Source organism: Rhodobacter viridis, from assembly GCF_003217355.1.
Classification (GTDB): domain Bacteria; phylum Pseudomonadota; class Alphaproteobacteria; order Rhodobacterales; family Rhodobacteraceae; genus Rhodobacter; species Rhodobacter viridis.
Genome location: NZ_QJTK01000007.1, coordinates 56,233 through 112,117, shown reverse-complemented (window position 1 = coordinate 112,117; position 55,885 = coordinate 56,233). Strand labels below are relative to the sequence as shown.

Sequence of the window (55,885 nt, the reverse complement as noted above, 5' to 3'; positions counted from 1 at the left end):
GGGGTTGGTCGAGCGGCCCAGCGGCCAGTCCTTGGCATCCGACAGCACCCAGGACCCGGGCGTGAGCCAGGCCGAGGCCGCATCGATGCGCCGAACCGGACCGGCCTTCGCATCGAAGATCAGGAAGGTCACGTCATAAAGCGCGGTCGCCTCGCCATTGCCGCGCAGGGCGTGGATCACCGCCTGCCCGCCATCGGCCGTGCCTTGCCGCATCCAGAGCCCCTCGCGGCCGATCGCGACGGTCTGACGCCCCTCGGCGCGCAGCTGGCCCTCGATTTCATCGGCGCGCTTGCTGGTCGCCGAAACGATCGGATTGCCGACCGCAACCAGCAAGACACCGATCACGAGCGCCACCGTGACCGGCGCCATCAGCATCCCAAGTGCCGAGCGCCCGGCGGCCCGGATCACCACCAGCTCCGAGGACCGGGCAAGGCCCAGAAAGGCGACCACGGCCGACAGCATGACGACAAGCGGAAAGATCGTGTAGAGCGTCGAGGGCACGTAAAGCGCCGCCAGCCGCGCCGCATCGGTCAGCGCCCCCCGCGCCGCATCGAGATGGCGGATCTGCTCGACCATCTCGATCAGGAAGAGCACGCCCCAGAACGCCCCGGCAACGATCAGGAACGCCTGGCCGAAGCGCCGCGCGATATAAAGTGAAAGCGTCATGCCGCCCCCTCTGCCGCGGTGACGGCGGGGGATTTGCGCCGCCGTCCGGCCCAACTCAGCGCCGCGGCCACAAAGATCAGCCCGACCGCTGCCGGCATGTAAAGCAAGGCCCACAGCGCGGGATCGGCGCGCGTCATCGAGGTGGCGACGTTCGAGAGCGAATGCAGCCCGATCAGCGCGAGCACCGCCAGCACCATCTGCCGCCAGAGTCCGAGGCGCGAAAACCTGCCCAGCATCATCGCCGCAACCGCGAGCAGCGCCGAAACCGGCGCCATCAGCGGCTGCGCCAGCCGGTCGTTCAGCTCCAGATGCGCCACCGCCACCGTCGATCCGGTCGCGGCCAGCAACTCGGGCGGGGGCGCGATCAGATCGAGGCTCGACACCTCGTCCCAGTCGACCCGACCGCGCACCTTCGCCCCGATCGCCCCGCCCAGATCATAGGTGAAATCGGCAAACCGCGTCAGCGCCAGCGAGGTGTCGGACTTGCGCAGGGTCTGCGCGGTACCGTCGAACATCACCAGCTTCGGCCCGGCATCCGAGGGCACGATCAGCGCCTTTTCCGCGGTGTAGATCGTTTCGCTTGTGGAGGAGCGCGCATCGAAGAGGAAAATGTCCAGAAGCTCGCCCTGATCCGAGATCTCGCGGATGTAGACGGTGATGCCCTCGGTCGGCGATTGGAAACTGCCCTCGGTCAGGAAGCGCGCGGTGACATCTTGCGACACCTGCTCCTGCCGCTCGGCCAGCCTGGCGCGCGAGGCGGGCACGAGTTCATGCACCAGAACCAGCATCATCGCCGCCACGATCAGCCCGAAGATCGCCACCGGCCGCGCCAGCCGCCACGGGCTTGCGCCCGCCGCCTGCATCACCACGAGTTCGGATTCCCCCGAAAGCCGGTTGATCGCGTAAAGAACCGCCGCAAAAGCCGCCACCGGCAGCACCAGCGCAATCACGTTGGGCAGCGTCAGCGCGGTGAATTCGAGCACCACCCAGGCGGTCTGGCCGTCGCCGATCAGCTTGTCGAACAGAAGCACCGCCCGGTTCACCCAATAGACCGAGACCAGCACCAGCGCGAAGAATCCGAAGATCGCCATCAGCTGGGACAGGAGATATCGGTCCAGGCGTTTCAAATTCGGTGGTCTCCCGAGGCGTTCGCCCCTCTCTAGCGCGGGATCAAGGCCGGGAAAAGCCCGAAGCCCCGGGACAGTGCGGGTTCCTGCCCATTACCGGCGCGGCTATACAATCGCGGTTGCGCCGCTTAGGCTCGGCCCGAACCAACCACTCGCAGGGACTGCCATGATCCACCCCGTTGCCCTTCGTTTCACCGCCTCCGATGCCGAGGCTCTGGCCCCCCGCGAGGGCCGTCTGGCGCTGATCGTGCAGCCCGATGGCAAGCTGGGCCTGATGGGGCGCAAGCTTGACCGGCTGACGCGGGGCGCGGTGACGCGGGCGCTGGCCTCGGAAGGCTGGGGCAAGCTGGCGGTCGGTGATTCGCTCGACCTCGGCTTTCCGGGCGGGCTTGCCTGCGAGGCGCTGGCGCTGGTGAAACTCGCCCGTCGCGCCACCGTGGCCGAGGCGCGCAAGGCGGGCGCGACCGTCGCCAAGGGGCTGAACGAGAAAGGCGCGCTGGTGATCGCCGAGGCGCATCCGCGCGCGGCCGACATTTCCTTTGGCCTTGCGCTGCGGGCCTACCGCTTCGACTACCTCAGCGAGCCGAAGAAACCCTTCGGCCCGGTCGAGATGATGGTGGCCGCGCCCGAAACCGTCGCCGCAGAGGCCGCCCCCCATGCCGCGCTGGCCGAGGGCGTCTTCTTCACCCGCGATCTGGTGAACGAGCCTGCCAACATCCTGACCACCGACGATTTCGCCGCGCGGCTGGCCGCGATGCACGAGTTGGGCCTCGAGGTCGAGATCCTCGACGAGGACGAGCTGGAGAAACTCGGTTTCCGCGCGCTGCTTGCCGTGGGGCAAGGCTCGGAAAGCCCGTCGAAAGTGGTGGTGATGCGCTGGCAGGGCGGCGAACCCGATGCGGCGCCGCTGGCGCTCGTCGGCAAGGGCGTCTGCTTCGACACCGGCGGGATTTCGATCAAGCCCGCGGCGGGCATGGAAGAAATGACGATGGACATGGGCGGGGCCGCGGTCGTCGCGGGCGTCATGCGCACGCTGGCGCTGCGCAAGGCCCGTGCCAATGTCGTCGGGCTCGTCGGTCTCGTTGAAAACATGCCCGACGGCCGGGCCCAGCGTCCGGGCGACATCGTGAAAAGCCTCAAGGGCGACACGATCGAGGTGCTGAACACCGATGCCGAGGGCCGGATGGTTCTGGCCGATGTGCTCTGGTATGCGCAGGAGCGCTTTGCCCCCGCCGCCGTGATCGATCTGGCGACGCTGACCGGGGCGATCATCGTCGCGCTTGGCCATGAGCATGCGGGGATCTTCACCAATGACGACAAGCTCTCGGGCGATCTGCTGACCGCCGCCAAGGCCGAGGGCGAAGGCGCCTGGCCGATGCCGCTCACCCCCGCCTATGATCCGCTGATCAAATCGCGTCTGGCCGATATCAAGAACACCGGCGGGCGCTGGGGCGGCTCGATCACCGCGGCGGCGTTCCTCAAGCGCTTCATCAAGGCCGACATGCCCTGGTGCCACATCGATATCGCGGGCGTCGCCCTGCCGCCCGGCGAAACCGCGCTGGCGCCGAAAGGTGCGACCGGCTGGGGGGTGATGACGCTCGACCGGCTGATCCGCACCCGGTTCGAGGCCTGACGCCCATGCCCGCGCTGTTCTATCATGTCACCCAATCGCCGGTGGAGGGGGTGGTCCAAACGCTGCTCACCCGCGCGCTGGCGCAGGGCTGGCGGGTGGAATTGCGCGGGGTTTCCCTTGAGCGGATGGACTGGCTTGATCAGAAACTCTGGCTCGGCCCCGAGGAGGAGTTCCTGCCGCATGGCCTTGCGGGCGGGCCGCATGATGCGCTGCAACCTGTTCTGCTGACCACCTCGCCGCGCCCCGAGGGGCGGCAGGCGGTGATGACGCTCGATGGCGCCGAGGTCACGCCCACCGAGGTCGCCGCCGCCGAGCGGGTCTGGATCCTGTTTGATGGCCGCGACGAGACCGCGGTCGCGCGCGCCCGCGCGCAATGGAAGGCGCTGACCGGGGCGGGCACCTCGGCGCAATACTGGAGCGAGGAAAGCGGGCGCTGGCAGAAGAAGGCCGAAAAGTAGCCCTTCCGCGTTTCCCAAAACCCACTTTTTGCTTGCAGCTTTGGCGCGGGGCTTTATGGTCCTGACCCACCTCGGGGTGCTCCGTCAGGGGCTGAGATGCGTCATCGCAAACCCGTTGAACCTGAACCGGTTAAGACCGGCGGAGGGAAGGTATCCGGGTGCTCTCCCGGCCTGACCCCGCCCGTCAAGCCATTGGAGAGAAGAATGAAAACTGCTCTGATGCTGGCGGGTTGCGTGATTGCTGCAACCCCTGCTCTGGCCGAGGACAAACCCGTCCTCACCGTCTATGCGCCCGAATATTTCACCTCCGAATGGGGCCCCGGCCCCGCGATCGAAAAGGGCTTCGAGGCCGAGTGCGGCTGCGATCTGCGCTTTGTCGCGGGCGATGTGCTGCCGCGGCTGATGCTCGAAGGCGAGAAGACCGAGGCCGATGTGGCGATCGGGCTCAACACCGATGTCACCGCCCGCGCCCGCGCGACCGGGCTGTTCGCGCCGCATCACGAGGATCTGTCGCGGCTGACCCTGCCGATCACCTGGGCCGATGACACCTTCCTGCCCTTCGACTGGTCCGAGGTCGCCTTTGTCTATGACAAGACGAAGCTCGCCACTCCGCCGCACTCCTTTGCCGAACTGCTCGACGCGCCCGAGGGGGCGTTCAAGATCGCCATCGAAGATCCGCGCTCTTCGACCGCGGGTCTGGCGCTGCTGCTGTGGGTCAAGCACATCTATGGCGACAAGGCCGGCGAGACCTGGGCGAAGCTGTCCCCGAAGGTGCTGACCGTGACGCAGGACTGGTCCGAGGCTTACGGGCTGTTCACCGAGGGCGAGGCGGACATGGTGCTGAGCTTCACCACCTCGCCCGCCTATCACCGCATCGCCGAGAACGACGATACGAAAGCGGCGGCGATCTTCCCCGAGGGGCATTATTTCTACACCGAACTGGCGGGGCAGCTGAAGACCTCGGACCAGCCGGAACTGGCGCAGAAGTTCATGGATTACATCCTGTCCGATGCGTTCCAAGGCATGATCGCGACGGCGAACTGGTCCTTCCCGGTGATCGAGAAACCCGGCTTCCTGCCTGAGGGCTTCGCCACACTGCCCCGCCCCGCAACGACCTTCTTCTACACCGAGGCCGAGGCCGAAGCCCTGCGCGAGCCCGCGCTTGAAGAATGGCGCGCGAACTTCGGCAAATGATTCCGGCAGCATCGGCGGCGGTCCTTGTGGCCGCGCTGGTGCTGGCCCCCCTTGGCGCGGTGATGCTCCGCGCCGGGGGGATGTCGCATCTGGGCAGCAGCGATCTCGAAGCGCTGCGCTTCACGCTCTGGCAGGCCTCGCTTTCGGCGCTCTTCTCTTGCCTGCTTGCCATCCCCTTGGCCCGCGCACTGCACCGGCGCCGCTTTCCGGGCCGCAGCCTGTTCATCGCCGCCCTCGGGGCCCCGTTCCTGTTGCCGACGCTCGTCGCGGTGATGGGGCTTCTCGCCATCTTCGGCCGCCGTGGCCTCTTGAATGGCGCGCTCGATGCACTCGGCCTGCCCGGGGTCTCGATCTATGGCCCCTGGGGGGTGGTGCTTGGCCATCTGTTCCTGAACCTGCCCTTGGCCACGCGGATGGTGCTGCACGGCTGGCAGGCGATCCCGGCCGAGCGGGTGCGTCTGGCCCTGTCGCTTGGCCTTGGCCCGGCAGAAATCGCAAGGCATCTGGAGGCGCGGATGCTGCGCGCCGTCCTGCCCGGGGCGTTTCTGGCGATTTTCCTTGTGTGCCTGTCGTCCTTCGCCGTCGCGCTGACGCTGGGCGGCGGGCCGCGGGCCTCGACGATCGAGGTGGCGATCTACCAAGCGTTCCGGTTTGATGCCGATCTGGGCCGGGCGGCGGCGCTTTCGGCTTTGCAGGTGGTGCTGGCGCTGACGGCCCTTGGTATCGCCTCGCGGCTGACCCTGCCACCGGGCTTCGGCGCGGGGCTGGACCGGGCGCTGCCGGTGCCACTGGCGCCGAAGCTGCGGCATCGGCTGAGCGATGCGCTGATCCTGACCGCCGCTTCCGCCTTTCTGCTTTCCCCGCTGGCCGCCATCGCCTTGCGCGGCCTGCCTGCGCTGACGCATCTGCCCGGACAGGTCTGGCAGGCGGCCTTCACCTCGGTCTGGCTCGCCATCGGCGCCGCGGCGCTGACGATGGCGCTCGCCCTGCCGCTCGCTTTGGCCGCGCCGCGCCGGATCTGGGCCGAGCCCGCCGCGATGCTGCCGATGGCGGCCTCCTCGCTCGTGCTTGGCACCGGGCTGTTCCTGATCGCGCAGCCCTTCGTCGCGCCGACCGCGCTGGCGCTGCCGGTGACCCTGCTCACCAACGCCGCCCTCAGCCTGCCCTTTGCCGTCCGCCTGCTTCTGCCCGAGGTGCGCGCGCTGCAGGCCGATTACGACCGGCTGGCCGCGAGCCTGAACCTGCGCGGTCTGGCCCGGCTGCGATACCTGACCCTGCCCCGCCTTGCCCGCCCGACGGGCTTCGCCGCGGGCATTGCCGCCGCCTTTTCGATGGGCGATCTGGGCGCGATCACGCTGTTTTCCGATGGTCGCAGCCAAACCCTGCCGCTCGCGGTCTATCAACTGATGGGCAGCTACCGGATGGATCAGGCCGCGGGCGCCGCCTGCCTGTTGATGGCGCTGACTTTCGCCCTTTATGCCGCCTGTGATCGGATCGGAGCCCATGCTGACCCTCGATAAGATCCTGATCGATCAGGACGATTTCCGACTGAGTGCCGATTTCACGATCCCCGAAGGGGACCGGGTAGCGCTGCTTGGCCCTTCGGGCGCGGGAAAATCGACGCTGCTTGCGACGCTTTCGGGCTTTCTGGCGCCCAGTTCCGGGCGCATCCTCTGGCGCGGGGCCGACATCACCGATCTGCCACCGGGGGAACGGCCGCTCTCGATCCTGTTTCAGGATCAGAACCTGTTTCCGCATCTGAGCGTGGCGCAGAACCTTGGCCTTGGAATTTCGCCGAAGCTGCGGCTCACCCGTGCCGATCAAACGAAGATCGCGGCGGCGCTCGATCGTGTCGGACTGGCCGGGCTTGGCGATCGCCGCCCCGCGACGCTGTCGGGCGGGCAGCAAAGCCGGGTGGCGCTGGCGCGGTGTCTTCTGCGGGCACGGCCGCTTTTGCTGCTCGACGAGCCCTTCGCGGCGCTTGGCCCGGCGCTCAAATCCGACATGCTGGCGCTGGTGACCGAGATCGCCGCCGAACAGCGAGCCACCGTGCTGATGGTCAGCCACGATCCCGCCGATGCCATAGCCCTTTGCCCGCAGACCGTGCTGGTGGCCGAGGGCATCGCGCATCCGCCTGCCGCAACCGCGGGCCTTCTGGCCGATCCGCCGCCCGCCCTTGCCGCTTACTTGGGCAAGTGACGCAAAAAGCTACCCGATCACTGCAACTTGGGTTCTCATCCGCGTTTCGGGCCTGTATAGGAAGGGCGAAATTCGCGGCCTTGCCGCATCTGCCGGATGGAAGAACATGCTCACGAAATATGCCCTTCTTGCCCTTGCCGCGCTTTCGCTGACCGCCTGCGGCCCTTCGCCTGAAGAAGAAACCGCCGACGAGGCCGTGCCGGTGCCGCACATGACGCAGCCGGTGTTCCAGACTGGCGTGCTGGAAAACCGTTCGCCCGACACCTGCCACGCGGCGCAATATGCCTCGGCGCTGGGTCAGCCCTCGTCGGTGATCCCGACGCTCGGCATCGCCGATCCGGTCAACGTGATCGAATGGCGGGGCATCGAGCCGCAGGAATACAATTCGCACCGCGTGGTGTTCCGGCTCGACCAGCACGGCAACATCTTCAACATCGATTGCGGTTGAGCCGATGCGGGCCGCCCCCCTTGCCCGGCTTGCCGCCGGGTTGTCGGTGGTCAGCCTGACCTCGGGCTGCTTTCTGGTCGTCCCGGTGCCGCTTGGCCAGACCAAGGTTTCGCCCGCCGCGCCGGTCTCTTCGGCGCCCGATCGCTGCGGGGCGGCGGGGCTGCAGGGGCTGGTGGGCCAGAAGGAAAACGCGCTGAAAGCCATGACGCTGCCGAAGCCGACGCGGGTGGTGCACCCGGGCGAGGCGGTCACGATGGATTACAGCGAGACCCGGCTGAATGTGATGATCGACAGCAAGGGGCTGATTTCAAAGCTGCATTGCGGCTGAGATCGCCCGATCAAAGCAACCGAAGGGGGCCTTGGGCCCCCTTTGTCATTGCATCTTGAAGCGGCCGTGGCAGTCCTTGCAGGCGGCCAGAACCGGATCAAGCGTCCCGGCCAGCGCGCCCTGCTCCGCTCCGTCCAGATCCGCGACGGTCTTCACCAGTTTCGCGGTCTTTTGCCGGAATTCGGCCGGCGAGGCCCAGATCTCGGGCAGCGCCTGCGAGGCCGGATCGTCCGCTTTCGGACGAAAGGCCGTGGCCACCCCATCTGCGCCCTGTTGCAGCGCGGTGATCGCCGCGCTGACCTTGTCCGCATCAAAGGGTTGCGCCCCCGATGCGGTCTCGCCCAGCAGTTTCATCTGCGCCTTGAGCCCCTGCATCAGCTCAACCCGGGCCCTGACCTCCGGGTTGTTGATGGTTTCGGTGGCATAGACGATGCCACCGACAAGAGCCAAGGCGACAGTGAGGCCAATGTGAATGGCCACATACAGTCGTCTTTTGAAGTGCATGAAGTTCTCCCTCTTCATGCCGCTAACATGCGGGCGGGACGGGTGGCATGGCAAGCGCGAAGACGATCACGAAAACGAAAGCCCCGCCCGTTGCGGGGCGGGGCTGTCTTCGACGGAAGCCGCCCCGGCGGGCGAACTGGGTGGGGGCTGTTGACCGCCCCCCGGGGCTTTAGCGATTTCCGCTAAGGGCCAGACTGCGCAGCAATCGCGGCGCAATCGCGCAGCGCAAAGGGAATTTTCCGGGCCATTTTCGGGCATTTTTCAGGCAGGCTGAATCGCGCAAAAGCCCAGTCAAACAAGGACGGATTGATTTTTTCCGGCGGCAATGTCACGCTTTCTTCATGTCGATCCCGCCGCTCGTTCCCTTCCCCGGCCCTGCCCCTGCGCCCGCGCAGGTCGTCTTCGATCGGCGGGAACTTGGCGCCATTCTGGCGGTCTACGGACGCATGGTCGCGATGGCCGAGGCGCGGGATTACGCGATGAATTTCGGTCGCGACGCGGCGGTCTTTGCGATCTTACGCCGCACCATGGAGACCCCGATCTACCGCCTCGAAAAGCGGCCAGCGCTGCGCAACCGACAGGGGATCTATGCGCTGATCGGTCCGGAGGGGCAGATTTTGAAGCGCGGACAGGAGTTGGCGCCGGTGCTTCGGGTGATCGAGCGCAAGCTGATCCGCGCCGTCGACTAGGCGCGATTCGATTTTCCCCGTCAGACCGGACGCTTGCGCCCGAAATAGCGGCTGCCCTCGGCGCTCGCGATGCGGGCAAGGCAGGCCGCGATCGGCTCGCGGCTGACCTGCATCGCATGGCCGTTCGCGTGCAGTAGCGTGGTGTCATCGAGCGCGATCGCGACATGACCGGCCCAGAAGAACAGATCGCCCCGTTCGGTCGGCGCGTCTTCGGGCAGGAAATCGCCAAAGTCGGCGCGCTGCTGGTCACTGTCGGCCGGACAGGCGCGGCCCGCCAGCGCGAAGGCCAGCTGCACGAGGCCCGAACAATCGATGCCCGCGCCGGAATTGCCGCCCCACAGATAGGGCGTGCCCAAAAGCCGTTCCGCCACCGCGACGGGGTCGGGTTCCGGGTCCGAAAGCGGGCGCAGGTGGCTTGCGGGCACGAAGCCATCGGGGGTGCGGTCCAAAGCGCCCTCCTGCCCCAGCACCGCGACGCGGGCGCCAAGGCTGAGCGCGCCGACCTCGCCGCGCTTGATCGAGGCCTCGCGGTAAAGATGCGTGCCACGCGTGACGACGACATGGGTCGCGGGGACCGGCGCAGAAAGCGCGGCCTCGGGCACCCAGCCGCAGGCGCCATCGAAGGCGGCCTGCGCAAAGGCAAAACCGTCGCGGCGGTCGATCACCGTGACCGCGGCCCCATGCAGCCATTGCCGCTCTCGCGGGCCACCGGGGTCGAGCGCCAGATCAACCAGCATCGCGCCGATCCGGGCCGGTTCGCCCGCGGTGAAGGCGTCGGCCTCGATCTGACCGCGCAGGCTTTCATGCGCGACACGGCCCGAGAACGGCCACAGACGGCGGTCGGTCACAGCCCCAGCACCTCGGAGAGCGCGCCCAGAACGGCGCGGCCACCCTGCGCCAGCGCGCCCTTGGCCCGACCCGGCGCGGCGGTCGGTTGCCAGGCGTAAATGTCGAAATGCACGAACCGCTCGGTTTCGGTGACGAAGCGGCGCAGGAACAGCGCGGCGGTGATCGAGCCCGCCATGTTGCCCGCGGGGCAGTTGTCGAGATCGGCAAGGGACGGCTCGATCTGCGGCTCGTAGGGCGCCCAGAACGGCATCCGCCAGAGCGGATCGCCATTGCGGCTGCCCGAGGCCGTCAGCGCCGCCGCCAGATCGTCATCGTCGGTGTAGAAGGGCGGCAGATCGGCGCCGAGCGCCACCCGCGCCGAGCCCGTCAGCGTCGCCATGCACAGGATCAGATCGGGCGCTTCCTCGTCGGCCGCGGCCAGCGCATCGGCGAGGATCAGACGCCCCTCAGCGTCGGTATCGTTGACCTCGACCGTCAGCCCCTTGCGGCTCGTGTAGATGTCACCCGGCCGCATCGCATTGCCCGCCACCGCGTTTTCCACCGCGGGGATAAGGAGCCGCAGCTTCAGCGGCAGCTTCAGCGCCATGATCATATGCGCGAGGGCAAGCTGGTTCGCCGCTCCGCCCATGTCCTTTTTCATCAAGGCCATATAGGCGCCGGTTTTCAGGTTCAGCCCGCCGGTGTCGAAACAGACGCCCTTGCCGACAAGCGTCAGATCGGGGCCAGCGTCGCCCCAGCGCAGCTCGATCAGCCGCGGCGCCCGCACGCTCGCCCGGCCAACGGCATGGATCAGCGGATAGCCCTGCGTCAGCAGATCGTCGCCCGTGACCACGGCCACCTCGGCGCCGTGCAGCGCGGCAACCGCGCGGACGGCGGCTTCCAGCTCGTCGGGCCCCAGATCATTCGCGGGGGTGTTCACCAGATCGCGGGCCAGCGCCTCGGCCTCGGCCATGATTTCAAGCCGCGCCGCATCCAGCCCCGCAGGCGCCACCAGCCGCGCCTCGGGCACGGATTGCTTGCCATAACGGTCGTAGCGATAGCCCTCGAGCAGCCAACCCAGAGCCTCGACCTTTTGCGTCTCGGCGGGAAGCGGCGTCGCCAAAGCCCAGGCCCCGGCGGGCAGTTTCGCGCAGGCGGCCGCCAGCTGGAACCGCGCCCGCGCCCGTTTGCGCGCATCGCCATAGCCAAACAGCGCCGCGGCGATCGCCCCGGTCTCGTCGGGAAGCAGACACAGGCTGCCCAGCGCCCCGGTAAATCCCTGTGCGACGGCAAAAGCCCGCTGCGCCTCGGTCAGCGCGGCGGGCAGATCGGCGCCGGTTTCGATCACATAGAGCGGTCGCGCCTCGGCATCGGCGGGCGCAAAGCGCATCTCGGGACGGAAACGGAATGGATCGGACATACGGGGCCTCCTGCGTCTGATGCGCGCAGCCTAGCGCGCGGATCAGCGCCTGCAACCCCCGTTCGCCGGTCTCACACTTGCATGTCCTGATAATCCCAGACCGCGGTCAGCGAGCGTTCGGCCAACCGCACCAGCCGCGCCAGCACCGCCGCCTGACCGATCCGGTCGTCATTGCGCACGCAGGCCTGCAGGTCCAGCGCCACCCGCGACAACAGCATCATGCCCACCTGCCGCGACAGTCGAGCGATCTCGACCGATGCCCGGTCAAGCAGGTCAACCCTTTGATCCTTCGCGGCCAGTTGCACCGCAACCAGATGCACGGCCAGATCTTCCATCGCGGCGGCAATCAACCGTTCTGCCGCCAATTGCCCCAACTCGGCATACAGAACCACCAACCTGTCCGGATCGAGCCGCACCGGCTCGTCCATCCGCAATTTCTCGATCGCGCTCACCCCAGCCTCCGTCTTCGTCTTTCCCAGCCCCCACGGCCCTCGCCACCATGACCGGCAAGTTTCAAGAAAAGGTTGAGGCGCGGCGAAAAAGCCCTCGCATTCGAGCAACTTGACGCCTATCTCTCCGGGAACTTGCGACGGGGATGACAATGAAAGAGCACGTGCGGCCCTTGCCCTCCTATCTGACCAACCGCTACCACGGCTGGCGCGCCACCACCTACACGGAAAACCGACCCTGGTATCGGCGTCTGGCCGACGCCGGTCAGCATCCGCGGGCGATGGTGATTTCGTGCTGCGACAGCCGGGTGCATGTCACCTCGATCTTCGGCGCGGACGAGGGCGAATTCTTCATCCACCGCAACATCGCCAACCTTGTGCCGCCCTATAACCCGGACGGCGATCACCACGGCACCTCGGCCGCGATCGAATATGCGGTGCGCAATCTGAAGGTGGCGCATGTGATCGTGCTCGGTCATTCGCAATGCGGCGGCGTCGCGGGCTGCCATGCGATGTGCAGCGGCCATGCCCCCGAGCTGGAGGACAAGACCTCGTTCGTCGGCACCTGGCTTGATCTGCTGCGGCCGGGCTTCGAGCGGGTCAAGGACGCCCCGGAGGCCGAGCGGGTGACCGCGCTGGAGCGGGAATCGGTGGTGATCTCGCTTGAAAACCTGCTCACCTTCCCCTTCGTGCGCGCTGCGGTCGAGGCGGGCGACATGAGCCTGCACGGGCTTTGGAACGACATCGGCGAGGGGCTGCTGTGGCAGTTCAATCCGGACACGCGGATTTTCGAGCCAATCTGAATCAACCTTAATTCGATTCACCTTGTCTTAAGAACAATGCGCGACTCTCGGGGCATGACCCAGCACCGACTCGTCACCCTTCGCCTTCCAACGGACCTCATCGCCAGGATCGAGGCCGTAGCCCGTCTGCAGGAGGAAACCCCTGCGGACCTGATCCGACGCTCGCTGTCCGACGCGCTGCGCGAGGCGCCGAGCGTTATGCAAAAAACCGAGATGGCGGTGATCACCGCCGCCTTTGACAAATCCCAGGGCTGGCTTGATCTGCAAGCCCGCCTGCGCAAGGCCGGTTTCGTGCTTCGTCTCGAAGACGAACGGCTTGGCCTGCACGAATGGCCCTCGGACCGTTTCGTGCTCTGGATCGAAGAAATCGGCCATTCGCTGGCCGACCTGATGTTGCAATACCGCGCCCCCTTCCCCGGCGCGCTGTCCCGGCGGGCGGGCCTTGTCCCGCGCGAGAGCAGTGCGACCGGCAGAGGGCGACACTCGGGGCGGGCCGCCTGAAGGCGACCCCGCCGCACCGCCAGAACGGCGGCGTGATCCGGCCCCCTGCATGCGGGGCCACCCCTGACCGGCGGCAGAATGCCCCCGGTCAGGTATTTATTTTCTCCTGTCCGCGCAGCAGCGGGCAGAGAGGGTTTCGCGCTTTCAAATCAGCGGACGGATCGAAACGGAGCCGCCCGCCTCGGCGCGAACCGCGTCGGGGACGGAAAGCAGCAGGCGCAACGCACACGGTTGCGGCCCGGTACGTTCCGGCGCAGTCCGACTGAGCCGGCGGCGACGCGCGACATGAGTTCCTCGCCCGCCGCCCGGACGGCTCCTGCGCGCGATCCCCTGCCCCCGGTCATTTCCGGCGCTTGCGGATGCGCCAGAACACCCGCCCCACCGCCCCGGACCAAAGCGCGACCAGCAGCGCCATCTCCAGATTCGATGGCGCCCGGTCGCTCCATTGCAGGAGCGCATAGACCCCAACGCCGATCAGCAGCGCCTTGAGGATTTCCATCGCTCGCAGCTTACTGCAGCACCTGATCCGCAGGCCAGCGCATCGTCGTGTCGAGCGTGATCACCTGCTTCGCCCCGGCCGCCAGATCGAGATCCCAGGCCAGAACGCCGCGCTTGTCGTCGTAATCGGCCGTCGTCTCGGCGGGGGTGGCGGTATGGGTGATCTGCAGATCTTCCTGCTCGGCATAGGGCACGCGGTCGATCACCCGCAGGGACCACGCCTTGTCGGTCAGGTTTTCGATCGTGATTTGAGCGGTTTCGGTGCGCTCGTTCGACTTCGTGATCAGACCCCGGTCGCCCTCGTTCGCCTGCGGGATCACCCGCTTCAGCCGCAGCCCGTCGATCGCGCCATAGCCCAGATGCAGCTTGTCCCCCGCCGCGATCAGCGGCAGCTCGACCGCCCCCACCACCGCGCCATCGAGCCAGAGCACCGCCGGGCCGGGCAGGATCGGCTCGACCCCGGCAGTCTTGCCCTCGACGACGCGATAGGCGGTCTCGTCAAACATCGGCACGGCCTCGGCGCGGACGGTGACCGGCTCTTCGATGCGGTCGAGCTTCAGGCGCAGGTCTTCCACCCCGTCGCGGATATCGACGGCGGTCGGATAGCTGTAGATCACCGTCTCGCCCTGCATCTCCATCGTCATCCGGCTGGCGACCGGCGCGGGCGCGGCCTCCATCACCGGGGCGGCATAGCTGTCCATCGCCGCTTTCGGCGCCGCCATCCCCACCATCGGCGGCTCGGGCGGGCCGATGCGGCGCAGGTCCGACCACATCTCGGACGGGTCCGTGCGCTCGGACGGGCGCGCGGTCGACAACACCAGCTTCACGCCCCGCCAATCCTCGCCCGAGGCCTGATGCACCGAGACGAACCGATCGAGCGCCAGCTTGCCCGCGGCGCTGTCGAGCCGGGCATCATAGCTCGGCGACCAGCCCGCGGCCTCGACAAAGGTCGTCACCGTGACCGTCCCCGCGCCCGACACCGTCATCACCAGCGCGTCGCTGGCCTTCGCCGGGTGCTCCAGCGCCTCAAGCGCCTGTTTCGCACGCTCGACGGCTTCCTTTTGCGGCTTCAAGGCCGCGTCGGCCGCCCGCACTTCGGCCCGGGCCGCAACGCGCGCCTGTTCCGCGGCCAGCACCCCTTCGGCCACCGATTGCGCCAGCATCGCGATCTTTTCGGGGGGGGTGTTGGAGGTGTCCAGGCTGCGCAGAAACTCGGCCTGCGCCTCGGCAGCCGTCACCTTCGCCTTCAGCGTCGCCACCTTGTCCTTGGCCTCGGCCAGGGCTTTCGTCGCGGCCTCCAGATCGGCCCGCGCAGCCTTCACCTCGGGCGAGGCTTCACCGCGCGCGGCCGGTTCACGGTCCGCCATCAGCGTCACGGCGCCGATTTCCACCCCCTCGCCCGCGACGCGCAGGCTGGCGGCATCGGTGCCGTCGGGCAGGTTCGGCACCAGCACTTCGGTTGCCCCCGCGGGCACGGCGATCGTGCGGGTGACCTGCGCACCTTCGGGGAAAAGCGTGACTGCGGAAAGGGTTGCCGGAATTTCGGCGGGGGCGGCGAAAAGCGCTGCGGGGGCACAGGCAAGACAAAGGCTGGCGAAAAGGGGCAGACGGAGCATGGGTTCCTCCCGGGAAAACTGCGCTCAGCGTCCCTTGGGTTGCGCGCAAAAGCAAGAGGGCGCCCCAAGGGACGCCCTCACGTTTCAGCGGGTCAGCCGTGATCAGGCTTTCTTCAGGCAGCGTTGGCCCAGCACTTCGGCGATCTGCACCGCATTCAGCGCCGCGCCCTTGCGCAGGTTGTCCGAGACGCACCACAGGTTCAGGCCGTTCTCGATCGTGCTGTCCTGACGGATGCGCGAAATGTAGGTGGCATATTCGCCGACGCATTCGATCGGCGTGATGTAGCCACCGGCTTCGCGTTTATCCACGACCATGACGCCCGGCGCTTCGCGCAGGATCTCGGTCGCTTCTTCCCAGTCGAGGAAGTCTTCGAACTCGATGTTCACGGCTTCCGAATGGCCGACGAAGACCGGCACGCGCACGCAGGTCGCGGTGACCTTGATCGACGGATCGAGGATCTTCTTCGTCTCGGCCACCATCTTCCATTCTTCCTTGGTCTCGCCGGAATCAAGGAAAACGTCGATATGCGGGATCACGTTGAAGGCGATCTGCTTGGGATAGACCTTGGGGGCCACTTCCTGACCGGGGACATACATGCCCTTGGTCTGGTTCCACAGCTCGTCCATCGCTTCCTTGCCGGTGCCCGACACGGATTGATAGGTCGAGACCACGACGCGCTTGATCTTGGCGCGGTCGTGCAGCGGCTTCAGCGCCACCACCATCTGCGCGGTCGAGCAGTTCGGGTTCGCGATGATCATCTTGTTGGTGTAGCGCACGACATCGTGGGCGTTCACTTCCGGCACGACCAGCGGAATTTCCGGGTCGTAGCGATAGAGCGACGAGTTGTCGATCACGACGCAGCCCTGCGAGGCGGCTTTCGGCGCATAGACCTTCGTTGCGTCCGAGCCGATCGCGAAGAGCGCGATGTCCCAGCCGGTGAAGTCGAAGGTGTCCAGATCGAGGGTCTTCAAAGTTCGGTCGCCGAAGCTGACTTCCGTGCCAAGCGATTTGCGCGACGCCAGCGCCGCGATCTCGTCGACCGGGAACTCGCGCTCGGCGAGAATGTTCAGCATTTCCTTGCCAACGTTGCCCGTGGCACCGACGACGACGACTTTGTAGCCCATCCGGACCTCCTTCTCGAAAGAACGACCCCCGCTAGCGGAAACGCCGCGATTTGGAAAGGGATTCGGGAAAGTTTCGGAAAAGTGGTGCGCAAACACCCGCAAACGTCATGCGGGGCGGCTGCGCGCGAAGAGATAGATGCCCAAGCCCGCCAGAAGCGGCACGAGGAAGAACAGAAAAAGCGTGCGATAGGCCGCGACCGGATCGCCCGTGCTCGAGGCCGCCGCAAAGACCGGGCGCGACAGGAACAGCCCGATCCCCGCCCCGGCGATCGAAAAGAGGTTCAACAGCGTCACCCCCCGCCCCACCAGATGCGGCGGCAGGAAGGTCCGGCCATGCGACATCAGCGCGGGATAGGTGGCGCCAAAGAAGCCCACGGCCGCCAGAAGCAGCGTTCCCGTCCAAAGCCCGGCATCAGGATGCAGCGCCAGACCGCCAAGGCACAGGCACAGCCCGGCGTTGCCCAGCACCGCCACCCGTTTTGACGAGCCCGCCACCCGCTCGGCCGGGCCGCACAGGAAATTGCCGAGCACCATCATCGCCCCCATCACCAGCGTCACCCGGCCGATCAGCGCCGCATCGGCGCCCTGCATCGCACCGAGCCACGGCCCCGCCCAAAGCCCGCGAAACGCCGCCGGGGCGGCGTAGCTGGTGAAGATCAGCGGCAGGATCATCCAGAACCCGGGCAGCCGCAGGATGTCGAGCGCGCTTGCCTTTTGCCCCTGCCGCACGATCCGTTCGGGGTCGCGGGTGAAGATCAGCACACCCAGCGCCACCGCCAGCGTCAGCCCGGTCAGCCCCCAAAGCGTCGCCCGCCAGCCCAGATGCGCAATCGCCCAGGCGAGCGGCGCGGCCCCGGCAAGATTGCCAAGGCTGCCCACCCCCACCGCCAGCGCCGCGAGCGTGCCGAAACGGGACATGGGAAAGCTGCGCGCGAAGATGAAATAGGCCCCCATCAGCACCGGCGCGCAGCCGATGCCGATCAGCACCATGGCGAGATGAATGCCCCAGGGTCCGGTGGCGAGCGCAAAGGTGGCAGCCCCGCCCCCCCCGGCCAGCGCCAGCACCCAGCCCACGGTGCGGCGCGGCCCGATCCGGTCGAGCGCCTCGCCCACCGGGATCTGCATCAGCGCGAAGGCCAGATACCAAAGGCCAAGCGACACGGCCAGATCCTCGGCCGTCGCGCCCAGTTCCGTTTTCAGAACCGGCGTCAAGACCGCAAGGCAGGCCCGATAGAACTGGCTGAGCACATAGCCCGCCACGAGAAACGCAATCGACAGTCGCATGATCCCTCCCCGGAACCGGGCCAAGCTGCCTTGGGCGGGACGGCGATGCAAGGGGGCGCAAAAGAAATGGGGGGCGCAAAAGAAAAGGGGCGGCCGGAGCCGCCCCAGTCCTGGGAGGAAAGCTTTGGATCAGGCGTTCAGCGCCTCGGCGGCCGGAATGCTGTCGACCTGTTTCGCCGTGACCTTGCCCGGCGCGGCGATCTCGATCCGGCGGGGCTTCAGCGCCTCGGGCACTTCGCGCACCAGATCAAGGTTCAGCATGCCGTCGGCATGGGTGGCCCCGGTGACCTTCATGTGATCGGCCAGCGCAAACCGGCGCTCGAAGGCGCGGGTGGCGATGCCCCGGTGCAGATAGGTGCGGGAGGTGTCGGCCTCCTCGGCCTTGCGCCCGGTGACGATCAGCGCGCCCTCGCGCAGCTCGACCGTCAGTTCGTCCGAGGCGAAACCCGCCACCGCAATGGTGATGCGATAGGCGTTCTCGTCGGTCTTTTCGATGTTGTAGGGCGGATAGGTCGGCTGGGTCACGTCGGTGGCCAGCGCCCGATCCATCAGGTCGGCGACGCGGTCAAAGCCGATGGTGGCGCGATAAAGCGGCGAAAAATCAAAGGCACGCATGGTGTCATCCTCTCTTGAGCGATGTCGATCTGCCCGCCCCGAACGGGGCCGGGCCTTTGGAACCGGGGCCCGTCATGGCACCCCGATGGAAAAAATGTGGGAAGCGGTTTTGGCGCTTTCAAGGGGGCGCAGGCCCTCAGGGCCGGACGAATTTTGCCCCGCCGATGCGGCGCGTCTCGTTCACCGGGGCGGCGCTGTCGGGCAGGTCAAGTTCGGCCCGCACCGCCTCGACCCGCTCGACGAGCGTGCCAAGCGAGACCTTTTTGCCGCGCAGCTCGGCCTTGGCCGAGACGACCGAGACGATCCGCGGCTCGACCCCGCGCATCGCAAAGACCGGCGCGCCCGAGGATCCGAAATCGGCCGCGCAGTTCATCAGCACCACGTCGCTGTCGCGGGTCAGCACATTGCACATGCTTTGCAGCGCGGGGGCCTCGGAGCGGTCATGGGCATAGGAGACGACGCCGACCGTATCGCCCTCGGCGGGCGAGGTGTCGATCGCGAAGGGATGCACCTGCGGCAGCCGGATCGGCTGATCGAGCTGCACCAGCGCCAGATCGTAGCCGACGCGATCGAACTGCCGCGGACCAAGATATTGATAGGACGGATGCGCCACCGCACGCCGCGCATTGCGATAGGCGACCGCGCGGCCGTTGCGCAGCCCGGCCTGAAACTCGATCGCGCTGGCCTCGATCATCTTCTGCGTCTTCGGATCGTAAAGACAATGCGCCGCCGTCAGCACCAGATCGGGGGCGATCAGCGTGCCGGTGCAAAAGCTGCCATGACCCAGTTCCAGCCGCCCGACGGCCTCCCAGCCGCGGCTGTCATTGCCGGTGGCCAGAAGCTTCAGCCCGCTTTCGAACGCCGCCGCGGGGGGGGCGCAAAGCGCGATCAGGGCAAGGGCAAGGGCAAGGCGCAGGCGCATGGGTTACTCCGGTCGGGTCTCCCTGCCTAGACTGCGCCTTGGGCAAGATTATGGCAAGGACGCCAGCCGCGGCGGTTTCGGCCCGCCGGTGGCCCAGTCGAGAAGCTCGACCGTATGCACGACGGGCAGCCCGGTGCCCGAGCCGATCTGCATCATGCAGCCGATATTGCCGGTGGCAATCAGCTGCGGCGCGGTGGCCTCGAGCGTCGCGACCTTGCGGCGTTTCAGTTCGCCCGAGATCTCGGGTTGCAGCAGGTTGTAGGTGCCCGCCGAGCCGCAACACAGATGGCTGTCGGCCGGTTCGACCACGGTGAAGCCTGCGGCTTTCAGAAGATCCTTGGGCGCGGTCTTGATCTTCTGGCCATGCTGCAGGGAACAGGCGGCGTGATAGGCGACGCGCAGCGGTTTCGGCGCCGTCTCGGGCAGGCCGATCTCGGCCAGAAACTCGGTGATGTCGCGGGCAAGGCCTGCTACCTGCGCGGCCTCGGCCTGCAGCGGGGTCGCGGCGAAATAGCTGCCGTAATCCTTTACCGTCGTGCCGCAGCCCGAGGTGTTGATGATGATCGCATCGAGTTGCCCCGCCGCCAGATAGGCGCGGATGTTGGCTTCCGCTTGCCCATGCGCCTCGGCCTCTCGGCCCATATGGTGGACAAGCGCGCCGCAACACCCCAGATTTTGCGGAATGACCACTTCACAGCCGAGCCGCCGCAGCAGCCGGATCGTCGCGTCGTTGATGTCGGTATCGAGCGCCTTCTGCGCGCAGCCGGTCTGCAGGGCAACGCGGTAGCGCCGATGCCCCTCGGCCGGGAACACCTGCGGCTTCACATTGGGCGAGGGCTTCGGCAGGCTTTCGGGCGCCATCGCCAGCATCGCGCGCAGCCGCGCATCGGGGACAGCCTTGGCGAAAGGTTTCGCGAGCCGCGCCGCCGTCATCGCAAGGCGGAACCGGGTCGGATGCGGCACGGTGAAGGCCAGAAGCGCGCGCAACAGCCGGTCCATCAGCGGCCGCTTGTAGGTGCGGTCCACATGCGCCCGGGCGTGATCGATCAGATGCATGTAATCGACACCCGAGGGGCAGGTGGTCATGCAGGCGAGACAGCCCAGACAGCGGTCGATGTGCTTGGCGGTGCGGGCATCGGCGGGGCGGCCGGTTTCCAGCATCTCCTTGATCAGATAGATGCGCCCGCGCGGACTGTCGAGTTCGTCGCCCAGCACCTGATAGCTGGGGCAGGTGGCGGTGCAAAAGCCGCAATGCACGCAGCTGCGCAGGATCTGGTTGGCGCGGGCGATCGCGGGATCGGCCAGCTGCTCGGGCGTGAAATTCGTCTGCATCAGCCCATCTTTCCGGGGTTGAAAAGGCCTTTCGGATCAAAGCGCGCGCGCAGGCCACGGCTGAGCGCGGCAACCGGGGCGGCCTCGGGTTCGAAGGCCGCAAAGGCGCCGCGCAAGCAGGTGGCATGGCCCGCATAGGGCGCGGCAAGCCTGCGCGCGTCGGTGCCGGGGGCCACCAGCGCCCAGACCAGCCCGCCGCCCCAATCCAGCACCGCCTGCCCGCCCAGCCGCGCCGCGACCTGCGGCCCGTCCGAGGGCTTGACCGAGAACCGCCACAGATCGCCCGGCCGACCATGGAACGGCGTAACCTCGGCCAGATCGCGCCAGAGGCCCGCACCGTCTTCGCGCATAACCTTCGGCGCCCAGGCCGCCAGCACGTCGCACAGCCGCCCAGCGCGATAGGTCACGGATTGCTCCAGCCCCTCGATGCGGACAATCGCCCCCACCCCGGGCAGCCATCCGGCGCCCGAGACATCGAATTGCGACCCCAGCGCCGCCGCCAGAACCTTGGCAGCCTCGGTCAGCGGCACATCCATCACCAAGGTCGCCTGCGCGGGCGCGGCGGGCAGCAGTTTGAAAGCCACCTCGCTCAACACGCCCAGAGTGCCCCAGGACCCGGCCATCAGCTTCACCAGATCATAGCCGGTGACATTCTTCATCACCCGACCGCCGTTCTTCACCACGGCGCCGGTGCCATCGACAAAGCGCAGGCCAATCAGACTGTCGCGACAGGCCCCCGCCTGCACGCGGCGCGGCCCGGACACATTCGCCGCGACCACCCCGCCGATCGTGCTTTCGCCCGCAGCGCCCAGCACAGCCCCCCAGCGCGCGGGCTCGAAGGGCAGCCGCTGCCCCTCGGCGGCCACCGCCGCCTCGATCTCGGAGAGGGGCGTGCCCGCCCCGGCGATCAGCGTCAGCGCGCCCGGCTCGTAGAGCGAAATCCCCGAAATCGCCACCTGCAGCGGGTCACCGGCCAAAGCGCCGACCGGCCGCGTGCCGCCGCCGACGATCCGCAGCGGGCGCGTGGCCCCCCGCACCGCCTCGACCAGCGCCTTCTCGCTTTCAACCTTCATCGACCCTGCCTTTTTCTTGGTCCAAATACGCCCCGGCCGACCTCAGCCACGCCGCGACGCGCTGACATCCAGCGGAAACACCTTCGCCGCATTCAGCAGCCACTTCGGATCGAAGACATCCTTCACCCGCATCTGCGCCTCCAGATCCGCGGGGGCGAATTGCACGGTCATCAGATCGCGCTTTTCGATGCCCACGCCATGCTCGCCAGTCAGACAGCCGCCTACCTCGACGCAAAGCTTCAGGATCTCGGCCCCCATCCGCTCGCACAGCTCCTGCTGGCCGGGCACGTTGGCGTTGTAGATGATCAACGGGTGCATGTTGCCATCGCCCGCGTGAAAGACATTGCCGACCTCCAGCCCGAACTCGCGCGAGATCTCGCCGATCCGGCGCAGCACCATCGGCAGGGCGGAAACGGGGATCGTCCCGTCAAGGCACATGTAATCGCCCTTTTGCCCCATCGCGCCAAAGGCCGATTTGCGGCCCAGCCAGATCCGTTTCGCCTCCTCGGGCGATTGCGCCTCGCGGAACTCGACCGGGTCGTGGCCGGTGGCAATCTGCCGGATCAGGCCCAGCTGCTCGGCGATCTCGGCCGGGCTGCCCTCGCATTCGACGATCAGAAGCGCCTCGCAATCCGGGTAACCGGCATGGCAGAAGGCCTCGGTCGCCTCGATGCAGGGGCGGTCCATGAATTCGATCGCGACGGGCAGGATGCCCGCGCGGATGATGTCGGCGACGCAGGCGCCCGCGACCTCGTTTGACGAAAACCCGATCAGCACCGGGCGCGCACCCTCGGGCTGGCGCAGGATGCGCAGGGTCGCCTCGGTCACGACGCCCAACTGCCCTTCCGAACCGCAGACGACGCCGAGCAGATCAAGCCCGCCCGCGTCGCAACAAGGCCCGCCGATCTCGACCACCTCGCCCTGCATGGTGACCAGTGTCACCCCCAACAGGTTGTTCGTGGTGACGCCGTATTTGAGACAATGCGCGCCGCCCGAATTCATCCCGATATTGCCCGCGATCGCGCAGGCGAGCTGGCTCGACGGGTCGGGGGCGTAAAACCAGCCCTCGCCCTCGATCGCGCCGGTGACAGAGAGGTTCGTGCGCCCGGCCTCGACCCGGATGAAGCGGTTCGCGTAATCGACCTCCAGCACCCGGTTCATCCGCGCCAGCCCCAGCACGACGGCATCGGCCGAGGGCATCGAGCCCCCCGCAAGCGAGGTGCCCGCGCCGCGCGGCACCACCGGCACGCCCATCTGGTGGCACAGCCTCAGACAGGCCGCGACTTCGGCCGTGGTGCGCGGCAGCACAACCGCGAGGGGCGCGCAGCGATAGGCCGAGAGCGCATCGCATTCATAGGCCCGCGTCTCGGCCGGGTCGTCGATCACCGAATCGCGCGGCAGGAATGCCCGCAAGCGTTTGACGATCAAAGCCTTCTCGGCCAGCACCTTGGCGCTGGGAAGGGGCATCTGCATGGCGTTCTCCTCCGCTCCGGTCAAAAGTTATGACCAATTATGCGGATTCGCGCAACCAAAACGATGAGCGCCGCCGTTTCGGGCGGAACAGGAAAGGCACTGCCTTTCCCCGCCCGGCAGAGACCACCGCGTCACGGGACCAGCTGCCCGATGCGCGGCAGAGGCCGGCGCCCGACCCGGCGGGCGAGAAGCGCCCGCCATGGGCGGGGCGGGCGCTGGCCGAGTGCTTTGGGCACTCGGCGTCGACAGGGCACCTGTCTCGCATGGCCGCGTCAACAGCCGCGGCCAAAGCCCGCTCAGCGCAGGATCGGCGGCTTGTCCGGGTCCATGCCGGGGGCGGTCAGTTTCAACTCCTGCACCTCTTCCACCACGCGCTCGGGCAGATGCAGCACCAGACCCTTTTCGAGCAGCACCGCCGCCGCCGGATCGGCCGCGTCAAGGAAGGTCACATCAAGCTCCCCGGCCTCGAGGCCCGAAAACATCAGCGCCTCGCCCATCGCCTTCGCAATGCCGGGACGGGCGATCTCGGGGGCGCCGAAGAAGGCCAGCACATGACCGCGACGGCCTCCTTCCCAGAGCACAGACCCCAGCACCGCCTCGGTCGCAAGGCCCGCAAGCTGCTCGAATTTCGCCTCGAACGCCGGAAGCAGCAGCGCCAGAACCGCGGGCGAAAGCCCCGGCCCGGCAAACTCCAGCGGCCGCGCCGCACCGGCCTCGGGCACGTGGGTCAGCGTGTGCGTCAGCCACTCCAGCGCCTCGGGCGGCAACAGCATCGCGCTGTCGGCCACGCCAAGGTTCACGCCAAGCCCGACGCCCTCGCCCGCCAGAACCTGCGCAATCACCCGACCGGGCAGCGCCGCATAGGGCACCGGCTCTTCGGAAAACGAGGCCAGCCGCTCTTCGGTATCAAAGGCCAGCACGAAATCGCCCTCTTCGGTCTCGAAGACCTGCGGGACGATGTCGTCCTCCGCGTCGGGCTCGTTTTCCAGCAGCACGAACAACTCTGCATCGGCCAGCCGGTCGTACACCGCAAGCCGCAGCGCTTCGTTTTCGGGCTCGGCCTCCATCGCGGCATGGGCACGGTCATAGGCGGTCGGATCGGATGTCATCGCGGGCTTCCCTTCCTTCGGGCGCGCGCCGACAGGCCATCGGCGCCAGATTGCATCAGGCTTCCCGTAGTGCGCCCCGCCCCCGCGGGCAAGCGAAAGGCACCCCTGACGCGGGTTTTCCGCGCACCGCCTCATCGTTTCGTGATGCCGCTGCAATCGGCGGGGATTGTAGACGAATAAGCCTTTCGGACATATTCTCGCCCAAATGCGTCCTTAGGCATCGGGTGTCTTTTGGCGGTTTGTTAACCTCAACAGGGCACGATGCACCGACCGGGGCAAGAGGCGGCACAGCAGGCCGGGAAGCGATGCTCGAATTCGACAACGTCAGCAAGTCCTTCTGGACGGGCAAGCGGCGCAAGGTCATTCTCGACCAGGCGTCGTTCCGTGTCGAACTGGGCAATTCGCTCGGCATTCTGGCGCCGAACGGCACCGGCAAGACGACGATCATCAACATGATGGCGGGGCTCGAAAAACCCGACGAGGGCGAGATCCGCAAGACCTGTCGGGTGTCCTTTCCGCTGGGCTTCATGGGCGGCGTCGTCTCGAAGCACTCCGGGCGCGAGAACAGCCGGTTCATCGCGCGTCTTTACGGACTTGACCCGGATTATGTCGAAGCCTTCTGCCGCTGGCTCTGCGGGCTGGAGGAATATTTCGACATGCCGGTGGGCACTTACAGCCAGGGCATGCGCGCGCGGTTGACCTTTGCGCTGCTCTTGGCGCTCGAATTCGACATCTACCTCATCGACGAGGGCATGCCCTCGACCACCGATGTGGAGTTCAACCGCAAGGCGGGATCGATCCTGCGCGACCGGCTGAAGGAGGCGACGGTGATCGTCGTCTCGCATCAGGCGAAGACGCTGGAGAAATTCTGCCGCACCGCGGCCGTGCTGCGCGACGGGCAACTCTACATGTTCGACACTCTGGAAGAAGCGAAACGGATGTATGACTACCACTCCTAAGGCGACCCGGTATCGCATCCGCCGCGAAACCCCGATCCTCGCAGGCAAGCCCGGCCAAGGTGCCGATCTCGCCCCGGTCGAGGATCTGCTGCGCCGCCGTGCCGAGCGGATCGAGACCCAGACGGAGCCCGCGGCTGCGCCCGCGCGACCGCCGATGGCGGAAAGCGCCGTGACGCCGCCGCAGGCGGCAACCACCCCGCCCCCGCCGCGGCAGCAGCCCCGGCCCGAGCCGCTTTCGGGCGATGGCAGCGAGCTGTTTCAAACCGAGGAAGACGGCTTCGGCGACGCGCCCTTCCCGACGGCTGCGCCGCGCGCCGCGGCCCCGCAGGTGCTCGCCCCGTCCGAGATGACCACCGACGAGGAAATCGCCGTGATCCGCAGCGAGGGCCTGACCGGGCGGCAGCTGCGGCTGGCGCGGCGCACGGCGCAAAAGTACGGCATCGAAGCGACCTCGGATTTCGAGGCGGTGCTGCTGCTGCGCCGCCGCGGCATCGATCCGTTCGACCGCAATGCGCTGATGGCGCTCGAGCGCGCCGATGCCGCAAGCGTGGCCCAGGCGGCCTCGATCCCGACGCCCGGCGGGGTGCGGGGCGGTTCGGCCACCACGCAGGCGCTGGCGCGGATCGACGGCGCTGGCGCCGACACCCGCGTGCAGCTGCCGCAGACGATCACCCCGGCGCAGGTTCCCGCCCCGCCGCCCGGACCTTCGCCGCTTGATGAGGGCACGAGGGCGCGGGAAATCATCAAGATCCAGCGTGACATCGCCAAGCGCAGGCGGCGCCGGATCGCGCTGCTGACGGCGCGGCTGGCCTTCTTCGTCTTCCTGCCGACGCTGATCGCGGGCTGGTATTATTTCGTCGTCGCCACGCCGATGTATGCGACGAAGACCGAATTCGTGATCCAGAAGGCCGACAGCATGGGCGGCGGCGGCTCGGGTCTGGGCAGTCTCTTCTCGGGGACGCAGCTGGCCACGAACCAGGATTCGGTCACGGTGCAAAGCTTCCTGCAATCGCGCGACGCGATGATGCGGCTCGAAGCGGACAAGGGCTTCAAGGCGCATTTCTCGCAGCCCTGGATCGACCCGATCCAGCGGCTCGACCCCGGCGCCACGAACGAGGCCGCCTACAAGCTTTACAAGCGCAACGTGAAGATCGGCTACGACCCGTCCGAGGGGATCATCCGGATGGAGGTGATCGCCGCCGATCCGGCTGTCTCGAAGGCCTTTTCCGAGGCGCTGATCTCCTACGCCGAGGGGCAGGTGGACAAGCTGACCGGGCGGCTGCGCGAAGACCAGATGCGCGGCGCCCGCGAAAGCTATGACGATGCCGAGCAGAAGGTCTTTGCCGCGCAGGCCAAGGTTCTGGGCCTGCAGGAAAAGGTCGGCGTTCTCGATCCCGCCGCCGAGGGCGCGGGCAAGATGGCCCAGGTGAACGGCTTCGAGACCGAGTTGCAGAAGAAACGTCTGGAACTCGAGCAACTGCTGGACAACCCGAGCCCGTCGGCCGCCCGCGTGGCGGGGGTGAAGGGCGATATCGCGCGGCTCGAAAGCCTGATCGCGGATCTGCGGCGCAAACTCACCGAAAAATCCGGCAGCACGGAATCGCTGGCTTCGGTCACCGGGCAGCTGCGCATCGCCGAGGCGGAGCTGGAAACCCGGCAGGGGCTTCTGGCCGCGGCGGCGCAACAGATGGAAGTGGCGCGGATCGAGGCGAACAAGCAGGTGCGCTACCTCGAGATGGGGGTGCGGCCGGTGGCGCCGGACGAGCCCACCTACCCCCGCGCTTTTGAAGACACGCTGCTGGCGTTCCTCGTGTTTTCGGGTATCTACCTGATGCTGTCGCTGACGGCCTCGATCCTGCGCGAACAGGTCTCGAGCTGATCCCGGAGAAAAACATGAAAAACGTGAGCATCGGCCGCCTGACGGTCGGCAATGACCTGCCCCTGACGGTGATCGCCGGGCCCTGCCAGCTGGAAAGCGTGCCGCATGCGATGATGATCGCCGAGGTGATGGCCGAGGCCTGCGCGGCGGCGGGGGCGCAATTCGTCTTCAAGGGCAGTTTCGACAAGGCGAACCGCACCAGCCTGAAGGGCAAGCGCGGCGTCGGCCTCGATGCCGGTCTCGCGATCCTCGACACGGTGCGGGCGAAGCTTGGCTGCCCGGTGCTGACCGACATCCACGACCCCGAACAGGCGCGGATCGCGGCGCAGGTGGTCGACGTGATCCAGATCCCGGCGTTCCTGTGTCGGCAGACCGACCTCTTGATCGCGGCGGGCGAAACCGGCCGGGTGGTCAACATCAAGAAGGGCCAGTTCCTCGCCCCTTGGGACATGCCGAATGTCGCGGAAAAGGTCGCCTCGACCGGCAACGAGAAAATCCTGCTGACCGAGCGCGGCACCTCCTTTGGCTACAATGCGCTGGTGGCCGACATGCGCGGCCTGCCGGTGATGGCAAAGACCGGCTATCCGGTGATCATGGATGCGACGCATTCGGTGCAGCAGCCGGGCGGGCTTGGCGGCGCCTCGGGCGGGCAGCGCGAGATGGCGCCGGTGATGGCCCGCGCGGCGGTGAGCCTTGGCATCGCCGGGGTCTTCATCGAGACGCATGAAGCCCCCGATACCGCGCCGTCCGATGGTCCGAACATGATCCCGCTCGATCAGATGCCGAAGCTGATCAAGACGCTGATGGGTTTCGACCGGCTGGCCAAGGCCGATCCGATCCGGCTCTGAGCCGGTTCCGCTTCTTCTTGGAAAAATACGCGCGGGGGTGCGGGGGCGGCAGCCCCCGTCCCTCACCCTGCCCGCCGCGCGGCGACGGCCAGCCCCGCTGCGCGGCCCGATGACCAGGCCCACTGGAAGTTGTAGCCACCCAGCCAGCCCGTCACATCGACCGCCTCGCCGATGACGTAAAGCCCGGGCACATCCTTCGCCTCCATCGTGCGCGAGGACAGCGCCGCGGTCGAAATGCCCCCCGCCGTCACCTCGGCCTTGGCAAAACCCTCGGTCCCGGTCGGATGCAGGGTCAGATGCGTCAGATGCTCCGCCGCGCGCTCGAGATCGGCGTCCGAGCAATTGGCGAGTTCCTTTTGCAGACCGATCCGCGCCACCATCACCTCGGCCAGCCGGTTCGGCAGATGCTCGCTCAGCGCGGCCCGCAACCGCGCGCGCGGCATGCGCTGGCGCGCGGCACGCAGCAGATCGAACGCATTGGGCAGCAGGTTCAGCACCAGCGGCGCGCCCTCGTGCCAATAGGACGAGGCTTGCAGAATCGCCGGGCCCGACAGGCCGCGGTGGGTGAAGAGCGCCGCCTCGGTGAAAGACACCGTGCCGACGCGCGCCGTGACCGGCAGCGACAGGCCCGAGATGTCGCGAAAGGCCTGCGCCTCCTCGCCCAGGGTCAGCGGCACCAGCGCGGGCCGCGGCGTCACCACGGGCAGGCCGAAGCGTTCGGCGATCTGATAGGCGATGCCCGAGGCCCCCATCTTCGGAATCGACGGGCCGCCGGTGGCGATCACCAGTTGCGCGGCCTCAACCCCCGCGACGCGGAAGATCCCGTCGGCATGGGCAATCTCGCCGATCCGGGTCGAGAGCCGGATCTCGACGCCGCCCTTTTCGCATTCCTCGAGCAGCATCGCGAGGATCTGCCGCGCCGAGCCGTCGCAAAACAGCTGCCCCAGCGTCTTTTCATGCCAGGCGATGCCGTAGCGATCGACCAGCGCGAGGAAATCCCATTGCGTGTAGCGGGCCAGCGCCGATTTCGCGAAATGCGGGTTTTCCGACAGGAAACAGCCCGCCGTGGTCCCGGTATTGGTGAAGTTGCACCGCCCGCCGCCGGAAATCAGGATCTTCTTGCCCGCCGCCTCGGCATGGTCGAGCACAAGCACCCGCGCCCCCGCCTGACCCGCCGTCGCCGCAGCCATCAGCCCGGCAGCCCCGGCCCCGAGCACGATCACATCATAGGTCATGCAGCTCTCCCCCCGATGGGCGCAAGCCGCCCAGTCTTCGGCCCAGAAACCCAAAAGCCCCCGCTTGCGCGAGGGCTTTTTGAAAGTGGCGCGGTTGACGGGGCTCGAACCCGCGACCCCCGGCGTGACAGGCCGGTACTCTAACCAACTGAGCTACAACCGCGCATTTCTCCCGGGCCGTAGCCTCGGGCGTGGGAGGCTTCTACGCATCCCCGCCCCCCCCGTCAAGCGGGGAAACGCGAAAATTTCACGGCAGCAGCGCCGCGTATTCCGCCTGCTCGTCATCATCGAGCAAAGCCACCGCCGTGCGGCTGTCGGTCACCAGCTCGCGCAGCAGATGCGCCCTGAGCGCGGCATGCAGCGCGGTGACCTTGTCAACCCCGCCTGCAAGACCGATCACGCGACGGCCACGGAAATCGCTGGCCGCGGGCGAGAGCGTGCGGGCCGCAAGCGCACTGGGCAATTCGTGGCCCTCGTCATCGAAGAACCGGCCGAGAATCTCGCAAGTCGCGCCGCGGGCCATGATGTCCGACAGATCCGCATCGTCGATCATGCCGGATTGGTGCAGCTGGTTCTCGGAGGCGCCGCGACCGATGCCCACCACCCAGACCTCGGCCTGCTGCGCCATCTCGAGCACCTTGCGCACCATCGGCTGACGCAGCAGATCGGCCGCCTCCTCGGGCGTGGCGGCGTAAAGCGCGGTCGGGCAGGGAAAGGCCTGCGCCCCCAGACGCTGCGCGATCTGGTTCATCACCACATGCGGATAGGCGCTGTGGGCAAAGGTCAGCTCGCCCAGAAGCGAGACGAAGCGCAGGCCGGTCAGCCGCATCTCGGGCAGCTGCGCCACCATCGCGGCGATGGTGCGGCCATGCGACAGTCCGACGACGGCGGGCGCGTTGCGCGCCTGCAAGAGCCGCACCAGATGCCGGGCGGCCGCGGCGGCGATCACCGGCACCGGATCGACATCGCCCGGCGCCATCGGCGCGATGCTGACCGCCTCAAGCCCGAATTGCTCGCGCAGGCGGCGGCTCAGACGGCGGATCAGCCGCGCCCCCTCGGCGCTTTCGGGATGCGGCACGGCCTCGGTCGGCCCCTGAGCGAGCAGCGCCTGAACCCGTTCGGACGGCAGGCCGAGCCGCCAGCCGATCTCTTCGACCGAAAGCCCGCCGATGTCATGCAGCCAGCGGGCCCGCGATTCGGGCGTATCGGGATGGGGAAGCCTGTGCGGTGGTGCGGTCATGCGCCTGATCCTCCGACGCCGGCAGTGGCGACCGCGCGCAGCGGCTGCATTCCGGCAAGATAACGCGCCTCGAAACTGCGCAATGACAAGGGCCGCCCCAGCAGGAACCCCTGCATCGCCGGGCAGCCCTCTTCCTTCAGAACCCGGTATTGCGCCTCGGTCTCGACCCCCTCGGCGATGGCGCGCAGATCGAGCGCGCCAGCCATCGCGAGGATCGCGCGCACCAACGCGCGTGCGCGCGCCGGTTCGGGGCCGTCAAGACCGCGCACAAACGAGCGGTCGATCTTGATCTCGGCCACCGGCAGGCTTTGCAGCACACCGAGCGCCGATTGCCCGGTGCCGAAATCGTCGATCGCAATCTTGTAGCCCGCATCGCGCAGCCGTTCGAGGTTGCGCTGCTGGCGCGGTCCCGGCGCGGCAAGGCCGGTCTCGGTCAGCTCGATCGTCACCTGATCGGGGTCAAGACCCACGCGCATCAGCCGCTCGGCAAGATCGGCATGGCCCGGCTCGTCGAGCGTCGTCGCATTGATGTTCACCGCGAGCGGCAGGCAGATCCCTTGCGCGGCCCAGGTCCTCAGCATCTCGCCCGCAAGCCGCATCACCTCCAGATCGATCGCCGCGACCAGCCCGTCGATCTCGGCCACCGGGATGAATTCAGCGGGCGAGATCGGCCCCAGCTCGGCATCGGTCAGACGCAGCAACGCCTCGGCGCCGATCAGCCGGACCTCTTGTTCGATGGCGAATTTCGGCTGCAGATGCAGCTCGAAGCTGCGCTCTTCGAGCGCGCGATGCAGCGCCTGCGCCACCGCCGTGCGCCGCTCGAACTGCGCGCCAATCTCGGGCGAGAACACCGTCACGGTGTTGCGCCCGCGCGCTTTCGACTGATGCATCGCCATGTCGGCCGCGCGCAAAAGCGCCTCGGCAGAGCTGCCGGGCGCCAGAGTCAGCGCGACCCCGATCGAGACGGTCAGGAAGCATTGCCGCCGTTGCAGACGCATCGGCCGGGCGAAGGCGCGCACGATTTCCCAGCTGCGCGACTCGGCTGCAAGCGCATCGGCACCCGGCAGCAGAACGACGAAATCGCCCTCGCCGGTGCGGGCCAGGATCGCCCCCTCGGGCAGGCCCTGTTCCAGCCGCTTCGCCGCCGATTTGATCAGCTGATCCGCCGTCTCATGGCCCAGCGTGTCATTGATCAGGCGGAAATTGTCGAAGTCGATGCACAAGACCGCCATCGGCCGCCCCTCGCGGGCAAGCTCGGTCAGTTTCTCGCCCAGAAGCCGCATCATGAGATAGCGGTCGGGCAGGCCGGTCATCAGATCGTGGGTGGCGATGAACCGGGCATTCTCGATCGACTGTTCGAGTTGCTGGCGCAGCTCGTGCAGCCCGGTGATGTCCGACAATGACAGCAGCAACCGCCCGTCCCCGATCTGAGACGGCAAGGGCACCAGATCCACCTGCAGCACCCGCAGCCGCCCGCTCCGGCGCAGGCTGATCCGCACCGGCTGGCTCGCCTCGCCCTCCTCGATCGCCGAGAAGAGATCGGCGCGGCCTTCCTCGAGCGACAGAACATCCGCAAACGACCGCCCGGTGATCTCGGCCAGACCGATGCCGATCAGAGAGCAAGCCTCGGGGTTGGCGAAGCTCACACAATCATGCGCATCAAGCACGATCTTGCCATACGGCATCGCATCAAGGATCGTCGTCAGCCGGTCGCGTTCGCGTGCCAGCGCGCCCTCGAGCGTCGAGACCGCGGTCATGTCGAGATCGCAGCCCATCATGAAGCACATCTCGCCCGCGGCGTCCCAGCGCACGACGCGGCAGAAGGACAGGAAGGTGACCCAGTGCCCCGCCCGGTGCCGCGAGCGCGACAGATATTGCACGAGTTCGCCCCGGTTCAGCCGCGCCTTCATCTCGGGAGCCTCGAAGCCCGCGACATCCTCGGGGTGGCTCATCCGCGCCCAGTCGTCATGCGTGAAGGGCTCGAGATCAGTCGGCCCGTAGCCCAGCCGGTCCTTCCAGGACGCGGCCACACTCAGCGCGCCGCTGCGCAGATCGACATCCCAGCATGAGGTCGGCGTCATCCCCGCGCTTTCCAGCGTGCCGCGCACGACATGCAGCGCCGCGTCCAGACGGAACATCCGCCCGGGTACCGTGCGCGGCACAGGTTCGCCCACCTCCTCCGCCGATTGGAAGCAGGTCAGGATGTAATCCTCGCCCACGCCGCCCCAGCGCAGCCGGAACAGCGCGCCGCGCAGCGGCGAGCGGTTCGACACATCAAGACCCAGCTGCGAGACATCGGCGCCCGCGGTCAGGAACAGGCGCAGATCTGCGCGATCATCTGGGTGGAACAGCTCGGAGAAGGCTTCAAGATCAAGGGGCGTCTCGCCCACGCCCAGACCAAGCACAACCTGCGGCCCAACCGGACCGGCCTGAATGCGCCAATGCATCGCGGCGGCGCATTCGAGCGCCAGAACGCCCGATACCGGCTCGGAACGGGGGTTGCGAACGGCCAAATCTGTCTCCGGGTTCTCCCTATCGCCTGAAACGATAACACCAATTCCCGCAATGGGCGAGTAAGATAACTAAACTTTAACAATTCTTCCGGGCAGGTTTTTTCGACCAGAAGGATATGATCCGGCGTCAGGAAGCCTTCTGCGCGGCGGCGCTGCGATCGGCTTCGGTCAGGCAGATCACCTCGGCGCCAAGTCGGGCCGCAAGCGCCTTGCCGCGGCTTGCGCCCAGCACCATGCAGGCACTGGCAAGCGCATCGGCGCGGATGCAGCTGGCGGCCAGAACCGTGACCGAGGCCGGGCCGCCGATCAGCGGCGCGCCCCGGGCCGGGTCCATCGTATGGGCGAGACGGCGGTCACCGACGCGGACCCAATGCCGGTAATCGCCCGAGGTGGCGATGGCGATGTCGTTCAGCTCGAACATCGAATGGATGGCGCGATGACCGAAATCGGGCCGCTCCAGCGCAACGGCCCAGCCGCGGTCCCCCGGCGGCTTGCCGATGGCGCGCAGCTCGCCGTCGATCGAGGCCAGCGCACAGGTGATCCCCGCCGCCTGCGCCGCCGCGATCAGCCGGTCGCTGCCGTAACCCTTGGCGATGCCGCACAAATCAAGGCTCATCTCGGCGTGCTTGCGGGCGCGGCCCCGCGCCGGGTCCAGTTCCAGCGTCTCGAAACTCGGGCGGCGCGGTTTCGCCATCGCGGCGCGGATCGCGGCTTCATCGGCGGGCACCGGGCCAAAGCCCCAGGCACGGACGGCATCACCCATCGCGATCTCGAAGGCGCCGCCGCTTTCGCGGCCGATGAAAAGCGCCTCGGTCAGCACCTCCATCAGCGGCGCGGGAAGGTCGTGCCAGACCCCGAGCGGCGCCGCATTGAAGCGCATCAGGTCACTGTCGGGCCTCCAGGTCGACATCTGCGCGTCGATCCGGTCGACCTCGGCCTGACAGGCGGCGCGCAGGGCGGCGGTGTCGAAATCCGGGTCCGCATGCAGCGTCAGCGCCCAGCGCGTGCCCATCGTGGCCCCGTTCAACGCCTGACGGGCGGTCTCAGTAGACATCTTCGGCATAGCGTCCCTCGGCTTTCAGCGTGGCGGGCGTCTGCCCGATTGTGGCAAGGATCTCGGCCAGCGCGTCGCGGACCGAGGCGGCCATCTCGCGCCCGCCGCAGACCATGATCTGCGCCCCCGACCCGATCAGCCGCGCCAGTTCGGCCGCGTCAGCGCGCAGGGCATCCTGCACATAGGTTTTCTGACCGTGACGCGAATAGGCGGTCGTCAGTTTCGCAAGCTGCCCCTCGGCCTGCCAGTCGCGCAACTCGGCATCGTAAAGCAGGTCGCTTTGCGGCGCGCGGGCGCCAAAGTAGAGGTGCATCGGCCGGTGGCGACGGTTGGCGCGCAGGAAGCCCGCCAGCGGCCCGACGCCCGTACCCGCCCCGATCAGGATCACCGGCTTGCGGCCCTTGTGCGGCCGGAAGGCGGGGTTGAGGCGCACGAAGCCCTCGATCGTCTCGCCGGGACGCAGGTCGGTCAGCTGCCCCGAGCAGAGCCCGCCCGGATGACGGCGCACGCAGATTTCAAGGAAGCCGTCCTGCGCCGACGAAGCCAGCGAATAGAACCGCGGCAGGTCGGAGCCCTTCGGCAGCACGCCGATCAGATCGCCCGCTTCGAACCGCGCCAGCCCCTGCCCGGTCAGCCGCTGCCACAGCGTCGGCTGCGGCACCGCAAAGCGCAGGATCGAGGTCGGCGCCTGCACCTCGGCACCATAATCGCGCCGCGAGATCAGGGTGAGGGTACTGGTCTTCGGCCGCTCGGGCAGATGCGTCAGATCGAGCGGCAGGGTCAGGACGGCGCCCAGATCGCGGCTCCAGCGGGCGAAATCCTGCGGCGATTGCCGGTCGACCGTGGCCATCGGCAGCAGTTCTGCCCAGCCGATCTGCGCCGCCGCAGAACGCAGGCTTTCGGCAAAGGCGCAGAAATGCGGGAAGGAGCGGTCGCCAAAGCCGAGCACGGCCACGGGCGCAGTCGGGGCGGATTTCAGCGCCGCGATGCGCTCCAGCACGCCCTTGGCGGCGGTGGGCGCCTCGCCCTCGCCATAGGTGGCGGCGAGGATCAGGAAGCGGCGGGCATGGGCATACCGGGCGGGGTCGAAAGTGGCGAGCGGCCCGGTGTGCACCTTTTGCCCGGCGGCGGTCAGGCCATCGTGAAGCGTGCGGGCAAAGCCCCAGGTCGTGCCGCCCTCAGAGGCCACAAGCACCACGGTTTCCGCGGCATCGGCCCGGGCATTGCGGCGGATGCGACGGGTCGAGCGCAGACCGGCCAGCCATTGTTGCGCCCCGGTCAGGGCGAGCGCGGGCACCGAAAGCGCCATCAGGCCCAGAAGCAGACCCAGCACCGGCGCCCCCTGCCCCGTGTGCAGCATGATCATGATTTCCGTAGCCTTTTCGAAGAAGCCGGGGGTGGCAGAGGACAGCATCCCCCCGGTGCCCGGATCGATCAGGGCCACGCCGCCCGCGGTCGTCAGCTTGAACGTGTCGGTCGGATCGCCGCTTGAGGGCAGCGAAAGCTCCTTGAGCGCATCGGCGGGCGTATTCGCCAGCGCCGGGATCTGGTCATAGGCAAGCCGCGGCAGGTTTGCGGTGGCCAGCGCAGGCGCAGGCTCGGCCGCAACATCGGGCACCAGCGAGAACATCGAGGCGGTCATCCAGAGCGCGGTGACCGAGGACAGGATCAGCCCGCCCACCGCGAACCGCGACAGTTCCACATGCAGCCGCCCGGCAAAGGGGCCGCGGGTGCGGGCAAACCAGCGGTTCCAGCCGCCCATCCGCCGCGCCACCAGCCAGACCCCCGAGATCGACAGCGCCAGCATCAGCGCAGCGCCCGCCGCCGCGACCAGTCGCCCGGTGTCATCGGCGAACAACTCGCGGTGCAGATCGGTCAGGAAGCGCGATCCCGGCAGCGGATCGGGGCTGCCGATATCGGCGCCGGTCGCGGGGTCGATCACCGCCGCGCCGGGCCTGCCGCCCTCGAACCACCAGGCCACCACGCGCCCCGAAGGCGCGCGGCGGATCTGTTCGAGACCGGGATGGGCCGAGGCCACCCGTGCCGCCAGATCGGCGACCGTCAGCGTGCTTTCGGCCTGCGGCACCGCCAGCCGTTCCAGCGCCGGGTAAAGCGAAAGCGCCGCGCCGGTGAAAGCCAGCACGAGAACGAGAAGCGCCGCCAAAAGGCCGGGCCAACGGTGCAGATGTCGCAGCACGGGAGTGCCTCCTAGGATCGGGGTTACTTGGAGATGGTCAGGGTCTGGACGAAGTATTTCCCCGCCACCGGCTTGCCGAGATTGTCCGAAGTCAGCGGGATGGTGACGTCATTCGGCACGTCCGACATCTTCTCGACCGCGCTGTCGACGTGCAGGACATAGCCCTGGTCAAACAGCGTATCGGCCAGATCGAGCGTGATCGTCAGATCCCGGCCCGCGCCGACCGAGGCCCCGGTGATGCCATCGACCTGCGCGCTGTTGCCGCCGGTCGCGGCATACCAGCCGCCCAGATGCTGGTAGTATTTCGCCTTGCCGCCCGCCATCCAGAGGCTGCCGACATAGCCACCATTCGCATCGGTGACGTAATAGGCGAGATAGGCGCCATCGCCTCCGTAATTGCTCATCTGCGTGGTGAAGGTGACCGGAGTGGCCAGCGCCATCCCCGGAACGAGAGCGGTCGAAAACGCGAGCGCGGTCTGAAGCGGTTTCATGGCGTGGTCCTCAGTTCGATTGCACTTGCGGCTTCGCGCCCGGCGCGAAAAGACCGTTCGAGGGCGGGGCGACGGTGCCCGCGGCTTGCGGCGCGCTCGCGCAATTCGTCGCGCCGGCGGGGCAGTTCTGGCCGCCATGATCACCATCGTCATCACCGTGATGGCCATGTTTGCCGTGATGGCCGAACCAGCCGAAGAAGCCGTCGTCGTCGTCATCATCGTCGTGGTCATTGTCGGCCAGCTGCACCGGCTGGGCGCTCGGCGCCGCGGCTTCGGCCGGGGTCGCGACCTTGGAGGTGGCGAGGGCGGCCGCCGTGTTGCCCGCAAACAGCGGCGAGTCGATCGGTGCGGCGGACAGTGCCCCCACCACGGCCGAGGACAGAAGGGCCGCAAGGGCGATCAGCGGAAGGGAGGATTTCATTCGTGATTTCCTTTGGTTGCATCGGACATGAGGGCACCGGTCCCGGACTTCGGGTCCGGGGGAAGATGCGATTTGGGGAAAGTGGGCGGCGGCTCCGACCAAGGAAAAACCGCCGCCCTGCCGGGCGAGCCCGGATCAGTCGCCGTGATGGAAGAAGCCGCCTTCGTCGTCGTCGCCCTCGCCGCGGCGGTGATGGTCGTCGTCATCGCCGCCCCGGCGCAGGATCACCAGCGAGCCGGGATCAAGCCGCATCCGCACCCGCGCCCCGGCCGTATCGAGCGCATCGACTTCGTAACAGCCGTCGTCGATCTTGATGCGCCGCACTGTCAGGCCCTGCTTTTCGACCAGCGCCTGCACGGCTTCGCGCGGTTGCCAGTCGGCCATCGGCACGGTGCAGTCATTGTCGTGCGCGGCGGCGGCGGGGGCCTGTGCCAGCACCGCAAGCGCGGCCAGAGCAGACAGGAAGCGGGAAGCGGTCATGGGTTCCTCCATCAGGATGAGGCCCTTTTGCCCCCCGAATCTGACGACAACCTGAAGCTTTCGAAAAACCTGCTTCAGGTTCCCGTCAGCTTGGCACAGGATAGGGACAGGGTGAACAAGGAGCCCCCGCATGCGCATCCTCATCGTGGAAGACGACGCCGTTCTCGGGGCGGCTGTGCGCGATCAGGTGGCGGCCGACGGCCATTCCGTCGATTGGGTGATGCGGCTCGACCTGGCCACCGAGGCGCTGGCGGTTGCGGCTTTCGATCTGATCCTGCTGGACCTCATGCTGCCCGATGGCCGCGGCATTCCGTTTCTGAAAACCCTGCGCTCGCGCGGGGTTGCGACGCCGGTGATCATCCTGACGGCGCTCGATCAGGTCTCGGACCGGATCGACGGGCTGAATGCCGGGGCCGATGATTATCTGGTCAAGCCCTTCGATCTGGCGGAACTGACGGCGCGGATCGGCTCGGTCGCGCGGCGCTATGCGGGCAATCCGAACCCGGTGCTGAGCCTTGGCGAGCTGACGATCGACCTTGCCGCGCGCGAGATGCGGCGGGCGGGCAAGTCGGTGGCGCTGACGGCGCGGGAATGGGCGCTGTTCGAGCTGCTGCTGTCGCGCCCCGGGCAGATCTTCCCGAAGCGCGACCTTGAGGACCGGCTTTACAGCTTCGACGACGAGATCGGCTCGAACACTTTGGAAGTGCATATCTCGCGGCTGCGCAAGAAACTGGGCGCGCGCGTGATCGAGACCGAACGCGGCCTTGGCTACCGGCTGGTGCGGCCGTGAAAACCGCACGCCTTCGACCCGTCTCGTTGCAAAAGCGGCTGGCCATCGCGGTGGGGCTTCTGGTCACCGTGCTCTGGATCGCGGCGGCCAGCTTCACCGCCTATCGGCAGCGGCTGCAGATGGACATGATGTTCGATGCCTCGCTTGAGGAAACCGCGCATCGGGTGTTGCCGCTGGTGGTGTCCGACATCCTGAGCCGCGGCGATCTGGTCACCGGAACCCAGACCGTGCCCGCAGTGCGGCCGCATGACGATAGCTTCAGCTACATCGTGCGCGACGACAAGGGCTCGATCCTGATGATCTCGCACGGCGCAGATCCGGGGCTGTTTCCGGCCTGGGACGGGATCGGCTTTCGCACCACGCATGATCTGCGGGTTTACAATGACGACGCCCTGCAAGGCACGGTGCGGATCTCGGTGGCAGAGCCGATGGTGCACCGCAAGCGCATGGCTTTCGAGGTGCGGATGGGACTTCTGGCGCCGATCGCGCTGGTGCTGCCGCTGACACTTGCGGGGATCGCCGGGTTGATCCGCTACGGCTTTGCGCCGCTGCGCCAGTTCCGGCTGCGGCTTGCCCGGCGCGGGGCGGCCGATCTGACGCCCGTCGACGCGACCGACCTGCCCGCCGAGGTGCAGCCGCTCGCGGAAACCCTGAATGCGCTCCTGACCCGGCTCGATGCCGCCTTTCAGGCCGAGCGCAGTTTCGCCGCCAATGCCGCGCATGAGTTGCGCACGCCCTTAGCAGGCGCCATCGCGCAAGCGCAGCGGCTGCGGGCCGAAACCTCCGATCCTGCGGTGATCGCGCGGGCCAGTGACATCGAAACCGTGCTGAAGCGGCTCACCCGCTTGTCCGAGGGGCTGATGAGCCTTGCCCGGGCCGAGGGCGGGCGGCTGCGGCGCGAGGCGGTGCAGGATCTGCGCCCGGTGGTGCGGATCGTGGTCGAGGATGCGACGCGGCTTGCAGGCGGGGCACGGGTCACGCTCGATCTGCCCGAGATGCCGGTGCTCTCCGATCTCGACCCGGATCTGTTCGGGATTCTGGTGCGCAATCTGGTGTCGAACGCGCTGCGCCACGGCTGCGAAGGGGCCGAGGTGCGGCTGCGGCTCGAACCCGGTCTGCTGCGGGTCGAGAACGATTGCGATCCGGTCGAACCGGAGGTTCTGGCGCGGGTCGGCGCGCGCTTCGAACGCGCCCCGGGCGCCGTGCGTGGCGGCGCGGGGCTGGGGCTTGCCATCGTGCAGACGATCCTTGGCCGCGCCGGGGGCGAGCTGCGGCTGACCTCTCCCCTGCCCGGAACGACACGCGGTTTTGCCGCCGAAGCCCGCTTCGCCCCGCGCCAGCAGGCATGAAAAAGCCCCGGCCTCGCGACCGGGGCTTTCGGAATTTCCGGTGCCGGATCAGCCCTTGAGATCGAGGAAGAACTGATAGGCTTCCTTGGCGGTGTAGTTCTCGTGCACCACCTTGGCCACGGCCTGGATCATCGCCACCGGGGCCTCCGACTGGAAGATGTTCCGGCCCATGTCGACGCCCGCCGCGCCCTGATCGATCGCCTTCCAGGCCATGTCCAGCGCTTCGAGTTCCGGCAGTTTCTTGCCGCCCGCGATGACGAGCGGCACCGGGCAGCCCGCCGCGACCTTCTCGAAGCCCTCTTCGACGAAATAGGTCTTGACGTAATGCGCGCCAAGCTCGGCCGCGATCCGGGTCGCCAGACCGAAGTAGCGGGCATCGCGGGCCATGTCTTTGCCGACGCCGGTCACGGCGAGCGTCGGAATGCCGTAACGGGTGCCGGTGTCGATCAATTTCAACACGTTGGTGATCGATTTGTGCTCGTATTCCGAGCCGATATAGACCTGCGCCGCCATCGCGCAGACGCCGAGCCGGATCGCATCCTCGATCTCGACCGCGACGGTTTCATTCGACAGCTCGGTCAGGATCGAGTTACCGCCCGAGCAGCGCAGCGCGACGGGCTTGGTGTTCGACGGCGGCACGGTCGAGCGCAGCGCGCCGCGGGTGCACATCAGCACGTCGGCATGATCGGCCAGCGGCAGGATGTTCAGATCCATCCGCTCCAGCCCCGTTGCCGGGCCCTGGAAATAACCATGATCGAAGGCCAGCATCACGGTGCGCCCGGTCTTCGGGTTGAAGATGCGGCTCAGCCGGTTCTTCATCCCCCAGTCGTAATGGGCCGCGCCCTTGAGGAAGAAGCCCTGCAGATCGGCCGGTCGGTCGAGCCCGAAATCCTTGCCTTCCTTGATGTCGTCGAGATCGGCCATGGTCGTTCCTTTCATTTCAGGCCGGAGCCGAGCCCCGGCCCCGGAGGGGGCAAATCGGGGCCACACCCCGCCTGCAATCGGCGGCAAGATACCGTCACAAGGCCCGGCTGCCCAGCGAAGCCGCTGTCGCAGGGCCGACAAATTGCCGCACGTCCAAGCGCTTGGGCGAGAATCCGGGGGGACGTTTACGGTATGTTTCCGCCTCTGACCAATGATGATTCCAGCTCCGAAGGGGAATTGGAATCGATGACACATCCACTGAAATCCGTCTCCGGCAAATTGGGTCTGGCGGCGGGCCTTGCCATTTCACTGATCGTGCTGGGCTACACGGCCTATAGCGGCTGGAAGACCTCCACCCGGGTCGAGGCGCAGGTGATGGCAGAAGCAACGAGCCAAGCGAAATTCGCCGCCGGTGAAGTGGCCAAGCAGATGACCGAAGCAGTGGCGACGGCCGAAAGCCTGAACGGCATGATCACCGGCTACATGAAATCCGGCAAGGCCGAGACGGCGACGATCATCGCCATGCTCGAAAACGTGCCGATGCGCTACGACAACCTGTTTTCGTCGTGGATGTCGGCGATCCCGGGCGGGCCGACGAATGACTTCCTGCAAGGCACCGAGGGGCGCAATGCGGCGGGCGACTTTTCGCCCTACTGGACCAAGGACGGCAAGGGCGGGGTGACCTTCCAGACCTTCCCGATCGATCCGAAGGAAATGTGGTTCAACGTGCCGCTGAAGACCGGCAAGAGCCTGACGACAGAGCCTTATCTGACCCAGCAGGGCTATATCGTGACCTCGATCTCGGTGCCGATGCAGATCGATGGCAAGACCGTCGGGCTGATCGGCGTCGACATCACGCTGGCCGAAATGTCGAAGATGATGTCCGCAATGGAACCCTTCGAAGGCGGGCGGATGATGCTGGTCGATGCCTCGGGCAAATGGATCGCCACCCCCGATCCGGCGCAGTTCACCAAGCCCTATGAGGGGCTCGGCGCCGATCTGGTGAAATCCGCGCTCGCCGATGGCAAACCCCGGGTGATCGAGGGCTTTGCGGATGGCTCGCGGCGGCTCGTCTTTCCGTTCACCGCCAAGGGGATGAACGTCACCTGGGCGACGATTCTGGACGTTCCCGGCGCGGTCTTCACCACGCCGGTCCGCCATGAGGTGCTGTCGACCACGCTGGGCGGCATCCTGATGCTGGTGATGACACTCGGCGCGGTCTATGCCGCCTCCTCCGTCCTTGTGCGCAAGCCGCTGGCGCAGATGCTGGCCGCGGTGAACGGGCTTGCCGCGGGGCAATATGAGACCCCGGTGCCGGGCGCGGATCGCCGTGACGAGATCGGCGCGATGGCGGCCTCGGTCGAGATGCTGCGGCATTCGCTGGCCGACAAGAGCGATCTGGAAATCGAACAGGACCGCCTGCGCAAGGTCGCCGAGACCGAGCGGCTGCAGCGCGAGGCCGAAGCGGCGCGGATGCGCGACGAACGCGAAGCCGCCCGGCTGGCCGAGATCGAGCGCGAACGCCGCGAAGAACTGGCCGAGGAAGAATCACGTCAGGCCGACGAGGTCCGCCGCCACGCCCGCGCGGCCGAGCAGTCGCAGGTGGTGGAGAGCCTTGCCTCGGGTCTGCGCGATCTGGCGCGGGGCAACCTGTCGGTCGAAATCTCGACCAGCTTCCCGCCTGCCTATGAACAGCTGCGGCTCGACTTCAACGACACCGTGTCGCGTCTCTCCGATCTGATGGGCTCGATCGATGCGGCGACGCGCTCGATTTCCGGCGGCGTGGCCGAGATTACCGGGGCGACCACGGATCTGTCGCGGCAGGCCGAAACCGCGGCGGCGACGCTTGAGGAAACCGCAGCGGCGCTGAACGAGCTGACGGCCTCGGTGCAATCGGCGGCGCAAAGCGCGCGGCAGGTCGACAGCATCGTGCGCGGCGCGACCGAAAAGGCGCGGACCACGACTCAGGTGGTCGAGGAAACCGTGACCGCGATGGGCGAGATCCAGACCTCGTCGGAACAGATCTCGCGGATCATCAACGTGATCGACGACATCGCCTTCCAGACCAACCTTCTGGCGCTGAACGCGGGGGTCGAGGCCGCCCGGGCGGGCGAGGCGGGGCGCGGCTTTGCCGTCGTCGCCTCGGAAGTGCGGGCGCTGGCGCAACGCGCCTCGGAAGCGGCGCGGGAAATCGGCGCGCTGATCTCCAGCTCGGGCGAGCAGGTGACGGCGGGTGTGACCCTTGTCGGGCGCGCGGGCGAGGCGCTTCGGGTCATCGTCGAGGCGATCGAGACGATTTCGAGTCATGTCGGCGAGATTGCCTCCTCGGCCAATGAACAGGCCGCGGGCATCGGCGAGATCAACTCCGCGATGAACCAGCTTGACCGGACGCAGCAGCACAATGCCGCCGCCTACGAACAAACCGCCGCCGCCTGCCTGACGCTGAGCGGGCAGACCCGCGGTCTGGAAGAGCTGGTCAGCCAGTTCCGCATCAGTGACGAGGCCGGGCAGCGCAGCGCCGCCTGAGGACCTTGCCCCCGGCAGAGCGAGCCGAAAACCCGGACGCTCTGCCGCAGGGTGCATTGGACCTCTGGCATCCCCGGCGCTGGCATGGTTCAAATCCTCATGTCCATTGCATCTGAAATCGGCCTCTACCGCGAGGCGCTCGTGTTTCTCGGCACGGCCGGGGTGATCATTCCGCTGATGACCCGGTTCCGCATCAGCCCGGTCGTCGGCTTTCTGGTCGCCGGGCTGCTGCTGGGGCCAAATGCCATCGGCCGCTTTGCCGATCTGATCCCGCCGCTGGGCTGGATCACCATCAATTCGCAGGAGGCAGTCGACCAGCTCGCCGAACTGGGCGTCGCCTTCCTTCTGTTCACCATCGGGCTGGAGCTTTCGCTCGACCGGCTCTGGACGATGCGCCGCTCGGTCTTCGGCCTTGGCATGGCGCAGGTGGTGGTGACCACAGCCGCCATTGCCGGCACCGCCTTTGCCTTCGGCAACCCGATCGATGCGAGCCTCGTGATCGGCGCCTGCCTTGCGCTCTCTTCGACCGCCATCGTCGTGCAGCTTCTGGCCGAACAGCACCGGCTGGCCTCGGTCACCGGGCGCAACATCTTTGGCGTGCTGCTGGCGCAGGATCTGGCCGTCGTGCCGATCCTGTTCCTGATCGTCGTCTTTGGCGAGGCCGCAAAGGGCGGCACCGAGACGATCACGCTGGAGACCGTGCTGTCGGGGCTTGGCATCGCCGTCCTGCAGGCGATCGCCGCGGTGAGCCTGATCGTCGGCATCGGCCGGGTGATCCTGCGCCGCCTGTTCCGCTCGGTCGCGCGCACGCACAATCGCGAATTGTTCATGGCGGCGATCCTCTTCGTCGTCGTCGGCACCTCGCTGATCACCCGTTCGGCGGGTCTTTCGATGGCACTGGGCGCCTTCCTTGCCGGGCTGCTGCTGGCCGAAACCGAATTCCGCCGTCAGGTCGAGGTCGACATCGAGCCCTTCAAGGGCCTGCTGCTCGGGCTTTTCTTCATCTCGGTCGGCATGCGCATCGACCCGGCCGCGGTGGCGCAGCACCCGTTCATGCTGGCGATTTCGGTGATCGGCATGACCGGGCTGAAGGCCGCGGTGATCGGGCTTCTGGCGCGGCTGTTCGGGCTCGCCTGGCCCGTCGCGCTCGAGGCCAGCCTGCTGCTGGCGGGCGGGGGGGAATTCGCCTTCCTTGTCCTCAGCCTTGCCAGTTCCTCCGGTCTGACGACGCCCGAGGTCGAACAGTTCATGTTGCTCGTCGCCTCGGGCACGATGCTGGCGACGCCGATCCTCGCCCGGATGGGGCGCAGCCTTGGCCAGCGCAGCACCCGCGCCACCGCCCTGACCGACCTGCCCGCCGAAGCGGCCGAGAGTGCCAGCGGCCGACCGGTGGTGATCGGCGCCGGTCGGGTCGGGCGGCTCGTCTGCGACGTGCTCTCGACCGAGGGGCATGTGCCCCTCGTCATCGACCGCGATGCCGAGTTGGTGGCGCGCGGCCGCAACGAGGGTCGCGACATCGTCTTTGGCGATGCGCAGCGCCCCGGCATCTTGCGCAAATGCGGCATCGAAACGGCGCCGATCGCGGTCGTCACCCTGCATGACGCGACGGCGACCGAGCAGGTTGTGACGATGCTGCGCCGGCTGCGCCCGGATCTGCCGATCATCGCGCGGGCGCGCGACGCGGAACATGCGGTGCGGCTTTTCTCGATGGGCGCGACGCAGGTGATCCCCGAGGCGTTCGAGACCGGTCTCGACCTTGCGGGCGATGCGCTGCGCCGCCTTGGTGCGCCGTCTGATCGCACCGCCGCCCTGCTTGACGCCCGGCGCGAGGCGATGATGCGGCTCCTGCGCAGCGAACCTGCCCAGCGCTGAGCCGGGCAGGAAACGGGCCATCCCGCGGCTGCGCGCAAACGCACCCTTCCCAGAAAGGGGGCAAGGCCGCATCATCCGCAGGATGGATGAACCCCTTTCACAGACCTGGCACAGCAGCGGTCATTCGACCAATCTGGTGGGGCGGCCCTCGGCCTTCATGGCGAGCCCCGCCTTCAACGACGCGCCGGTCGGTCTGCATATCTGGGGCGTGCGGGAAATGAACCCCGCGCTGTTCACCATGCTCGATCAGGCCGAGACCCTGCCCGAGGCGGGCGAGGCCTTTCTGGCCTATATGGTCGCGATGTTCGGCATCGACCCCGAGCAGCGCGAGGCGGCGCCGGGAAGCCGCAAGCGCTATCGCTCGTCCTTCCTGCGGCTCATTCAGGGCTGGACCTTCGACAGCAACGGCCCCGAGGGCGCGGTGCTGAAAGGCTGGGTGGAAAGCCGCTTCGGCATCCTGCCCAGCTTTCACAAGGAGATCATCCCCGACATCCACGGCCCGATCTGGCAGGCCTATGTCGAGGAACGGATGCAGAGCCGCTTTCACGACAATGCCATCCTCGTACAGCTCGATATGCTGTTTGAGTTCTGCCAATGGGCGATTGGACGTTTCGCCTTTCCGGGGCAAAGCCACATCACGCTGTACCGCGGCATCAATGCCGTCGACCGGCACGGCATCCTTGACCAGCCAAGCAAGCGCGAGGCGGTGATCCGGCTCAACAACCTCGTGTCGTTTTCCTCGGACCGCGAGGTGGCCGATTGCTTTGGCGACCGCATCATCACGACGCGGGTGCCGCTGGCCAAGGTGCTGTTCTTCCCCGGCCTGCTGCCCTCGCATCTGCTACGGGGCGAGCGCGAGTTTCTGGTGCTGGGCGGGGCGTTTCGGGTGAGTATCGACGATGTGTAGGGGGATGCGATGAGCAGCGTGGAAGACAGGGCGATGGCGGCCTTTCTCGGCTTTGCGCTGGGGGATGCGCTGGGGGCGACGGTCGAATTCATGACCCCGCGCGAGATCGCCGAGAAACACGGCGTGCATCGCGACATCTGCGGCGGCGGCTGGCTGAAGCTGAAGCCGGGGGCGGTGACCGATGACACGCAGATGTCGCTGGCGCTTGGTCATTCGCTGATCCGCCGCAAGGGGTTTGACGCGCGCGATGTCTGTCTGGCCTTTGCGGGCTGGCTGAAATCGGGTCCGGCCGATGTCGGCAACACCTGTCGGCGCGGCATCCGGCGATTTTTGGAACAGGGCACGGTCGAGGGGCCGTATTTCGAGGATGACGCGGGCAATGGCGCGGCGATGCGGGTGCTGCCGGTGGCGCTGGCGACCCTTGGTCGGCCCGAACGCGCTGCCGCCTGGACGGTGGCGCAGGCCCATGCGACGCACAACCACCCGCTGTCGGATGCGGCCTGCATCACGCTTGTGCGGATGGTGCAGGGGCTGATCCTCGGCGACGGCACCGCCGTCATCGCCCGCGAGGCCGAGGCGCTGATCGCCGCGCATCGCGATTTCCGCTTCATCCCCTATCGCGGCCGGTCCTCGGCCTTCGTGGTCGAGACGATGCAGACGGTGCTGCATTATTACCTCTCGTCCGACAGTTTCGAGGAGGTGCTGGTCAGCACCGTCAATCAGGGCGGCGATGCCGACACGACCGGCGCCCTGGCCGGGATGCTGGCGGGCGCGACCTGGGGCACGGCGGCGATCCCGAAGCGCTGGCTCGAGGCGCTTGATCCCGCGGTGAGCGCGCAGATCCGCGATCAGGTGCCGAAGCTGCTGGCGCTTTCGGGCATCTGAGCGAGCTGCCGCGCCAGATCGGCCTTGCGGGCGAGAAGCGTCTCGGCCAGCGCCGCGCGGCCGCCGTGCCGGGCCACGACCGTACGGATCGCCGCCTCGGGCAGGCCGATCACCACCATCAGCGCCGCGCGCAGGGCGTCAGGCGGCATCGGCCCGAAGAGCGCGACCGCAAAGGGGTTGTCCGGGTCGGTGCGCAGCCGGTCCACCTCGGGCACGGTGGGGCCGAAGGCACGGCCCTTCGGGTCGCCCTGCGCGCGGAATTCGAGCGCGCCGCCGACATCGAGCGTCGTCACCACGCCCCCGATCACGCCCTGATTGTCGCCCTGAAACCCGGCAGCATCCCAGTTGGCGAGCCAGCAATGCACGCCGAACCAGTGCCGGGCCTCGGCCCGCTCGGCCTCGGTCAGTTGCGCGAGGCGGTTTTTTTCCAGATCGACGAAGACCGTCGCCACCTGATCGGGCGCGGCGCAAGGCAGGTAGGAGAGCACCGGCGCCCCGGCCAGACGATAGAGCGCCGCCGCCAGATATTCGTTCCGCGCCAGAGCCGGGCTTTCCAGCTCCTTGACGTAAGTGCGCCCGCCCGCCGCATCGGCCCAGATCCCCCCGGGGTTCGAGCCAAGCCGCCCGCCGACACGGGTGAGCGCGGCCAAATCGACCCGCGCCGGTTCGGTCCGCGGCACCGTGGCGCGGACAAGGGCAAGTTGCGAGGGCGTCTCGATCGCGCCCGGCCGGGCCGACCGCACGGCTTTCACCGCCGTCTTCGGATCGGCACCCAGTTCCACCATCAGCCGCGCCGCGATCATCCCCGCCCGGCCAAGCCCGCCCTTGCAATGCACGACCACATCCGCGCCCGCGCGCAGGGCGGCACGGATCACCCGCCCCTCGGCCTGCCAGCGGGTCTCGAAAGCCGGGGTCGGCACCGAATAATCGGCAATCGGCAGATGGTGCCACTCCATCCCATGCGCGCGGACCTGCGTGCCCAGATCGGGCACCTTGAGCATGCCCAACTCCTGCGTCTCGACAAGCGTCACGACATGGCTGGCGCCCCAAGTGGCGATGGCTTCCAGATCCAGCCCCAGATCGCGCGCCCAGGATCCCGACATCGCGGCGCGGTCATGCTTGCCGGGGCAGAAGGTGATGCCGATCCGGCCGAGGCCCGGCCCGGCCTGAACCTCGGCGATCTGCAACGGATGGGTAAGGCTGGTGCGGGCGGTGGCCATGATCCCTCGCGACGTGACAGGGGATCAGGATAGGCGGGCAGCCAAGGGCGCCCAAGGCCCGGAAAGTCGCAGGGCCGGGAAACCCCGGCCCTGCGCGAAACTTACATGCCAAGCAGATGCGGCAGGAAGAGGCTGATCGTGGGGACATAGGTCACCAGCACGAGGAAGACGAGCATCGTCAGCAGCCAGGGCCAGACCGCCACGGTCAGTTCGGTGATGCCCATTTTCGTGATGCCCGAGGCGACATACAGGTTCAGCCCCACCGGCGGGTGGCACATGCCGACTTCCATGTTCACCACGATCATGATGCCGAAATGCACCGGGTCGATGCCGAGCCGCACCGCGACCGGAAACAGGATCGGCGCCATGATCAGCACGATCGAGGAGGGCTCCATGAAGTTGCCCGCCGCGAGCAGAAGCACGTTCACGATGATCAGGAACATCCACCACGAGAGGCCCGCGTTGACCATCCACTCGCCCAGCGCCTGCGGGATGCCCTCATGCGCCATCAGGAAGCTGAACAGCACCGCGTTGGTGATGATGTAAAGCAGCATCGCCGACATGTTGGCGGACGAGAGCAACACCCGCGGCACGTCGCGCAGGGTCAGGTCCTTGTAGACGAAGACCGAGATCACGAAGGCATAGACGGCGCTCATCGCGGCGGCCTCGGTCGGCGTGAAGATGCCCGCATAGATCCCGCCGATGACGACAACGATCAGCATCAGACCCCAGAAGGCCTCGCGAAAGGCGGCGAAGCGCTGGCCGAGGCTCGCCTTTTCAAGCCGCGGATAGCCGAACTTGCGCGCCCGGTTCCAGGTGGTGAAGGCGAGGAAGCCGGCGAGCATCAGACCGGGCACGACGCCCGCCATGAAAAGCTGCCCCACCGAGGCCGAGGAGACGGCTTCGCCATTCGGCCCCGTCACCACCATCCCCGAGGTGGCAACGGCATACATCACCATCACGATCGAGGGCGGAATGAGGATGCCCAGCGCGCCCGAGGTGGTGATCACCCCCGCGCCGAATTGCTTCGGAAAGCCCTGATTGACCATCGCGGGCAGGATCACCGAGCCGATGGCGACGACGGTGGCGGGCGACGAGCCCGAGACAGCGGCGAAGAGCGCGCAGGCGATGACGCCCGCGAGCCCCAGCCCGCCGTGCCAGTGGCCCACCATCGCGGTGGCGAAGTTGATCATCCGCTTGGCGACCCCGCCATGGGTCAGGAAGTTCCCCGCAAGGATGAAGAACGGGATCGCCATGATCTCGAATTTCTCGATGCCGGTGAACAGCTTCAGCGCCACCGTGTCGATCGGCACCTCGGTCATGGTGAAGAGGAACGTCAGCACCGTCAGGCCAAGCGAGATCGAAATCGGCATGCCGGTGAGCATCAGGGCGATGAGCAGACCAAAGATGATAAGGGCGCTCATGTCAGTTGTCCTTCGGTTTTTCGACAAGGTCGCGCGGCGTCAGCGGCGAGTGCAGGATCACGTCACCCTCGGCGTCGATGCCCTCGTCCTCGGTGTCGACACCATCGACATGGCCATGGTCATGGTGCGGCAGCTCGCCGGTGCGGGCAAAGGAATACGCCACCTGCAGGAAGCGGAAGCACATCAGCGACGAGCCCATCGGGATCGCCAGATAGACGAGCCACATCGGCAGCTCGAGATCGGGCGAGGTCGAGGAGGCATTGTACATGTGATGCACGAAATTCGCGCCGAGCGTCGCGATGATGCCGGTGAAGAGCGCCCCTGCCCCAAGGCCGAGCAGGATGAAGAAACGGCGTTGCGGCGCGGCAAGGCGGTTGATCAGCACGTCGATGCCGACATGGATGCCGGTGCGCACGCCGTAAGCCGCGCCGAACTTCGCCATCCAGACGAAAAGGATGATGCACAGCTCCTGCGCCCAGACGAGGTTGATGCCGCGCAGCGTCATGTAAACGCTTTTCGTCGTGGCAGCGGCCCCGGCCATGCCGTGGCTGCGAAAGAAGCCAACGCCATCGGCGACGAAGCCAAGGGTGAAACGATGGGTGACCGAGACAAAGATCAGCACCGTCGCCGTCGCGATGAGCGCGGCGATCAGCACCTCTTCGGCCCGGTCGAGGATGCGCAGCATGGCGGCCCCCGTCTGGCAGGAAAGGAAAAAGGGCGGCCCCGATCGGAGCCGCCCGAGGGTCTTACTCGGCGGTGGCGGCTTTCACCGCGGCGATGGTCTCGGCGCCGATCCGGTCTGCCATCTCGTCGGCCACCGGGGCCAGAGCTTCCTCCCAGGCTGCGCGCTCTTCGGCGGTCAGCTCGTGGAACTCGGTCGTGCCCGCGGCCTTCATCGCGGCCAGAGCCTTTTCGTTTTCCTCGCGGGCGATGCCGTTCGCGTAATCGGTCGATTCCGCCATCGCCTTTTCAAGCCCCGTGCGCACATCGGCCGGCAGCCCGTCCCAGAACTGCTTGTTCACGATCACCGCATAGCCAAGGTATCCGTGGTTCGAGACGGTGGCGTGCTTCTGCACCTCGTTCATCTTCTGCGTGAACATGTTCGAGGGCGGGTTTTCGGTCCCGTCGACAACGCCCGTCTGCAGCGCCTGATAGACTTCGCTGAAAGCCATCACCTGCGGCACGGCGCCAAGCGCGTTCATCTCGGCCTCGAGCACTTTCGAGGACTGGATGCGCATCTTCAGACCCAGAAAATCATCGGGGGTGTTGAGCGGGCTGTTCGCCGACATGATCTTGAAACCGTTGTCCCAGAAGGCCAGCCCGGTGATGCCCTTGGCTTCCAGTTTCGACAGCAGCATCTTGCCCGCTTCGCCCTGGGTCACCTTGTGCAGCGCTTCGTAGTCCTTGAAGATGTAGGGCAGATCGAAGACCTCGAAATCCTGCACGCCAAGGGGCCCGAATTTCGCCAGCGACGGGGCGAGCATCTGCACGGCCCCGAGTTGCAGCGCTTCAAGTTCTTCCTTGTCCTTGTAGAGCTGGCTGTTGGGGTAAACCTCCACGTCCACCGCGCCGTTGGTGTATTTCTCGGCCAGTTCCTCGAACTTCGCGGCGCCCTTGCCCTTGGGCGTGTCGGGGGCGACGACATGGCTGAACTTGATCACGATCGGCTCGGCAAGGGCCGGGACGGACAGCGCAAGGCTGAGGGCGGTGGCGCCGACAAGGGCGCCAAGGATGCGACGGGTCAACATGTGATTCTCCTCCGGTTCCCGCTCTCCACGGCGGGCCGCGGCCTTCTTGCGCAAGATCCTTGCGCAACGCTATTGCGGCTTTCCGCAATCGGAAGACATGTTATGACCAAACCAAAGGGAGGGATGTGCCATTTCAAAGCGCTTGCACAGCGGTTCTGCCCCTGCGGGCGCCGAGGTCTGGACCGTTCCGGGCCTGCTTGGCGCGCGCAAGCCGGATGTGCTGGCGCTGATCCCGCTTGTTGCCATCGTCGCGCTGGTGATGCTGGTGGGGGCGCTTCTCTATGTCGTGGCGCAATCCGATGCCGCACGTGCCCGGGCGAAACTGGCCACCGATGCGCTTTGGGTCGAACAAACCCTGCGCTTTCAGATGTCGGTGGACGAGGATCTGCTGGTGCGGCTGGCGCTCGATGCCAGTGCCGGGACGCCGCAGGAGGCACTTTCCGCCCGCGCCCGGCTGCATCTGACCGCCAATCCCGAGACACTGGGCCTGCGTTGGTATGATGCGACGGGCCACCTAGTCGCCGCCGTGCCGGAGGGGGCGGGGCAGGCAGAGGAAGCCTTGGCGAAACAGGTGCTTGCCTCGGGTGCCCTGCCCACGCGGCCGGTCTATGGGCCAGTGCGCAACGGTCTGGTGACGATGGCCGAACGGGTCTCGTCTTCGGGCGGCGTGGTGGTCGCCACGGTGTCGCTGCCGATGATGCTCGAACGTCATCTGCCGTGGTGGATCGCCGAGCAATATGGGGTGCGGATCTCCGACACCTCGGGCGTTCTGGCCGAACGTGCCCGTCGCGCGGTGGCCGAAGCCGCGCCGCGCCACGGCATCAGCTTCGATCCGCCGCTCGCCGGAACGACGCTCGAAATCATGGCCTATGACGCACCCGATGCCTTTGGCAGCACGGCGCTGCTGGCGGCGATCGGGGCGCTCTCGGTCTTTGCGGTGCTGGCGCTTGCCGTGCTGCATCGCAACGCCGTCCGCCGCCGCAGCGCCGAAGAGCGTCTGCGCGCCGAGATGGCCTTTCGCCGCGCGATGGAGGAAAGCCTGACCGTGGGGATGCGGGCCAAGGATCTTTCGGGCCGCATCCTTTACGTGAATGGCGCCTTTTGCAAACTGGTGGGCCTGAGCGCCGAGGAGCTGGTCGGTCGCGCCCAGCCGATGCCCTATTGGGCGCCCGACATTCTGGAAGAAACCCTCGCCCGGCAGCGCCAGCTGATCGAAGGTCAGCCGGTGCCGCAGGCCTTCGAGACCCGGTTCCGCCGCTCGGATGGCTCGGAAATCGAGGTGCAGGTCTATGAGGCGCCGCTGATCGACGCGGGCGGCAAGCATCGCGGCTGGATGGGCTCGGTGATCGACATCACGCAGGCGAAACAGGCGGCACGGCTGGCCCGCGCGCAGGACGAAAGCCTCGCCCGCACCGGGCGGCTGGTGACCTTGGGCGAGATGGCCTCGACGCTGGCGCATGAACTCAATCAGCCGCTGGCCGCCATCGCCTCTTATGCCGCCGGGGGGCTGAACCTGTTCGATCAGCCCGAGCCAAACCTGGGGATGCTGCGGCAAGCCTTTGAGAAGATGGGCGCGCAGGCGCGGCGCGCCGGGCTGGTCATCCGCCGGGTGCAGGATTTCGTGAAGAAACGCACGCCGCAGCTCGCGCCCCTCGATCTCTCCGAGGTGCTGGCGGAGGCGCTGTCGATCACCGCCCCCGCCGCGCGCGAGCATCGGGTGAAACTGGCCTCGCTGATCGAAGGCCGCCTGCCCGAGGTGCAGGCCGACCGCATCCTGATCGAGCAGGTTCTGGTCAATCTGATCCGCAACGGCATCGAGGCGATGGCCGAAGGCCCCCGCACCGGCTACGACCTGACTGTGCGCGTCGCCCGCGCCGGGGCCAGCGTCACGATCGAGGTGATGGACCGCGGCCCGGGCATTTCCGACGCCGTGGCCGCGAGCCTGTTCGACCCCTTCACCTCGACCAAATCCGAGGGCATGGGGATGGGGCTGAACATCTGCCGCTCGATCCTCGAGCTGCATCACGGCAGCCTGTCGCACGGCCCCCGCGCGGGCGGCGGCACCATCTTCACCGTCACCCTGCCCGTCCCGCAGGAGGGGGCCCCGGCATGAGTTTCACCGTCCACATCGTCGATGACGAGGAAAGCCTGCGCGACAGTCTGGGGTTTCTCTTTGCCTCGCGCGGGATCGCGACCCGGACCTGGGCCTCGGGCGAGGATCTGCTGGCGGAATGGCCGCTGGCCGATTGCGGCTGTCTGATTCTCGATGTGCGGATGGAGGGGATGTCGGGGCCACAGCTTCTGGATGCGTTGCAGGCCCGCCCCGAAGGGCTGGTGCCGCCGGTGATCTTTCTGACTGGCCATGCCGATGTGCCGCTGGCCGTGCAGTCGCTGAAATCCGGGGCCTTCGATTTCGTCGAAAAACCCTTCAACGACAATCATATCGTCGATATCGCGCTGGCCGCGATCGCGGCGCATGAGGGCCGTCTGGCCGAGGCCCAGGCCCGCGAGGCTGTGGCGGCGCGGCGGGCGAGCCTTTCCGCGCGCGAGGCCGAGGTGATGGCGCTGATGCTGGAAGGGCTGATGAACAAGCAGATCGCCGACCGGCTCGGTATCGCCATGCGCACGGTCGAGGTGCATCGCTCGCGCGTGCTGGCCAAGATGGGGGCGCGCAACATCGCGGATCTGGCCCGGATGACCTGACTTGATTTCGGGCGAACGTGAACATAGTGTGAACACATGGTTCAACGCACCCTGCCCGAGAAACTGTCGATTCTGGCCGACGCCGCGAAATATGACGCCTCCTGCGCGTCGTCGGGCGGCGAACGGCGCGGCTCGCGCGATGGCAAGGGGATCGGCTCGACCACCGGCGCGGGCATCTGCCACGCCTGGGCGCCCGATGGCCGCTGCATCTCGCTGCTGAAAGTGCTGCTGACGAATTTCTGCATCTACGACTGCGCCTATTGCATCAACCGGGTCTCGAGCCGGGTCGAACGGGCGCGGTTCAGCGTCGAAGAGGTCGTCAGCCTGACGCTTGAATTCTACCGCCGCAACTATATCGAGGGGCTGTTCCTGTCCTCGGGCATCATCCGCTCGCCCGATGACACGATGTCGGAAATGGTCCGCGTCGCCCGCACCCTGCGCGAGCGCGAGCATTTCCGCGGCTATATCCATCTGAAGACCATCCCCGATGCCGCACCCGAGCTGATCGCCGAGGCGGGAAAATGGGCCGACCGGCTGTCGATCAATGTCGAACTGCCGACGGAAACCGCGCTGACGCAGCTCGCGCCGGAGAAATCGGTGCAGACGATCCACGGCGCGATGGCCGAGGTGAAGGCGCGCGGCGAGGCTGCGAAGGATCGCACCGCGCGCGGCACGCGGGCGCCGCGCTTTGCCCCCGCCGGGCAATCGACGCAGATGATCGTCGGCGCCGATCCCGCGACGGATGGCGAGATCCTGCGGAAATCCTCGCATCTTTACAATCGCTTCGCGCTGCGCCGGGTCTATTACTCGGCGTTCTCGCCGATCCCCGATGCGTCGCGGATGCTGCCCTTGATCCAGCCGCCTCTGGTGCGCGAACACCGGCTTTATCAGGCCGATTGGCTGATGCGGAACTACGGGTTTGATGCGACCGAGATTGCCCCGCCGACCGGCATGCTCGATCTGCAGATCGACCCGAAACTGGCCTGGGCCTTGGCGCATCGGGCGCTCTTTCCGGTCGATGTGAACCGCGCGCCCCGAGAGATGTTGTTGCGCATCCCCGGCATCGGGCCGCGCAGTGTCGAGCGCATCCTGAAGGCGCGGCGTCACCGCACCCTGCGCTACGAAGACCTGCTCGCCATCGGCTGCGTCCTGAAACATGCCGAGCCCTTCATCACCCTGCCCGGCTGGTCGCCCCGCGCCCTGCCCGATGACGCGAACCTGCGCGCGCGCTTCGCCCCGGCACCGGAACAGCTGAGCCTCTTTTGATGCAGATCACCCTGCCCCGCATCGGCACTGTGGCCGCCTGGCGGCAGCAGGTGCGCAAGCTCGCCGCCGCGGGTATCGATCCGCAGGCGGTGATCTGGTCGGTGGGCGCGGCCGCCCCCGATCTGTTCGCAACCGCAGCCCCGGCGCCCGGTGTCGCGACGCCGCTGATGCTTTCGCTCGAGGCGGTGGACGGAATCGAGATGGCGCTGTTGCATTCCGACCCCGAGCGGTTTTCGCGCGCCCATGCGCTGGTGCTGCGGCTGTCAAAGCGGGAGGTCCGCTGGGGAGACCGGTCGGACCCGCTGATGCGACGGCTTCTCGATCAGCAAAAGGCGGTCGGGCGCGAAATCCACAAGATGCATGGCTTCGTGCGCTTTCGCGAGGTGTCGCCCCCCGGGGCCAATCGGCGCGCCTTTGCCGCCTGGTTCGAGCCGGACCATCCCGTTCTTGAAGCCGCCGCGCCGTTTTTCGCGCGCCGGTTCGGCGACATGGACTGGCTCATCGCCACCCCCACGCTCACCGCGCGTTGCGAGGCGGGCGAGATGCGGATCGAGGAAACCGAGGCCCGCCAGCCGCCGCCGAAGGACGCGGCCGAGGAGCTGTGGCGAGTCTATTTCGCCTCGATCTTCAACCCGGCGCGGCTGATGGTGAAGGCGATGA

Annotated in this window: 52 protein-coding genes, 1 tRNA gene and 1 riboswitch (2 of these 54 running past the window's edge); of the genes, 23 read left to right on the top strand and 30 right to left on the bottom strand. The window is 67.3% G+C overall.

All coding sequences use genetic code 11. The annotated features are described in order from the left end of the window. Both lptG and lptF read right to left on the bottom strand, forming a co-directional pair. Positions 1 to 666 carry the 5' portion of an LPS export ABC transporter permease LptG gene (gene lptG, locus C8J30_RS10715; RefSeq protein WP_110805848.1) on the bottom strand. The gene continues 435 nt to the left of window position 1, outside the view, so only the first 666 of its 1,101 coding nucleotides appear in the window; its start codon is at positions 664 to 666; the stop codon falls past the left edge of the window. Then, positions 663 to 1,793: an LPS export ABC transporter permease LptF gene (gene lptF, locus C8J30_RS10710; protein ID WP_110805847.1), complete on the bottom strand. Its 1,131-nt coding sequence runs from the start codon at positions 1,791 to 1,793 to the stop codon at positions 663 to 665. Before lptF ends, lptG begins: the two co-directional genes overlap by 4 nt. A gap of 166 nt (positions 1,794 to 1,959) precedes the next feature. Here lptF and C8J30_RS10705 point away from each other — a divergent pair, with 166 nt between their 5' ends. The 7 genes from C8J30_RS10705 (at position 1,960) to C8J30_RS10675 (ending at position 8,053) form a co-directional block, all read left to right on the top strand. Beyond that, positions 1,960 to 3,426 (top strand): leucyl aminopeptidase, encoded by a 1,467-nt coding sequence (locus tag C8J30_RS10705; protein ID WP_110805846.1) that lies wholly within the window; start codon positions 1,960 to 1,962, stop codon positions 3,424 to 3,426. Positions 3,427 to 3,431: 5 nt separating this feature from the next. Further along, entirely contained in the window at positions 3,432 to 3,884 is a 453-nt protein-coding gene (locus C8J30_RS10700; protein ID WP_110805845.1) for a DNA polymerase III subunit chi, read from the top strand. Positions 3,885 to 3,946: 62 nt separating this feature from the next. Further along, a riboswitch (TPP riboswitch) is annotated at positions 3,947 to 4,049 on the top strand. 39 nt (positions 4,050 to 4,088) lie between these two features. Next, positions 4,089 to 5,078, top strand: coding sequence for a thiamine ABC transporter substrate-binding protein (locus tag C8J30_RS10695; RefSeq protein WP_110805844.1), 990 nt, complete (start codon positions 4,089 to 4,091; stop codon positions 5,076 to 5,078). Continuing rightward, positions 5,054 to 6,598 (top strand): thiamine/thiamine pyrophosphate ABC transporter permease ThiP, encoded by a 1,545-nt coding sequence (locus C8J30_RS10690; protein WP_110805843.1) that lies wholly within the window; start codon positions 5,054 to 5,056, stop codon positions 6,596 to 6,598. The genes C8J30_RS10695 and C8J30_RS10690 overlap by 25 nt, the downstream gene beginning before the upstream one ends. After that, the gene (locus C8J30_RS10685) at positions 6,582 to 7,277 is read left to right on the top strand and encodes a thiamine ABC transporter ATP-binding protein (protein ID WP_110805842.1); all 696 of its coding nucleotides are present in this window, start codon (positions 6,582 to 6,584) and stop codon (positions 7,275 to 7,277) included. The genes C8J30_RS10690 and C8J30_RS10685 overlap by 17 nt, the downstream gene beginning before the upstream one ends. Before the next feature lie 106 nt (positions 7,278 to 7,383). Next, on the top strand, positions 7,384 to 7,725 hold the full coding sequence (locus tag C8J30_RS10680) for a hypothetical protein (RefSeq protein WP_110805841.1): 342 nt from the start codon (positions 7,384 to 7,386) through the stop codon (positions 7,723 to 7,725). Between the two features lie 4 nt (positions 7,726 to 7,729). Continuing rightward, positions 7,730 to 8,053: an I78 family peptidase inhibitor gene (locus C8J30_RS10675; protein ID WP_110805840.1), complete on the top strand. Its 324-nt coding sequence runs from the start codon at positions 7,730 to 7,732 to the stop codon at positions 8,051 to 8,053. Positions 8,054 to 8,098: 45 nt separating this feature from the next. Here C8J30_RS10675 and C8J30_RS10670 read toward each other — a convergent pair whose 3' ends face one another. Beyond that, complete coding sequence (locus C8J30_RS10670; protein ID WP_181420848.1) at positions 8,099 to 8,557, bottom strand: c-type cytochrome; 459 nt, start codon at positions 8,555 to 8,557, stop codon at positions 8,099 to 8,101. A 341-nt stretch (positions 8,558 to 8,898) separates the two neighbouring features. Here C8J30_RS10670 and C8J30_RS10665 point away from each other — a divergent pair, with 341 nt between their 5' ends. Beyond that, the gene (locus C8J30_RS10665; RefSeq protein ID WP_110805838.1) at positions 8,899 to 9,246 is read left to right on the top strand and encodes a DUF2794 domain-containing protein; all 348 of its coding nucleotides are present in this window, start codon (positions 8,899 to 8,901) and stop codon (positions 9,244 to 9,246) included. Between the two features lie 20 nt (positions 9,247 to 9,266). Here the strand turns inward: C8J30_RS10665 and C8J30_RS10660 are convergent, their stop codons facing one another. The 3 genes from C8J30_RS10660 to C8J30_RS10650 all read right to left on the bottom strand — a co-directional run bounded on the left by C8J30_RS10660 (position 9,267) and on the right by C8J30_RS10650 (position 11,946). Further along, positions 9,267 to 10,094 carry a C40 family peptidase gene (locus C8J30_RS10660; RefSeq protein WP_110805837.1) on the bottom strand — a complete coding sequence of 276 codons (828 nt, stop codon included), beginning with the start codon at positions 10,092 to 10,094 and terminating at the stop codon, positions 9,267 to 9,269. Beyond that, positions 10,091 to 11,494, bottom strand: a complete 1,404-nt coding sequence (locus tag C8J30_RS10655; protein ID WP_110805836.1) for a leucyl aminopeptidase family protein — start codon at positions 11,492 to 11,494, stop codon at positions 10,091 to 10,093. Before C8J30_RS10655 ends, C8J30_RS10660 begins: the two co-directional genes overlap by 4 nt. A gap of 71 nt (positions 11,495 to 11,565) precedes the next feature. Beyond that, positions 11,566 to 11,946: a hypothetical protein gene (locus C8J30_RS10650; protein WP_146227895.1), complete on the bottom strand. Its 381-nt coding sequence runs from the start codon at positions 11,944 to 11,946 to the stop codon at positions 11,566 to 11,568. 149 nt (positions 11,947 to 12,095) lie between these two features. Here C8J30_RS10650 and C8J30_RS10645 point away from each other — a divergent pair, with 149 nt between their 5' ends. Both C8J30_RS10645 and C8J30_RS18860 read left to right on the top strand, forming a co-directional pair. Beyond that, positions 12,096 to 12,746 carry a carbonic anhydrase gene (locus C8J30_RS10645; protein WP_110805834.1) on the top strand — a complete coding sequence of 217 codons (651 nt, stop codon included), beginning with the start codon at positions 12,096 to 12,098 and terminating at the stop codon, positions 12,744 to 12,746. A gap of 213 nt (positions 12,747 to 12,959) precedes the next feature. After that, the gene (locus tag C8J30_RS18860) at positions 12,960 to 13,247 is read left to right on the top strand and encodes a hypothetical protein (protein WP_220033717.1); all 288 of its coding nucleotides are present in this window, start codon (positions 12,960 to 12,962) and stop codon (positions 13,245 to 13,247) included. Positions 13,248 to 13,587: 340 nt separating this feature from the next. Here C8J30_RS18860 and C8J30_RS18620 read toward each other — a convergent pair whose 3' ends face one another. The 10 genes from C8J30_RS18620 to C8J30_RS10595 form a co-directional block, all read right to left on the bottom strand. Then, on the bottom strand, positions 13,588 to 13,746 hold the full coding sequence (locus tag C8J30_RS18620; RefSeq protein WP_181420846.1) for a hypothetical protein: 159 nt from the start codon (positions 13,744 to 13,746) through the stop codon (positions 13,588 to 13,590). A gap of 10 nt (positions 13,747 to 13,756) precedes the next feature. Beyond that, a complete protein-coding gene (locus tag C8J30_RS10635; RefSeq protein WP_110805832.1) occupies positions 13,757 to 15,361 on the bottom strand; it encodes a DUF4139 domain-containing protein in 1,605 nt (534 codons plus the stop codon). A 102-nt stretch (positions 15,362 to 15,463) separates the two neighbouring features. Next, positions 15,464 to 16,486, bottom strand: coding sequence for an aspartate-semialdehyde dehydrogenase (locus C8J30_RS10630; protein ID WP_110805831.1), 1,023 nt, complete (start codon positions 16,484 to 16,486; stop codon positions 15,464 to 15,466). 105 nt (positions 16,487 to 16,591) lie between these two features. Then, positions 16,592 to 17,770 (bottom strand): MFS transporter, encoded by a 1,179-nt coding sequence (locus C8J30_RS10625; protein WP_110805830.1) that lies wholly within the window; start codon positions 17,768 to 17,770, stop codon positions 16,592 to 16,594. Positions 17,771 to 17,899: 129 nt separating this feature from the next. Then, complete coding sequence (locus C8J30_RS10620; protein ID WP_110805829.1) at positions 17,900 to 18,385, bottom strand: Hsp20 family protein; 486 nt, start codon at positions 18,383 to 18,385, stop codon at positions 17,900 to 17,902. Between the two features lie 136 nt (positions 18,386 to 18,521). Next, positions 18,522 to 19,301, bottom strand: a complete 780-nt coding sequence (locus C8J30_RS10615) for a trypsin-like serine peptidase (protein WP_110805917.1) — start codon at positions 19,299 to 19,301, stop codon at positions 18,522 to 18,524. A gap of 54 nt (positions 19,302 to 19,355) precedes the next feature. Continuing rightward, on the bottom strand, positions 19,356 to 20,639 hold the full coding sequence (gene glcF, locus C8J30_RS10610; RefSeq protein WP_110805828.1) for a glycolate oxidase subunit GlcF: 1,284 nt from the start codon (positions 20,637 to 20,639) through the stop codon (positions 19,356 to 19,358). Further along, a complete protein-coding gene (locus C8J30_RS10605; protein WP_110805827.1) occupies positions 20,639 to 21,712 on the bottom strand; it encodes an FAD-binding protein in 1,074 nt (357 codons plus the stop codon). Before C8J30_RS10605 ends, glcF begins: the two co-directional genes overlap by 1 nt. A 42-nt stretch (positions 21,713 to 21,754) precedes the next feature. Further along, positions 21,755 to 23,185: an FAD-linked oxidase C-terminal domain-containing protein gene (locus C8J30_RS10600; protein WP_110805826.1), complete on the bottom strand. Its 1,431-nt coding sequence runs from the start codon at positions 23,183 to 23,185 to the stop codon at positions 21,755 to 21,757. A gap of 296 nt (positions 23,186 to 23,481) precedes the next feature. After that, positions 23,482 to 24,294, bottom strand: a complete 813-nt coding sequence (locus tag C8J30_RS10595) for an SseB family protein (protein WP_110805825.1) — start codon at positions 24,292 to 24,294, stop codon at positions 23,482 to 23,484. A 305-nt stretch (positions 24,295 to 24,599) separates the two neighbouring features. On the opposite strand from C8J30_RS10595, the gene C8J30_RS10590 reads away from it, so the two are divergent. From C8J30_RS10590 to kdsA, 3 genes are read left to right on the top strand one after another with little or no spacing between them, the layout of a single operon-like run. Continuing rightward, on the top strand, positions 24,600 to 25,253 hold the full coding sequence (locus C8J30_RS10590; protein ID WP_110805824.1) for an ABC transporter ATP-binding protein: 654 nt from the start codon (positions 24,600 to 24,602) through the stop codon (positions 25,251 to 25,253). After that, positions 25,237 to 27,132, top strand: a complete 1,896-nt coding sequence (locus tag C8J30_RS10585; protein WP_110805823.1) for a capsule biosynthesis protein — start codon at positions 25,237 to 25,239, stop codon at positions 27,130 to 27,132. The genes C8J30_RS10590 and C8J30_RS10585 overlap by 17 nt, the downstream gene beginning before the upstream one ends. Positions 27,133 to 27,146: 14 nt before the next feature. Beyond that, entirely contained in the window at positions 27,147 to 27,980 is an 834-nt protein-coding gene (gene kdsA, locus C8J30_RS10580; RefSeq protein WP_110805822.1) for a 3-deoxy-8-phosphooctulonate synthase, read from the top strand. Positions 27,981 to 28,042: 62 nt separating this feature from the next. Here the strand turns inward: kdsA and C8J30_RS10575 are convergent, their stop codons facing one another. From C8J30_RS10575 to C8J30_RS10535, 9 genes are all read right to left on the bottom strand, one after another. Next, the gene (locus C8J30_RS10575) at positions 28,043 to 29,215 is read right to left on the bottom strand and encodes a BaiN/RdsA family NAD(P)/FAD-dependent oxidoreductase (RefSeq protein WP_110805821.1); all 1,173 of its coding nucleotides are present in this window, start codon (positions 29,213 to 29,215) and stop codon (positions 28,043 to 28,045) included. Positions 29,216 to 29,301: 86 nt separating this feature from the next. Beyond that, positions 29,302 to 29,378 (bottom strand) — tRNA-Asp (locus C8J30_RS10570). An 84-nt stretch (positions 29,379 to 29,462) separates the two neighbouring features. Then, the gene (locus C8J30_RS10565) at positions 29,463 to 30,455 is read right to left on the bottom strand and encodes a sugar-binding transcriptional regulator (RefSeq protein WP_110805820.1); all 993 of its coding nucleotides are present in this window, start codon (positions 30,453 to 30,455) and stop codon (positions 29,463 to 29,465) included. Next, complete coding sequence (locus C8J30_RS10560) at positions 30,452 to 32,968, bottom strand: putative bifunctional diguanylate cyclase/phosphodiesterase (protein WP_110805819.1); 2,517 nt, start codon at positions 32,966 to 32,968, stop codon at positions 30,452 to 30,454. The genes C8J30_RS10565 and C8J30_RS10560 overlap by 4 nt, the downstream gene beginning before the upstream one ends. A 127-nt stretch (positions 32,969 to 33,095) precedes the next feature. Next, complete coding sequence (locus C8J30_RS10555; protein WP_245909763.1) at positions 33,096 to 34,022, bottom strand: FAD:protein FMN transferase; 927 nt, start codon at positions 34,020 to 34,022, stop codon at positions 33,096 to 33,098. Continuing rightward, complete coding sequence (locus C8J30_RS10550) at positions 34,012 to 36,219, bottom strand: PepSY domain-containing protein (RefSeq protein WP_110805817.1); 2,208 nt, start codon at positions 36,217 to 36,219, stop codon at positions 34,012 to 34,014. The genes C8J30_RS10555 and C8J30_RS10550 overlap by 11 nt, the downstream gene beginning before the upstream one ends. A 23-nt stretch (positions 36,220 to 36,242) precedes the next feature. After that, a complete protein-coding gene (locus C8J30_RS10545) occupies positions 36,243 to 36,710 on the bottom strand; it encodes a DUF2271 domain-containing protein (RefSeq protein ID WP_110805816.1) in 468 nt (155 codons plus the stop codon). 10 nt (positions 36,711 to 36,720) lie between these two features. Beyond that, positions 36,721 to 37,131 (bottom strand): hypothetical protein, encoded by a 411-nt coding sequence (locus C8J30_RS10540; protein WP_110805815.1) that lies wholly within the window; start codon positions 37,129 to 37,131, stop codon positions 36,721 to 36,723. Between the two features lie 135 nt (positions 37,132 to 37,266). Further along, positions 37,267 to 37,611, bottom strand: a complete 345-nt coding sequence (locus C8J30_RS10535) for a PepSY domain-containing protein (RefSeq protein ID WP_110805916.1) — start codon at positions 37,609 to 37,611, stop codon at positions 37,267 to 37,269. 130 nt (positions 37,612 to 37,741) lie between these two features. Here C8J30_RS10535 and C8J30_RS10530 point away from each other — a divergent pair, with 130 nt between their 5' ends. Beyond that, complete coding sequence (locus C8J30_RS10530; RefSeq protein WP_110805814.1) at positions 37,742 to 38,401, top strand: response regulator transcription factor; 660 nt, start codon at positions 37,742 to 37,744, stop codon at positions 38,399 to 38,401. Then, positions 38,398 to 39,750 (top strand): ATP-binding protein, encoded by a 1,353-nt coding sequence (locus C8J30_RS10525; RefSeq protein ID WP_110805813.1) that lies wholly within the window; start codon positions 38,398 to 38,400, stop codon positions 39,748 to 39,750. Before C8J30_RS10530 ends, C8J30_RS10525 begins: the two co-directional genes overlap by 4 nt. 48 nt (positions 39,751 to 39,798) lie before the next feature. Here the strand turns inward: C8J30_RS10525 and lsrF are convergent, their stop codons facing one another. Further along, a complete protein-coding gene (gene lsrF / locus C8J30_RS10520; RefSeq protein WP_110805915.1) occupies positions 39,799 to 40,674 on the bottom strand; it encodes a 3-hydroxy-5-phosphonooxypentane-2,4-dione thiolase in 876 nt (291 codons plus the stop codon). Between the two features lie 246 nt (positions 40,675 to 40,920). Here lsrF and C8J30_RS10515 point away from each other — a divergent pair, with 246 nt between their 5' ends. From C8J30_RS10515 to draG, 4 genes are all read left to right on the top strand, one after another. Continuing rightward, complete coding sequence (locus tag C8J30_RS10515; protein WP_110805914.1) at positions 40,921 to 43,200, top strand: methyl-accepting chemotaxis protein; 2,280 nt, start codon at positions 40,921 to 40,923, stop codon at positions 43,198 to 43,200. A gap of 99 nt (positions 43,201 to 43,299) precedes the next feature. Further along, positions 43,300 to 45,072, top strand: a complete 1,773-nt coding sequence (locus C8J30_RS10510) for a cation:proton antiporter domain-containing protein (RefSeq protein WP_110805812.1) — start codon at positions 43,300 to 43,302, stop codon at positions 45,070 to 45,072. Positions 45,073 to 45,154: 82 nt separating this feature from the next. Then, entirely contained in the window at positions 45,155 to 45,979 is an 825-nt protein-coding gene (locus C8J30_RS10505) for an NAD(+)--dinitrogen-reductase ADP-D-ribosyltransferase (protein WP_110805811.1), read from the top strand. 9 nt (positions 45,980 to 45,988) lie between these two features. Next, positions 45,989 to 46,864 carry an ADP-ribosyl-[dinitrogen reductase] hydrolase gene (draG, locus tag C8J30_RS10500; protein ID WP_110805810.1) on the top strand — a complete coding sequence of 292 codons (876 nt, stop codon included), beginning with the start codon at positions 45,989 to 45,991 and terminating at the stop codon, positions 46,862 to 46,864. Here the strand turns inward: draG and C8J30_RS10495 are convergent. The 4 genes from C8J30_RS10495 to C8J30_RS10480 all read right to left on the bottom strand — a co-directional run bounded on the left by C8J30_RS10495 (position 46,828) and on the right by C8J30_RS10480 (position 51,256). Further along, positions 46,828 to 48,084: a cyclin-dependent kinase inhibitor 3 family protein gene (locus C8J30_RS10495; protein WP_110805809.1), complete on the bottom strand. Its 1,257-nt coding sequence runs from the start codon at positions 48,082 to 48,084 to the stop codon at positions 46,828 to 46,830. The two genes, draG and C8J30_RS10495, sit on opposite strands and share 37 nt — an antisense overlap. Positions 48,085 to 48,185: 101 nt before the next feature. Then, positions 48,186 to 49,508 carry a TRAP transporter large permease gene (locus C8J30_RS10490; protein WP_110805808.1) on the bottom strand — a complete coding sequence of 441 codons (1,323 nt, stop codon included), beginning with the start codon at positions 49,506 to 49,508 and terminating at the stop codon, positions 48,186 to 48,188. A 1-nt stretch (position 49,509) separates the two neighbouring features. Continuing rightward, on the bottom strand, positions 49,510 to 50,193 hold the full coding sequence (locus C8J30_RS10485) for a TRAP transporter small permease (RefSeq protein WP_110805807.1): 684 nt from the start codon (positions 50,191 to 50,193) through the stop codon (positions 49,510 to 49,512). 61 nt (positions 50,194 to 50,254) lie between these two features. Beyond that, entirely contained in the window at positions 50,255 to 51,256 is a 1,002-nt protein-coding gene (locus tag C8J30_RS10480) for a TRAP transporter substrate-binding protein (protein WP_110805806.1), read from the bottom strand. Between the two features lie 130 nt (positions 51,257 to 51,386). Between C8J30_RS10480 and C8J30_RS10475 the strand changes: the two genes are divergently transcribed. The 4 genes in view from C8J30_RS10475 to C8J30_RS10460 are tightly spaced (at most 36 nt apart) and all read left to right on the top strand, a layout consistent with a single transcriptional unit that may run on beyond the window. Next, a complete protein-coding gene (locus tag C8J30_RS10475) occupies positions 51,387 to 53,369 on the top strand; it encodes a sensor histidine kinase (RefSeq protein WP_394341932.1) in 1,983 nt (660 codons plus the stop codon). Further along, positions 53,366 to 53,959, top strand: coding sequence for a response regulator transcription factor (locus C8J30_RS10470; protein ID WP_110805804.1), 594 nt, complete (start codon positions 53,366 to 53,368; stop codon positions 53,957 to 53,959). Before C8J30_RS10475 ends, C8J30_RS10470 begins: the two co-directional genes overlap by 4 nt. Positions 53,960 to 53,995: 36 nt before the next feature. Continuing rightward, positions 53,996 to 55,225, top strand: a complete 1,230-nt coding sequence (locus tag C8J30_RS10465; RefSeq protein WP_110805803.1) for a putative DNA modification/repair radical SAM protein — start codon at positions 53,996 to 53,998, stop codon at positions 55,223 to 55,225. Further along, a protein-coding gene (locus C8J30_RS10460; protein WP_245909762.1) for a TIGR03915 family putative DNA repair protein crosses the window boundary here: on the top strand, positions 55,225 to 55,885 show its 5' portion. It continues 161 nt past the right edge of the window; 661 of the gene's 822 nt are visible here — the first part of the coding sequence; it begins with the start codon at positions 55,225 to 55,227; its stop codon lies off the right edge, out of view. The genes C8J30_RS10465 and C8J30_RS10460 overlap by 1 nt, the downstream gene beginning before the upstream one ends.

What these genes read in the sequence shown, in the direction of transcription:
- C8J30_RS10595 (WP_110805825.1), bottom strand. Translation starts at nt 24,294, where the DNA reads ATGACATCCGATCCGACCGCCTATGACCGTGCCCATGCCGCGATGGAG.
- C8J30_RS10545 (WP_110805816.1), bottom strand. Translation starts at nt 36,710, where the DNA reads ATGAAACCGCTTCAGACCGCGCTCGCGTTTTCGACCGCTCTCGTTCCG.
- C8J30_RS10685 (WP_110805842.1), top strand. Translation starts at nt 6,582, where the DNA reads ATGCTGACCCTCGATAAGATCCTGATCGATCAGGACGATTTCCGACTG.
- C8J30_RS10655 (WP_110805836.1), bottom strand. Translation starts at nt 11,494, where the DNA reads ATGTCCGATCCATTCCGTTTCCGTCCCGAGATGCGCTTTGCGCCCGCC.
- C8J30_RS10505 (WP_110805811.1), top strand. Translation starts at nt 45,155, where the DNA reads ATGGATGAACCCCTTTCACAGACCTGGCACAGCAGCGGTCATTCGACC.
- C8J30_RS10490 (WP_110805808.1), bottom strand. Translation starts at nt 49,508, where the DNA reads ATGAGCGCCCTTATCATCTTTGGTCTGCTCATCGCCCTGATGCTCACC.
- C8J30_RS10600 (WP_110805826.1), bottom strand. Translation starts at nt 23,185, where the DNA reads ATGCAGATGCCCCTTCCCAGCGCCAAGGTGCTGGCCGAGAAGGCTTTG.
- C8J30_RS10675 (WP_110805840.1), top strand. Translation starts at nt 7,730, where the DNA reads ATGCGGGCCGCCCCCCTTGCCCGGCTTGCCGCCGGGTTGTCGGTGGTC.
- C8J30_RS10495 (WP_110805809.1), bottom strand. Translation starts at nt 48,084, where the DNA reads ATGGCCACCGCCCGCACCAGCCTTACCCATCCGTTGCAGATCGCCGAG.
- C8J30_RS10530 (WP_110805814.1), top strand. Translation starts at nt 37,742, where the DNA reads ATGCGCATCCTCATCGTGGAAGACGACGCCGTTCTCGGGGCGGCTGTG.
- C8J30_RS10465 (WP_110805803.1), top strand. Translation starts at nt 53,996, where the DNA reads ATGGTTCAACGCACCCTGCCCGAGAAACTGTCGATTCTGGCCGACGCC.
- draG (WP_110805810.1), top strand. Translation starts at nt 45,989, where the DNA reads ATGAGCAGCGTGGAAGACAGGGCGATGGCGGCCTTTCTCGGCTTTGCG.
- C8J30_RS10625 (WP_110805830.1), bottom strand. Translation starts at nt 17,770, where the DNA reads ATGCGACTGTCGATTGCGTTTCTCGTGGCGGGCTATGTGCTCAGCCAG.
- C8J30_RS10605 (WP_110805827.1), bottom strand. Translation starts at nt 21,712, where the DNA reads ATGAAGGTTGAAAGCGAGAAGGCGCTGGTCGAGGCGGTGCGGGGGGCC.
- kdsA (WP_110805822.1), top strand. Translation starts at nt 27,147, where the DNA reads ATGAAAAACGTGAGCATCGGCCGCCTGACGGTCGGCAATGACCTGCCC.
- C8J30_RS10485 (WP_110805807.1), bottom strand. Translation starts at nt 50,193, where the DNA reads ATGCTGCGCATCCTCGACCGGGCCGAAGAGGTGCTGATCGCCGCGCTC.
- C8J30_RS10670 (WP_181420848.1), bottom strand. Translation starts at nt 8,557, where the DNA reads ATGCACTTCAAAAGACGACTGTATGTGGCCATTCACATTGGCCTCACT.
- C8J30_RS10565 (WP_110805820.1), bottom strand. Translation starts at nt 30,455, where the DNA reads ATGACCGCACCACCGCACAGGCTTCCCCATCCCGATACGCCCGAATCG.
- C8J30_RS10590 (WP_110805824.1), top strand. Translation starts at nt 24,600, where the DNA reads ATGCTCGAATTCGACAACGTCAGCAAGTCCTTCTGGACGGGCAAGCGG.
- C8J30_RS18860 (WP_220033717.1), top strand. Translation starts at nt 12,960, where the DNA reads ATGGCGGTGATCACCGCCGCCTTTGACAAATCCCAGGGCTGGCTTGAT.
- C8J30_RS10680 (WP_110805841.1), top strand. Translation starts at nt 7,384, where the DNA reads ATGCTCACGAAATATGCCCTTCTTGCCCTTGCCGCGCTTTCGCTGACC.
- C8J30_RS10630 (WP_110805831.1), bottom strand. Translation starts at nt 16,486, where the DNA reads ATGGGCTACAAAGTCGTCGTCGTCGGTGCCACGGGCAACGTTGGCAAG.
- C8J30_RS10535 (WP_110805916.1), bottom strand. Translation starts at nt 37,611, where the DNA reads ATGACCGCTTCCCGCTTCCTGTCTGCTCTGGCCGCGCTTGCGGTGCTG.
- C8J30_RS10575 (WP_110805821.1), bottom strand. Translation starts at nt 29,215, where the DNA reads ATGACCTATGATGTGATCGTGCTCGGGGCCGGGGCTGCCGGGCTGATG.
- C8J30_RS10645 (WP_110805834.1), top strand. Translation starts at nt 12,096, where the DNA reads ATGAAAGAGCACGTGCGGCCCTTGCCCTCCTATCTGACCAACCGCTAC.
- glcF (WP_110805828.1), bottom strand. Translation starts at nt 20,639, where the DNA reads ATGCAGACGAATTTCACGCCCGAGCAGCTGGCCGATCCCGCGATCGCC.
- C8J30_RS10555 (WP_245909763.1), bottom strand. Translation starts at nt 34,022, where the DNA reads ATGTCTACTGAGACCGCCCGTCAGGCGTTGAACGGGGCCACGATGGGC.
- C8J30_RS10540 (WP_110805815.1), bottom strand. Translation starts at nt 37,131, where the DNA reads ATGAAATCCTCCCTTCCGCTGATCGCCCTTGCGGCCCTTCTGTCCTCG.
- C8J30_RS10700 (WP_110805845.1), top strand. Translation starts at nt 3,432, where the DNA reads ATGCCCGCGCTGTTCTATCATGTCACCCAATCGCCGGTGGAGGGGGTG.
- C8J30_RS10695 (WP_110805844.1), top strand. Translation starts at nt 4,089, where the DNA reads ATGAAAACTGCTCTGATGCTGGCGGGTTGCGTGATTGCTGCAACCCCT.
- C8J30_RS10515 (WP_110805914.1), top strand. Translation starts at nt 40,921, where the DNA reads ATGACACATCCACTGAAATCCGTCTCCGGCAAATTGGGTCTGGCGGCG.
- C8J30_RS10665 (WP_110805838.1), top strand. Translation starts at nt 8,899, where the DNA reads ATGTCGATCCCGCCGCTCGTTCCCTTCCCCGGCCCTGCCCCTGCGCCC.
- C8J30_RS10470 (WP_110805804.1), top strand. Translation starts at nt 53,366, where the DNA reads ATGAGTTTCACCGTCCACATCGTCGATGACGAGGAAAGCCTGCGCGAC.
- C8J30_RS10510 (WP_110805812.1), top strand. Translation starts at nt 43,300, where the DNA reads ATGTCCATTGCATCTGAAATCGGCCTCTACCGCGAGGCGCTCGTGTTT.
- C8J30_RS10585 (WP_110805823.1), top strand. Translation starts at nt 25,237, where the DNA reads ATGACTACCACTCCTAAGGCGACCCGGTATCGCATCCGCCGCGAAACC.
- C8J30_RS10705 (WP_110805846.1), top strand. Translation starts at nt 1,960, where the DNA reads ATGATCCACCCCGTTGCCCTTCGTTTCACCGCCTCCGATGCCGAGGCT.
- C8J30_RS10690 (WP_110805843.1), top strand. Translation starts at nt 5,054, where the DNA reads ATGGCGCGCGAACTTCGGCAAATGATTCCGGCAGCATCGGCGGCGGTC.
- C8J30_RS10620 (WP_110805829.1), bottom strand. Translation starts at nt 18,385, where the DNA reads ATGCGTGCCTTTGATTTTTCGCCGCTTTATCGCGCCACCATCGGCTTT.
- lsrF (WP_110805915.1), bottom strand. Translation starts at nt 40,674, where the DNA reads ATGGCCGATCTCGACGACATCAAGGAAGGCAAGGATTTCGGGCTCGAC.
- C8J30_RS10480 (WP_110805806.1), bottom strand. Translation starts at nt 51,256, where the DNA reads ATGTTGACCCGTCGCATCCTTGGCGCCCTTGTCGGCGCCACCGCCCTC.
- C8J30_RS18620 (WP_181420846.1), bottom strand. Translation starts at nt 13,746, where the DNA reads ATGGAAATCCTCAAGGCGCTGCTGATCGGCGTTGGGGTCTATGCGCTC.
- C8J30_RS10635 (WP_110805832.1), bottom strand. Translation starts at nt 15,361, where the DNA reads ATGCTCCGTCTGCCCCTTTTCGCCAGCCTTTGTCTTGCCTGTGCCCCC.